Here is a 57,671-nt window from a genome sequence, read left to right on the forward strand (position 1 = left end):
TATTTGGAGGGCATGTGTATGCCGATTATCCCCCGTCCGAAGAGCAGATGCTTTACTATTGCTATGGAAGGAAGATAGAGAGTCGCACTGCCTCGGAGCGAAATAAACATCCCTACAAAGCAATCGGAGGCGTTTCTTTCTTGATACCCCGTGCTATAATGTTAGCTGTTCCTTTTGATGAAGAGGTGCGTATGGGATATGAAGATGCTCTTTGGGGGGCTAACTTGAAAGAGGCTCGTATCCCTATTAAGCATATTGATAATCCGATTAGGCACGAATTAAGAAGAAACAATGAGGAATTCTTATGTACGACGAGACGCTACATAGAAAACCTTCACCGCTTTGAAGCACGGTTTCCGAAGGGAACAGTTCGTTTGCTGGATATCACTAAAAAGTACGATTTTTTAGTACCTTTGGGTGCATGGCTTTTCTCTATGGGAAATAGCTATATGGAGCGTAGATTATGTGGTAAGCGTCCATCGCTTACTCTTTTTCAAATATATAAATGGACCTATCTATGTGATAGAATGAGTAAAGAAAGTGATGAAGTTAAACGAGTTAATAGGAACAAAAAAATCAATTAGTTGCGAGCTTACAGAGCGTCATTCTGCAATTACAGTGGGAAGTGGCGATGTGCCGGTCTTAGGGACTCCGGCGATGCTTGCCCTCATGGAACAGGCTTCTGTGCAGTTGGTTGCCCCGGCAATGTCTGAAGGAGAATCGACGGTAGGCGTGCGTGTAGAAGTTGATCACCTACGTGCCACTGGCTTAGGCCATGTCGTAACGGCTACCGCAACATTAACCTCTGTGGATGGTCGTAAGCTCTGCTTTGACTTGGAGGCTCAAGATGAAAAGGGCGTGATAGGAAAGGGTTATTTGGAGCGATTCCTAATTACGAAGGATCGTTTCCTATCCAAGCTCGCTTAGCTGATCTTTACTACTGACGTTACATATAATACTTTATATGTAGGCAGCCGGGAGTAAAAAAGAATAGATTAATCGGATAAAAGATACAGATGTTTTAATCAAAAGATCTATATCTTTTGAATGAAAGGTATAGATCTTTTGCCTGAGAGATTCAGGTTAGTTAGTACACGAATTAAAGGCTTCGAAGTGGAGAATTGTCGGGAAAAGGCAAGCTCTCTCTTTTCAAATGAATTGGCTACATTTGTGTGTAGATTTGTTAGTGCAATGAAGGCGAAAACTTTTTTTCTATACGTAGGAATTTTATTTGGAACTTTCTTCTTTTTAGGTTTCTCTGCAATTAATATCTCTGCTCAGCAATATGACTTTACCGTTGTGATTGATGCAGGTCACGGAGGAAAAGATTTTGGAGCCAGACGCTATGGGGTTAATGAGAAGGACGTTAATCTTGCAGTCGCTTTACAAACAGGGGCTACTATTAAGGCGCGTTTCCCCAAAGTAAAGGTGTTCTACACGCGTAGCAGCGATGTTTTTGTTGGGTTGATGGATAGAGCTAATTTCGCCAATCGTAATAAAGCAAATCTTTTTATCAGCATCCACTCTAATTCGGCAGAAAGTAGTAGCGCCCGAGGAACGGAGACTTATGTCCTTGGATTATGGAGAAGCGAGGATAACTTGCGAGTAGCTATGCGTGAAAACCAGTCTATTACCCTTGAGTCGGACTACAAGACTCGTTATAAGGGATTCGATCCCTCTTCAGCGGAGAGCTATATCATCTTTGAAATGATGCAGAATAGGCATTTGGATCAAAGTATAGATTTGGCACAAAATATACAAAGTCAATTCAGCAAGCTTCCTTTGATGAATCGCGGAGTGCGTCAAGCCGGATTCCTCGTGATCAGAGAAATTGCTATGCCGGGAGTGCTGGTTGAGTTGGGCTTTGTTTCAAATAAAAGTGAATCGGAGTATTTATCCTCAGCAGCCGGTCAGAAAGCTCTATCCACGGCAATAGCAAATGGTTTTGCTAATTATTATGCCACATGGTCAAAAAAGCAGGGTAAGCCTATTATTGAAGACCGTAGTGCGACTGTGAAGGCTGAAGAAATTGAGGAAACTCCGGAAGTAGAAGAGGAGAACCCTGAGCCTACTGCTTCTGCAGAGCCAGTACAGCCTGTCAAAGAAACAAATAAAAAGGCGCAAGTCTCCTCCTCAAAGCGAGCAGGTACGATTTATAGAATACAAATAGCCTCTTCAAAGCAAAAGAAAAATCCTAAGAAGGATGCTTTCTTTAAGGGACTTAACGTGCGCGTGGAGAAGAAAGGAAGCATGTACTGCTACATGGTGGAAGAAACTACTGATTTGAATAAAGCGAAGCAACTGCTCAAAAAGCATCACAAGCACTACAAAGATGCTTTTATTGTAGTATATAAAGGCGGAAAAAGAGTGAAGGATATCTATTGATAGAGACGAAACACTCCTTGATACCTAATTGATAATAATAGTAAAAGAATATTGACTCACGATATACGTCTTTATGAAGAAGTCTCCTCGAGTAATCATAATCGGAATTTGGATATTGTTTGCTGCAACGGCTCTTTACTTTGGAATTAATTACCTCAAAGGTTTAGTCGTTTTTAGCTCCACGCACTCTTATTACGTTAAATTCGCTAACGTCTCCGGTATGTCCATTGCCTCACCCATATATATCAATGGATATAAAGTGGGCACAGTGCAGGATATGATCTTTGATATGGATGATGGAGGTACGACAACTTTAAAGCTGAGCATAAAAAAGAAGCATCGTTTGCCACAAGATACAAGAGCCGTGATTCATCAATCCCTTCTTGGTGGAGCTCAAATAGATCTATACTTGGGAAAAGATCAACGCATATTAGAGAGTGGAGATACGTTACGGCCTGCCCCCAAAGAAATAGATCCTATGGAGGTTATTACTGATAATGTGCTACCTTATGTAGAGGCTCTCTTGCCTAAAATTGACTCTATTCTGACGGCTTGGAATATAATATCCAACGATCCTTCTATCAAAACAACTATGACCAAAGTGCAGGAGGCCTCTGAACGAGCAAATATTGCAATAGCCAAGCTTGACCGAATTGTGGGAGAGCTTCATGAGGTCGTGCAAACGGATGTACCGCGAATAACCTCTAATTTGTCGGCATCTACAGAGCATTTATCTAACTTCTCCGTAAAGCTTGATTCTGTTAATCTGGTAACTATAACCGATAATTTAGAGCAAACAAGCAGCGAGTTGAAGACCTTAGTAAACAAAATAAATGAAGGTGACGGATCGCTTTCCAAAGTACTTAATGATCAGGAACTATACAGGCGCGTAGATTCCTTGGTCAATAGTGCAGACCTTCTGATAAATGACATAAAGGCTCATCCTAAGAAGTATCTGAAGATTAGCATATTCTAAACTCATGAAAAGGATTGGTGGCTTAACGCTTCTCTTTGCGATCTTATGCTTCGTTGGCTGTGCAAAAAGTGACAAGCAGAAGGCAAAGTCTCTTCTTGATGAGGCTCGCGTAGCCATTGACGAGGCGCGGTATGACCAAGCTGCAGAATTATTGGATTCTATACATACTACCTACACGGATCTATTGGCAGAACGTAAAAAAGCTTTGGAGCTTCAAAAAGAATTAAACTGCCTGCGGATGGAGCTTCGGATAGATAGTATTGAACTACGCTTGGGAAAAATCGATTCGTTGATAGTAGAGCAGCAGAATGCGCTCTATGCAGCGCCTTCCGGATCCGAGTATGGTACAGAGGCGTCTTTCCGTAGTGCACTCCGTACAGCGCAGTTTATCGCGGCTAATCCCTTACAACTAAAGACAGATACACTGGGCTTCCTTACTTTGCAGGAGCTTTATGCGGGAGGAACAAAGCTAAATCATGATTCGTTTACACTTACTGCCGGAAACGAGCAAGTGTTGATTGAACCTATTACTCATGATCAGGGATTGAATTATCGCTTCCAAAGTGCGGGGATTAATTATGAGTCCTTGACTCTTTCTCCAAAAGAAAGCCGTAGAGTTACTTTTTGGATTGACTCAATTGCCGGGGAGCAAGTAGATCACTTTATTTTGCAGAGGCAGTTGAATGGCCGTAGAGTGGGATCATCTCAGTCTGTCAAAGTAGCTAAATTATCCTCTTTCATCCAAACCTATTGCCTTGCAGAGCTGTATGCTGAAAAGTTTGCTTTACAGAAGGAGCAGCTACGAAAGAAAGAGTTGCTACTTAATAAAAAGGAAGCTATCTTGAACAAGCAACAAATGGAGGATAAGTAGTGGAGTGATCTAAGAGGAGATCAAATCTCTCTATGGATAGTTGACCTCATCTCCCAGGTATTCTCGCTATTTTACCACTCTTTTTTTAACCAAAGTAATTTGAGTAACTCTTCCCCATTTCCTTCGGCAGGGTAGTGTAGGCATTCTTTGTCTCGCTTGTGCCAGGTGATCTGCTTACGGGCATAGAGACGTGTTTTTCTTTGTATTTGGCGAATAGCTTCCTCAAGATCAATTTCTCCATCTAAGTAGAGGAATAGCTCTTTATAACCAATGGTGTCTAAAGCGTTAGTGTATCGGTAAGGAAGAAGTTTTTTGACCTCCTCTACCCATCCCTTTTCAATCATGCTGAGGGTACGCTTATTAATAAATGCATAGAGCTTATCGCGTACGGTCTCAATTATGATTTTGCGGATGCGAAAGGGGCGCTCTTTGACTGTAGCAGTAAGGAAAGAAGAATAGGGCTTCCCTGTAGTATAATAGATCTCTAATGCATGTAGAACACGCTTCATATTACATCTATCTACACACTGAAAATAGTCGTTATCCACAAGTTGCAGCTCGGCTAATAAAGCTTTGTCGCCTTCTGTAAGTTGGCGCTCTTTGAGAAAATCTCTTATATCGGAAGGAATGTCAGGCATGAGGTCAATACCCTTACAAATAGCATCAATGTAAAGCATAGAGCCACCTTCCATAATTACATAATGATACCGAGTAAAGAGCTTCTCGAGAAGAGGGATCACTTCCGCTTCATACCGCACAGCCGAATATGTATCATCGGGCTGGGTAATACCTACCATAAAGTGTGGTATCCGCTCTAGATCTTCCTTTGAAGGAGCTGCGGTACCTATTTCCATACCACGGTAGAGCTGTCGTGAATCAGCGGATACAATAGGGCAACCTAGTAGCTCTGCCGCTTCCATAGCGATGCGACTCTTTCCGATGCCAGTGGGCCCTGTTATAATAATCAGAGTGGGGTCAGTCTTCAAACAGATCAGTTATATCATATAGGCTCTCTTCATTGAAGCTTTGTCCTTCGTCAGATTCTATCTCCTCATCCGTAGAGAAGAGACTTTCATCGGACATATTTTCTAAGAGATCCCAGTCGGATACTAATTCTGGAGCCTCGCCTTTTGCTTTGAGTACACTAGCGGTTGTAAGTGCCGAGTCGGTATCGTATAGCTCTAAGGTAAAGCCTCTGTTTTGATAGACATCAAAAAGATAAAGGCAGTCCAGCTCTTCTTTTTTTTCAAATATCTGTGCTACAGAGACCTGTTCCATGAGAGCAGTTTCGGTTCCCTCCTCCTGTGATAGCTCCATAAATGATTCATCACAGATAAACTCCTTTACCAGGGTATTTTCACTATCCGTAAAAACGAAAGAAGCAATCGTATCCATCGGGTAGTTTACTGATGAAAGAATTAAATTGTGAAGTTCTTTGGCAGACGCATCGCTTCTAATGGATAAGATACGTAAAAAGTTGTCGTCTCCGGGAAAAGTGAGCAGAATGTGGTATTGCCTTGTCATATACTTTATTGTCTTCCGGTACGAATCAAATTGAGAAACTCTTCGCGAGTGGTGGCTTCTTCGAAAGCTCCGGTGAAGTCACTGGTTGTAGTAAGAGAGTTTTGCTTTTCTACTCCCCGCATCTGCATGCACATGTGTTGTGCCTCAATAACCACTATTACGCCAAGGGGATTAAGGGTGTCCTGAATACATTGCTTGATCTGTGTAGTGAGGCGTTCTTGTACCTGTAAACGACGTGCATAAACCTCTACTACGCGAGCAATCTTACTGAGACCCGTAATATATTTATTAGGTATATAACCTACATGCGCTTTGCCAAAGAATGGAAGCATATGGTGTTCGCATAGCGAGAAAAAATCAATGTCACGTACAATAACCATCTGCCTATAATCCTCTCTGAAAGTTGCACCACGTAGTATTTCTACAGGGTCTTCTTCGTATCCTTTGGTGAGAAAGCACATAGACTTTGTTACACGCTCGGGTGTCTTTAGTAGTCCCTCCCTACCGGCGTCCTCTCCTAAGAGTTCGATCATACGCTTTTGAAGAGCGCAAAATTCATTATACTCGCTTTCTGAGAGCCTGCCAAAGGGAGACTCATTTGGCTTGTTGTGTATAGACATTTTAGATTGTCTTATTTTAATTGATATGTCTTATTTTATCTCTTACAATATACATTTCGGCTGCAATAGAGGGTAGTTGCTGCTTAAGCGTGGAGAGTGCTTTTCTTGCCTCTTCCATACTTGTGTAATCCCCTACGAGTAGCCTCCAGAAAGGAGCCTTATAAGTCAGGTAGCACATAGTATTTGTGAGCACACCATTTACTAAGCGGGTACGTCGATAAGCCTCTTGCTTGCTGGTTGGCAAGTTGCCATTAAATACCTGAATGCGATATCCTTGACTGATAACAACCTCAGAGGGATTCTCTAAGGCATTAAAATGAGGTCTGGAAACAGTGCCTACCATCCCCTTAAGTTCACTGGGTTGGTGAATAATTACCACTCCTTCTCCTTCGTGGCGAGATGCTAATGCCTCAAATATATCATGAGGAGTGGTGGAGTAAGCCCCTCCATTTACCTCCTGAGCATGAGCAGTTAGTGCTCCCAGTATTAGCTGGAAGCACACGACTGCAATAATGCCTCTTGTCTTCATAAGAGTTTTTATTTATGGACTTGATCCCATGCCTCAATGATAGGCATGAACTTTTCTACAGCTAAGGAAGCCCCTCCAATCAGTCCTCCGTCTATATTAGGCTGACTGAAAAGGGATACAGCATTTGATCCGTTACAGCTTCCTCCATATAGAATAGGCATTTTTTTGGCAACGCTTTCGCCATACCTTTCCTTTAAAAAGCTTCGTATGTGTGCATGCATTTCCTCAGCTATCTCAGGAGAGGCTGTTTTACCCGTCCCAATAGCCCATACTGGTTCGTAAGCAATAATCATTTGGGCTATTTTATCTGCACCGATGGCATTGAACGCCTCAGTGAGCTGATTGCTTACCACATCAAAGTGCTTGCCGGCCTCACGTTCGTTAAGTTGTTCGCCTACACAGAAAATGGGGCGTAGCCCCTCACTGATGGCACGTAGTAGCTTTTCATGGAGCACTGCGCCATTCTCTCCGTAGTATGCTCTTCTCTCAGAGTGGCCTATGATTACACATTTGGCTCCGGTAGAAGCTATCATTTGTGCGGATACCTCACCGGTAAATGCCCCATTTTCCTCTTTTGCAATGTTTTGCGCTGCTAAGACAATATCAGTTTCCTTAAGTCTTTCGGCAGCTCCGGATAGATGAATAAAGGGAGGAGCAATGATTACCTCGCAAGCGATCTTTTTCCCTTTAAGGCTCTCTACTAAGTCGCTAACTAACTGAAGACCTTCGGTAAGATCTTTGTTCATTTTCCAGTTGGCGGCTACAATCTTTTCTCTCATGATATATCTACCTAATATTTATTGATTATTACTGCATTTTTTTTGTTCCTTTCCGGAATGAGTAAAGCAAGAAGCACAGCTAACAACCAAGCTATTAGTGGGGTTAAAGCAACAATAGCTCGCATTGTTACATTGTGACGAGAGGAAAACGCATGCTCTACGAATTGTTCCATAGCAGCATTACTCCTCGGAAGACCACGTCCGGGTACTTTAGCTTTAATAACACCATTCTCAATAAACAGAATTCCCGGATTACTTCTTATTATTGTTTTGATGGTAGTAGCATCCAGGAGTACATTGTCATAGGCTGCTCCTGTAGCATTGCGCCATCGTTCTACGTTATCCTGATCACTACCCGATATTGCAAATACAAGAACCCCTTTGGCCGAAGCGGTTTTATAAAGTCGATTGATACGACCAGCGGTGCCCCTGTCTGCTTTTTGCCAATCGGGGCTTAGTATCCAGATCATAGGTCCTGAGTTGTGGAGTATTTGATCAGTTATGTCTCTGCCTTCACTGAAGAGAGAGAAGTCTTTTACGGGTGGGTGGTATCCTTTCTTAATAAGCTTCTCATGTCGCTCTACGTACTGCCACGACTCATCAGGTAAACTATCCATCAAGAAGGCACGTTTTTCTCCTCCCTTCTCATAAATGAATGTGTAGTCATATTCGTCCTGCGGGGCATTCTCCGGAACTAGGATTAGTGATTGCAGAGAATTTCCCACCTTAAAGGGACGGAAATCCACAATGGGTAAGTACTGCCAACTACGGTAGTTTAAGAAAAGAATACCAAATAGAGCTAAGGCTGTCATAATCCAAGCTCCGGTATTCTTGAAAAGTGGGTGTATGTAGTTATACCCGATGCAGTAAAGGATAGAGGCTAGTAGTAATGGTATGTTTTTTGAAAAAGTTTGCCAATTAGTGAGGTGTATGGCATCTCCAAAGCAACCGCAGTCGGTGATTGGATTGAAGAGAGCGAGGTAGAGCGAAATGAGGGTCATGAAACTCATAAAAATAAGAACAAGCCAAGCTGTAAGCTTACGCCATAGCCCCATGAGAAGTAGGGCACCGATCATGAACTCAAACGAAGAGAGCAGTACCGCAAATATTGTAGCATATGGCCGAAAAGCCGGCATCCCCAAGGCAAGCATGTATTCGACCATTTTCAGGCCTCCACCGACAGGGTCGATGCTCTTTACAAACCCCGAGAAAAGCAGCACAATCGCTAATAGATAGCGTGCTGCTTCTACTACTATTTTACTGATTTGTCGTTGCTTGCCCATTCTCTTCCGATATACGTATTAACGCAAAGATAGCGTAGTTTACAATATCTTGATAGTTGGCTTTGATACCCTCTGATACAAGGGTTTTACCTTTGTTGTCCTCTATCATTTTTGTACGTAATAGCTTCTGTAGAATGATATCTGTAAAGGAACTAATACGCATTGAGCGCCATGCTTCTCCATAATCATGATTCTTTTGTTGCATGAGGCTCCTCGTATCACATACAGCCCTATCGTATAGGTTTAGGGCTTGACCACAAGTGATATCTGCTTCATCGGAAATCCCTTTATCTATCTGTATGATACCCATCAAGCCATAGTTTACAAGAGCTGTAAAGCACTCTTCGATCCCTTCATCTACTTGCATGACCCCATTAGTCTCTACCGTGCGAATCCTGAGAGCCTTGATATAAAGCTGGTCGGTCAGCGAAGGAGTGCGAAGCACACGCCACGAAGAACCATAGTCATGCATTTTTTTTTCAAATAGCAATCTGCAGCTTGCGATAATCTCATCGTACTCATCTATAGTTGTTTTTGCGCGCTCCATCTCTTCAATGTGTTATATCAATTATTTTTCTAAAGCCAGATCAAGGACTTCTCTGATATCTTTTACATAATGAAAAGTAACTCCTTCAAGGTATTTTTGGTCTATCTGAGAGATATCTTTTTTATTTTCTACAGAAAGAATAATATGTTCTATTTTTGCTCGTTTTGCAGCTAGTATCTTTTCCTTGATACCTCCTACAGGTAATACCTTTCCGCGAAGTGTCATTTCTCCGGTCATAGCTATGCGTGGGCGTATCTTTCGTTTGGCAAAAGCCGATACCATAGAAGTTGTCATAGTAATACCAGCTGAAGGACCATCCTTTGGCACAGCCCCTTCGGGTACGTGCAGATGCACTTCCGTATTCTTGAAGCTTTCAGATGGTATTCCTAACTCCTCGGCATGACTGCGTATATAATCAAAAGCAATAGATGCTGACTCTTTCATTACATTACCCAAGTTACCGGTTAGTATCAAATTACCCTCTTTACCGGCATGGGTACTTGTTTCAATTAAAAGTATTTCTCCGCCTACACTAGTCCATGCTAATCCGGTTACTACCCCATAGTACTCATTTCCTTCGTAAGTGTCACGAGAGAAGGGAGGAGGACCCAATAACTCCTTAACGAGCTTGAGGGTAAGTGCCTGTGGCTTGCTCTCTTTATTGTCAGCTATCGTGCGAGCCCTTTTTCTGCATAGTGCAGCTATTTGCTTGTCTAAGTTGCGTACTCCACTCTCTCGAGTATAGCCATCAATCAAAAGCTCTAAAACAGGGCGACTGAATTTGATGTCCTTAGCTCTTAAGCCATGCTCTTGAAGTTGACGAGGTATAAGGTGTTGGAGTGCTATTTCTTGCTTCTCTTCATCTATATAGCCTGTAATTTGTACCAGCTCCATACGGTCTAAGAGTGGGCTAGAAATAGTTGATAGAGCGTTTGCAGTAGCTATGAAGAGAACTTTACTTAAGTCAAAGTCTATATCCACATAGCTGTCATGAAAAGCTACATTCTGCTCCGGATCCAACACTTCTAATAGGGCACTACTTGGATCACCCTTGTAGTCACGATCTATTTTGTCAATCTCGTCTAATACAATTACGGGGTTTGCTGAGCCACATTTCTTAATGCTCTGCATGATGCGTCCCGGCATAGCCCCTATGTAAGTACGTCGATGGCCACGTATTTCAGCTTCATCATGTACACCGCCTAAGGAGATACGAATATACTTCCTACCTAATGCGGTGGCAATGCTTCTTCCTAAAGATGTTTTCCCTACTCCGGGAGGACCCCAAAGACATAGAATAGGTGCCTTCATGTCGTTGCGGAGCTTTAATACGGCTAAGTGCTCAAGGATGCGTTCCTTAATCAGATCTAATCCATAATGATCCTTATCCAGCTGAGCCTTTACCATATCTAAGTCAAACTGGTCATCGGTATATTCTCCCCAAGGAAGATCGAGTAAGGTCTCAATATACTGATATTGTGTAGCGTAGTCCGGACTTTGAGGATGCAAGTGCCTGAGTTTAGATATTTCCTTACTTACAGCTGCTGCAACGCTTTGATTCCACTTTTTTACTTTGGCTCGTTCCTCAAGTTCTTTGATCTCTATATCATCTTCATCGCCATCACCAAGCTCCTTCCGTATCTGTTGGAGTTGTTGTGTGAGTACGTACTCCCTATTCTTCTTATCTAATTCGAACTTAGTCTTCGCACGGATACTATTTTTTAGATCCTGAATCTCATTCGCCTCTTGAAGATAGGGCATGAGTAGAGAGGCGCGTTTTTTGATGGAAGTATTCCTTAGTAGCTCCTGCTTGATCTTGGGCCGTAAAGTAAGAATGGAGGCCGAAAAGTTTACGATATGTATCGGGTCATAGCTGCTCTTGAAATGTGCGAGCATCATATTAGGAAGATCATCGAATTGTTTTTCAACAAGTTCAATGGTGAGTTCCTTTACTGTCTCAACTAAAGCTAAAAACTCGTTATCTTGTTTGCTACGAGGAAGTGTCTCTTTCTGTATGGTCACTTTCGCCCGAAGTCCTTGGTCAGACTTGCTTACCTCCCGGAGTCGGACTAGCTCTTCTGCAACAACTAAAATGCCATTTGCCTCTTCTTGTTCTTCAGAAACTTCTTCATTGCTTACGAAGCTAATTTGCTTTGCTATACGACACAGCACCCCTAGTGAATAGATATCAGAAGGCTCTAGTTCTTCGGGAGCATTTTCCACTGTGCAAGCAACAACTGCATATTCACCGGATATACTATCCTCATCGGTTCTCTCTCCAAAACTACGCTTGAACTCTTCTCTGTCTACAGACAGCGCATAGGCTTGACGTGTAAATAAAACATTATTGCGCAGTGTAATGACCGGATAAACCTTGTCCGGAGTATGAGTAGTCTTTTTGGTATTCCCCATATCCTCTGCCGGGATTACCGGTAAAGGGATAGGTGATAGCACGCGCGTCTTGCCTGATGCCTCTGCATCCGGATTCCACGTGGTTTGGTATGGTGGATTTTTTCTCATTTGTTTTTCTCGTTATCATATAGTGAGCCGGTAATTGATTACCGGCCCACTATGTGTGCAAAGTGAGATGCCGACTTTTAATTCACTTCATATCACATTGCCCAATTTGTAAACATTCAAGAAAAGCATTTTGTTCATTGCTTTTCCTTTTGTGCTTGGTAAAGAGCTTGGGCTTCGGGCAGTGCTTTTTGAATAGCTTTGATACGACTTTCCTCACTTGGATGGGTGCTCAAGAACTCCGGCGGACGTTGTCCTTCAGAGGCTTTGCTCATCTTCTTCCAAAAAGTAACAGCCTCTGCAGGGTCATAGCCAGCCAGAGCCATAAAGGTAAGTCCGATAATGTCGGCTTCTTGTTCGTGCTTACGGCTATAGGGTAGTGTGACGGCTACTTGAGAACCCAACCCATAAGCCTGCTGGATTACTGATCGTACAACCGCATTTTCTTTACTAAAAGCTAGCCCTACTGCTTGACCTCCTATTTGGCGTAATATTTCCTGACTGAGCCGTTCGCTGCTATGACGTGCTATAGCATGGCTTACTTCGTGAGAAATAACCGTTGCCAACTCAGCATCTGTCTTGCATAGAGGTAATATGCCTGTATAAACTACAATCTTGCCGCCCGGCATGCAGAAGGCATTTAAGCGCCTATCGGCTATCAGGTTCACTTCCCATTTCATCTGCTGAGCCAATTTAGTAGCATTGTGTGTGCGGAGGTAGTGGTCGGCTGCATTGGCAATATTGTTACATACACGTAGCACACGATCAGTGGCCTGTTTGTCATTGCTGTGTGGCATCTGCGAAACAAACTTGCTATACTGAAGAGAACTTTCGGCTATGATCTGATTTTCCGGTACAAGGCTTAGCTGCCGTCTTCCTGAGACCGGTACCACTCCACAGCTACTTAAAAATAGCATTGTAAGCAATGTTAGAATGGTAATTTGTGTTGCTTTGTTTCTCATGAGAATGTACAACTCTAATTATTCTGTTTTTTAATTTTCTTCATCTATGATACCATAACGGGCGAAGCGAAGCCAATCCGCTAATTTGCGTTCTGGGGCACCAACATCTTGAGGTGAGTAGAAGCTCATTCCTTGCGCCTCTTGTGGAAGATACTCTTGCTCTGTATAATGCCGCGGATAATCGTGAGGATATCGATAATCTTTCCCATAATTGAGCTTGTCGACCACTGAATTGACAGGGTTGCGTAGGGATATAGGAACAGCCAAATTACCCGTCTCTTTTATATAAGCGAGTACTTTATTAATCGCTAAGTAAGCAGAGTTACTTTTAGGAGAACCTGCTAAGTAGATGATGGCTTCTGCTAAGGGAATACGACCTTCGGGCCATCCGATGAATTCCACCGCATTAGCCGCTGCCTGAGCTACTACCAGCGCTTGTGGGTTGGCTAAGCCGATATCCTCGGCTGCTGAGATCACCAATCTGCGTGCAATGAAGCGTGGGTTTTCTCCACCCTCAATGAGTCGACCCATCCAGTAGATAGCCGCATCCGGATCGCTGCCGCGAATACTTTTGATCATGGCTGAGGCTATGTCGTAGTGCAGATCGCCTAATTTGTCTATCGCCACCGGTTGACTCGCAACTAACTGCTCTACGAGTGTGTTGTTGATTACGAGTGGTCGCTCTTTAGTGGAAAATACAATGAGTTCCAATAAGTTGAGGAGCTTACGAGCATCTCCTCCTGCGGCCAGTAATAGTTGCTCGGGTTCTTCTAAAGTGATATTTATTTTGCTGAGTACAGCGTCTTCGCTAATAGCTCGCTTTGCAAGAAGGAGAAGATCCTCTTTACTCAATGGTTCTAAAACAAATACCTGACAACGGGAGAGCAATGGGCGAATTACCTCAAAGCCAGGGTTCTCAGTTGTAGCTCCAATTAATGTTACAACACCGCGTTCAATAGCAGCTAAAAGAGAGTCTTGTTGATTCTTTGAGAAACGGTGGATCTCATCAATGAACAGAATCGGCCGCTGTGCCGTAGCGAAAAGGGTTCGAGTATCATTCGTTGCATCGTTCAGTACCTTGCGTACATCTGCAACACCACTTCCGGTGGCACTAAGTCTATAAAAAGGGGCTTTTACCGAAGCTGCAATGATTTCAGCTAGTGTGGTTTTCCCAATGCCCGGAGGCCCCCAGAGAATCATACTCGTGACAACTCCCCCATGTAGCATACGTCCTACAGGTGCATCCGGAGCTACTAAATGCCTCTGTCCGATATACTCATCTAAGCAGTGCGGGCGCATGCGCTCCGCCAATGGTCTCATTTCTCCCATAACTTTTCTCTCACAAAGATAGTGAATAGTACCCCATTTTATCTATTACTATTGATATTCAGTATTTCCGCCTAATAATTTGCAAATAGTTACTTTTCCCCGACTTAAGGAAATGCTAGTACAACGCTCATATTGTAGTATGACTCAATCGATCTCTGACTTCTTTTTTGAATGAAAGTCAAGTCTTATTCAGATAATCTAAATTAGATCTACTGTGGAAAGTTCGTTTTGGGAAACAATGTGAAAATTAGTTGTTTAAAAGATCAATGTACTTCAGTGGATGTTTTGAGTATTTCTACTGTACTTTTCTTTGGAAACATCTCAACATATCGTACCGAACTTTCAGATGTTTTAGGTGTATTTTAGAGATAAAAAAACGGATGCGTCAAAGCTTTTACTCTGACGCATCCGCTAAGGAATTCAGTTTTGTAGAACTGTTGTTACTACTTTAAGCCACGAGCTTTGAGTAGAGAGGTTACATCCATCTGGTCATGACCGGTGAACTGGCTGAAGAGCCCCATTAGATCTTCAGAATTACCACGAGAGAGAATGAGGTCACGGAAGCGATTGCCATTCTCTGCAGTAAGACCTCCGTGCTGTTTCATCCATTCGTAGATATCGCTTTCCAAAGCTTCTGTCCAAAGGTATGCATAATAACCGGCCGAGTATCCGTTGCTCCAAATATGGCGGAAATAGGTTGATTTATAGCGTGGAGGTACGGTGGCAAAGTCAACTCCATACTTCTTGAGTGCTTCGGCTTCGAAGGCTTCTACGTCGGCTATGTCAGCATCGGCTGCACTTAGCGTATGCCAGGACATATCAATAAGGCAGGCAGCTACATTTTCAGCTAGCGGCATTGCTTGGTTAAAGCTGAGGGCACGGAGCATTTTTTCTTGCAATTCCTTAGGCATTACTTCTCCTGTCTGATAGTGTAGTGCATAGTGTGCGAATACGGTTGGATCAAGAGCTGCATGCTCGTTGAATTGAGAAGCAGTTTCCACAAAGTCACGAGGTACATTAGTACCACTTACAGATGGGTAGGTCTGGTTTGCAAAGATACCGTGGAGTGCATGACCAAACTCATGGAAGAATGTGGTAGTTTCATCCCAAGTCAAGAGACACTTCTCACCGGCGCTCGGCTTTCGTACATTACATACGTTGTAAATGACAGGCTTGTTACCTAATAGGAAGCTTTGCTCTACAAAGTTACTCATCCATGCACCACCGCTCTTTGAGGGACGTGCATAGGGATCTAGCATAAAGAGGGCAATAACCTCTCCATTGGCATCCTTTACATCCCAACAGCGTACATCAGGATGGTATACAGGAATATCTGTGCGTGGCTCAAAAGTAAGTCCGTACATTTGGTTTGCTGCAAAGAAGATTCCATTATTGATTACGTTGTCAAGCTCAAAGTATTGGCTAAGAGTAGCTTCATCTACACCATATTTTTCTTTTCGAAGCTGCTCGGCAAAGTAAGGACGATCCCAGGCAGTGAGCTTATAGTCGGCTCCCATACTCTTTTGTGCAAAGGCCTCTATTTCGGCATCTTCTTTAGCAAGTTTATCCTTTACGAGGGTAGCTAATTGAGTAAGCATGCTGATAGCATTCTCCGGTTTAGCTGCAAGCTGATCTGTGAGTTTCCAAGCAGCGAAGTTATCAAATCCAAGAATTTGCGCTTTCTCAGCACGTACCTTTACTAGTTGCTTTACAATATCTCGTGTGTCGTTAGCATCACCTTGTACGCATCGTCCAATACTTTTGTCAAAGAAAAGCTTGCGCGTATCTGCATTTTCCAAGGAAGCAAGTATGTCTTGCCCTGTAGTATTGTTCAAACGGAAGAGCCATTGTCCCTCTTTACCGGCTTCTTTAGCCGCAGTGGCGGCAGCGGCAAGTGTGCTTTCATCCAACCCCTTGAGTTGCTCTTTGTTTGTGATAAAAATAGGAGCATTGGTAGCTGCTGTCAGACGATTACCGAAGTCTGTCATCAGGGTAGACTCTTTTTGGTTAAGCTCTTTCAATTTAGCTTTGTCAGCATCGTTTAACAATGCTCCGCTCCGTACAAAGCCTTCGTAGGTTAGCTTAAGTACTCGTCTCCCCTCGGGATCAATTGCGGATTGATCGCCATCGTAGATCGTCTTAATGCGCTGGAAAAGCGCATCATTCATACTGATTGAGTCGTAGTGAGCACTCAGTTTAGGAGTAATCTCGCTTTCAATAGCCATCAGTTCATCGTTTGTATCTGCACTGGTTAGGGCAAAGAAGATCGCTGAAACTCGGTTTAATGCCACACCACTTTTCTCCATGGCTACGATAGTATTCTCAAATGTAGGTGCCTCAGAATTATTGGCAATAGCCTCTATTTCAGCAGAGTGTATGCGCATTGCTTCGTAAAATGCGGGTTTATAATGCTCCACCTTAATAGAGTTAAAATCCGGAGTGTTGAGATAGGTTTCTGCCGGATTGAGTAGTGGGTTATTTGCCAAATCTCCGGTAGCATCTTTCTTATTGTTACACGATGCAATCATAAGCGTAACAGCTATAATAGCTAATAAATGACTAAAATGTTTCATACTGATTGAAATATAATTCAGATGTTTTGTTCGTTTTGAATTGATGATATTAAAGAATCATTCTGCTGTAGAATCTGTAGCGGTGACTACTTGAATGCCTTCAGTCTCATCAAGCGAAGATATAAGCTCATCAATTTGCTTATCTGTAGCGAGCAGTTTCTGTTTGCAGAAGACAATCAAGCTTTTAGCCTCTTCTGCAAGACGAAGAAGAAGATCAACATCCGGCTCATCTTGCTCTATGATGCAAATGATTTCCGAAAGACGATCCATAGCTTCCGTATAAGAGCCTCCCAAAGAGGTGAGTGTTTCTTTTCCTTTATCCTCCATACTTACGCAAATATAAGCATTTCTTAAATTTTATAACTGTAATGCATTCTTCTTCTGCCGTAAAGCTCTTACCCCAATGGCATTACACCTCTCTTAGAAAATCCTTTTTAAGAGAGTTTTTAGTTACTAACTAAATAGGACAATATGAGAAGAACTCATAGGGGTTTGCTATTTCCGGCTTTATCCTTTTTATGCTTCTTCTTCCTCTTTGATGATAGGTTCCTCCGGTACGAGGTTAAGATACTCCTCCCAATCGGGATCACGCTCTGCCTCAAAGGAGAGGGGGAGTTCTTCCATCTCCTCTAAAGCCTCGTTGAGTCGCTCAAAGAAAACGTCTAAGTTGCGAGCATAATAGATCCAACCCTTTTCACCACCGCCAAGGTATTGGAATGCCAAAATGGCCAATTTATCGCCTTCCATAACCGGACGAAGGGCATTCTCAATGGCCTCTATGGTAGCGTAAGAGGATGTGGCTGGCATGCCCTCTCCATCAGAAGAGTAAGGATAGCGGATTTCAATACGTATAGGTAGCTTGCCACTTGCGATGAAAGCCTCCAAGTCAATACGGCGTGATATGATTACACTCGTGCCATTTTCTTTTTCGGCTAATAAAGTTTGCCAATTGTCGCTTAGTACCATAGTATAGGTCGATTAGTCGTTTTTTTATTCTTTGGTTCCCGTTACTGCAGCTTGCTTTTCCTTATGTGAGTGAATCATCATTTGAATCGCATTAAAGAGATTTTGCCAAATCGAGTAGGCTGCCATGGCTACTGCTGAAAGAGGATTTAGGTAGACCTGACACATCCAAATGGCTAGGCTGGAATTCTTTTGTCCTAAACTTTGGCCTAAAGTGATGGATTCACCTAATGTCTTTTTGCTTAAGTACTTTCCTACTGTAAACTGTATGATACACGCTACTAATCCTACTCCGGCCAACAGAATCATGGTGGGTATCTCCTCCGCAGGTTCGAGCGACATATAGTGTACTGTTTTGGCAATGACTATGGCAAGTGTAACAACCCAAAGCCAAAAAGCCGCAGAAGGGATCTTCTCAATTGTCTTTAGAACGCGCGGCATGTATCGACGAACTGTAGAAGAGAGTAGGATGGGAACGATAATTAATGGCATCACCTGCTTCATTATGTACCAAGTGGAAGCGAAGAATCTTAGTTCTCCCGGAGCAATCCAGCTGAAAAGCAGTGGGGCGATCACAGTTATTGCCGCAGAAGTAAGCAATACATAGGATACCCCTACAGATACGCTACCTCCCAATATGCCGATAATAACCGGAGAGGCACTAGCTGCCGGGCAAAGAAAACAAGCTAAAGCACCCTCAGCTACTACTGGAGGAAAGATAAGTTTGAGCAAAAAGTAACTTGCAATAGCTAAGGCAACTTGGAATAGCTGCATGCCTATTAGAACCGGGGAAAGACGTATCTTCGTTAAATCTACCCTTACAAAGGAGAAAAAAAGCATGGCAATGATGCAATAGGGTACCAAAAAGCCCAAAAGCGAAATGTATTGATACCCAACCACCCCTACTGTTATAGTAATGGGAAGTGCATAGTCTTTCGCACGCTTTAGAAAGCGTGCCGGCATATGATAATGCCCTTCATTGGAACGCATTGATTAGTCCTCTCCCTCTTGCTACTAATGAAACAAAGTTAGTAATTTGTTACGTATTAATTTCTTTGAAAATGGGATTGTAAAAAAACGAACGGTAATGAACTAAATACCGCATCGTAAAGCTATCAAGATGGATACATAATATCGTGTTTAATGTAATCTGTTGTTCTTTGGACGCCAACAATCAAGTAGGTAAGCGTGAAGGAACTGAAATCAAAAAGGCGTTCTACCTTTACGAAGGTAAGAATGTGGGTGCTGCCGAAGGCAACGTAACCTATATAAAGATTACGGCTGAATATGGTGGAAAGTCGGATCGTATCTTCATCATCCCCTTCAAAACCAAGGATGCTCAGGGTAAGTTTACCGTGGCTAAGGACGTGAAGCGTAACTTCCTTTACAAGATTGACTTAGGTACCAAAATTGATAACGTTCAGGATGCCTTTGTTGACTTCTCGTTGGAAGAAGAGCCCTGGAATGCCGATGATTTTGAAGAAGCTCTTTCACTCATCTATATAAAAGGTGAAGGACTTACTGATAAGGGCTACGATGGTGCTACGCTTGAAGTAGCTGATAATGGTGAACATACCTATACTTTCGAACTGAATAACGATATCAAGGATAACGGCGAATACACCGTTACAACCACAAATGATTGGCTGACCGATCTTACCGCTACCAAGGTTGAAGGCAGCAAGGCTACGTTTACCTTTAAGGTAGCAGCCAACACTACCGGTAAGGATCGTGTGGGCACGATAAAGATTACATCTGCTAAGTGTGCCGATCCGTTTACTTTGACAGTAAAGCAGCCTAAGTAAGCGAAGCACTATCTAACTGATTGGTTAGAAACTGGCGATGAGCGTGCTATGGGGAGCGTAATATACTGCTCCCCGAGTAGCTCCGCTCGCCCGATAGGCATAACAAAGCATCTCGTTAAACTCCTGTAATCGCTCGGAGGGTCGTATGTGTCCGTTTTACCTCGGAATACGCTCTAAGCCGGATTGGTACAAGAGAGAAAATAGCGATGCAAAGGAACGATCCGAAAGGTATATATCTTTCTGTTGAAAGTTATATATGTTTTGCTTAAAAGGTATATATCTTTTGTAGCAAACATCTGTACCTTTTGCCAAAAAGGGTACAAGACTTCGGAAAATGGAATGCAATAGATTAAAACGGTAGAAAGTATGAAACTAAATAAACTATGGGCTGCAGCCTTTCTTACGCTGGCACTCGTTTCGTGTAAAAACGAGTCTGCTAGGGAGCCGCAGCTGCAAGAGAATATGAAAATCCCCGTGGCGCTGAGCCTTGAGGGAAGTAAAAGCGGTGCTTTGCGTGCTGATTATCAAAGCTCATCGCTCTCCGCTTCTGCTGCCAACGAACGTGCGATAGAAAACCTTACGGTGGTGGTATTCACTAACGATGGTGCCAACAATACGCCCGTAGCGGTGGAAAAGGTAATCACCTATGATAAACTCGATAAGACTTCAGGTAGTGACCCCTACCAAGGTGAATACAAGTTTGATATGGGTATGGCAGGTACCTTCCATATGGAGGTAATTGCTAATGGCTATAAGGATGATAGCGATAAAGAGGACTTTATCAAAAAGTTCAAACAGGGATTGTCGTATGAACAGTTCAAAGAGCTGCTCTTCGAACGCGAATTACCTTCGCACGGCGAAACCGGCTTTGCCATGCTCAGCACGGAACCGGTAAAGGTAACTACTGAGGAAGGCGTTCCTTGTCATGCAGGTGTCATCAAGTTGCGTCGTTTGGCTTGCCGCTTTGACGTGTTCAATAAACTTACGGAAGAGGATCTGAAGCTGACTAAAGTAACCCTGCAGAACCAAATTACTAAATCCTATCTGTTGCCCCAAAACGAAGTGCCTACGGACGCAGACGCTGGTGCAAAGGAATATACAGCAAACGGCGATTGGTTCAATGATTACTTGGTAACCCAAGGCATCTACAGCTACGAAAATCCTCAAAAGCGAGCCACCAAGCTAATTCTGGAAGGCACCTATAAGGGAGAAGCTTGGCAAAAGGTCATTGTCTTCAAAAAGGATGGTAGATTCATCAATACGCAACGCAACCATATCTACCGTGTGCACCTGACCAAGGGTAACGGCACTACACCGGGCGGTGGTGATAACGGGGGCGGTAAAGAAGATCCTGCCAATGCGGATAAGATTAACTACGTAATCGAAGTACTCGATTGGGACGAAGATGCTTCTTTGGACTATACCGATGACGACATCTGGCAAGCAGAACAGAGGATCAATCCGTTGGCATACGTAGCCGAATACAATATCAATCCGGAAGGAACAGGATTTGTAACGGATTTGTACGCCACCAATGTGAGCGGATATTTTGATTTTGATACTGCTGTAGCTAAGTTCAGCTCGTTTGAACAGGAGGGTATAAAATATCATTTGCCTTCTTTTGATGAATTGAAAGCAATAATTCCTTTTAATGCTAATAATACTGTTACTAGAATACCTTTGACTACACCTATAGACGCATCAAGTCTTTCGGAAAAAGTGGTGCTAGCAAAGAAGAGCATGGTATGTCAGCAGGATTTCAAGGGTTCGGGTAATAACGTATGTTATGCATTGCGCTTTAAGGGAACCGAATACCAATCCGCTTGGAAGTATGAATGCGTAAAAGAAGGCGAATTCCAAGTAATGCGTATTACGACACGAAACGTAACTGATGGTGTGACTATTGCGAAAGTAGCTACTCCGGAATTTTGGCAACAGAATAATGCCGCTGATGTAGTACGTGTCTTCCCGGCTTCCGGATACAACCTCAAGGGGAACAGTGCTACACCTTCTGATTGGGAGGGCTCAGTAGGTTTATTCTGGACTTCTACACCGCTCGTCAAGTATGGTGGTGCGTTCTACTTTGGCTTTAGTATTAAGAAACCGGAAAGTACAGCGTACGTTGCTAACTATGTCGATAGACGTTCGTATGGACAGACTATCCGCTTGTTCAAGGATACGCTTGAATAACATAGCACTTGTTTAAAATAGAGCGAAACCAAATACAAACTAATTACGATGACGCTTGCGCCTGTGCTCCCTCTTGGAGCGCAGGCGCTTTCCTTTATATGCGGCTAATACTCCTACCCCTAGTTAAGCTTAGCCGCTCCTTTTTTACACAGACTATTTGCCGTCAATGAGATTGCTATACACCCGACCTCCTTCCTTACTCTGCCGGTATTGAAAGATGTCTTCAATAGAGAGTACCGGCATATTATGCTTTATACTAAAATCAACAATCTCAGGCATTCGAGACATAGTGCCATCCACATTGGTTAATTCGCACAATACAGCCGAGTCTCCTAACCCGGCAATAGAGACTATATCTATACTGCCTTCGGTATGTCCTCTTCGCTCAAAAACTCCTCCTTCTTTTGCTTGCAAAGGAAATACATGTCCCGGATGAACTAAGTCATCGGGTTTTGCCCCATCACGAGCAGCAGTAGTAATCGTTCGATGTCTGTCTCGAGCGGAAACACCGGTTGTTACTCCATCCTTTGCCTCTATTGATATGGTAAAAGCCGTGTGATTCACGCAGGTATTATTTGTTACCATTTGGGGAAGATTTAATTCAAGGCATTTCTGAGGCTTTAGGCATAAACAAATAATGCCACTACACTCTCTAATCATTAGAGCAATATTCTCAGGAGTAAGATTGGAAGTGGGGAAGATGATGTCTCCCTCATTTTCTCGATCTTCATCATCTACCAGAAGAATGCCTCTGCCCTCTTGTAGTGCTTGGACAGCTGCTTTAATACGATTCTCAACATCAGGAGAAAGTGAATAACTTTGTTTCATTTCATTTAATGCTAAATAAACACCATTACTATCAAGCAAGAGGAGAAATGATATACAAATGGGGGAAAGCTATACCCTGAAATACATCTTCAGGTATATATCTCAGATTCGAATACCATCCGGACTATAACCGTCGGTTATGGAATTACACCATATCAGTCCTATAAATAGGAGTCGTGGACTATACCACCGATAAGGAATTTCACCTATCCTCTTCTAAATCACCACAAAGATATTGTTTCTCCTCCAATAGACCAAATCAGCTGAATAGGGAGCTCTTGTTTAGGCGAGTAGAAGTTGTAATTGTTTCTATTGCTGCGTGCACATCATGCCTTATAAAGCAAAGGGGAGTCGGTAAAGCCATGAGTGTTCCTGATCCTCCGGGTAGTTGATTTGTTCCTGCCTATAGTCTGTCACTTCTAAGTAGTGTGGATCTACGGAAAGCCAGTCCTGCAATGGCAGAATGGCTAAAGCGGCCGGTGAGTATAAGGTGCGATTGATGAGAGTCTGAAAAATAGTTGTCTCAGGAGTGTCCGGCTGTAAAGGAAGTGAATGGGTCTCTTTGAAGCGTCCAGCTCGTTGCGGATCTTCATGCCACCATTTCCTTAATGGAGGCATGTCGTGTGTCCCAGTAGTGGCAACTGAGAGATAAGGAAAGAGTGTGGCATCGCTAAATTCCTTCCCAAACTTTTTGCTAAATCGCTCCAGTTCAAGTGTCATAATCCCTAAGTCTGCAAGTACCTCATATACACATTGCGGTGTAAGTCCAAGGTCTTCGGCACAAAGAATAAGGGGAGTATCTTGGGCTATTGCTTGGAGATGCTTTGTGCCATTTTCTTTCCAAAGTGCTTCTTGTCGATGGTAAAAAAAATCTTTTTCTAAGGTAGTCAAACGCTTTTGCAGCTCCCCATCTAATTGTTGGAAAGATCGGGTTGAAGATAGGTTGTAGCGTAAAGTATAGCCGTTTCCTGTTGCACTGGGATAGGGGAGTATTAGCGCATCTTCGCAGGGAGGAATACTATGATCAATTAGTGAGATGGGAATACCTTCTGCGTAAAGGTCCTTTTTGCTCAGTGGTATGAGAGGAACAAAATAACCCATTGAACCTTTCCTCCCATCACGTGGAATGCTCCAGATACGGAAGAATCCTAATATGTGGTCAATACGCAGAAAGGCAAAGAAACGAGCCATGCGCTTTATACGCTGTTTCCACCAGATATATCCTTCATCTTCCATGGCTTGCCAGTTGTAGGTGGGAAAGCCCCAATTCTGACCCTCTTGGGAAAAGTAATCGGGTGGGGCCCCGGCTTGCATTCCTTGATAGAAAAGCTCTGGATGCTGTCGTACATCAGCTCCGTATGGGCTTACTCCTATTGGAAGGTCACCTTTTAGTACAATTCCTTTTGAAAGCGCTTCCGTAACAGCTTCTGTTAGTTGGTCCTCTAGCACCCATTGTACCCAGTAATAGTATCGAAGAGATCCTTCTGAGGGTACTGCTTTACTTCGCCAATTATGGAAATAGAGACTCGTTTCAGTATCCCTAAAGTAACAAAAGGTGGCATAGTCTCTCAACCAATACGCTTCCGTACGAATATACGTGTCTATACGAGAGTCTCCGGAGATCTCTTTCTCATGAGCCACATAGTATTTGTGTAGCCAATCCTCTTTTAAACGAAGCACCTCGCCATAGTGTAACTCTTTCGTATGGTGTAGGCGGTTGGCTTCTTTTTGTAGATCTATGGCATCATTTAGGGGCAGCTGGTTGAGATCTGCATAGATGGGATTTAATGCAAATGCAGAGATGGCACTATAAGGGTAGGCATCTTTCTGATTTCTATAGAGCGTGGTGTCATTGACAGGGAGTAGTTGGAGCACCCTTTGACCGTGGTTTACCATCCATGGTATGAGATGAGTAATTGCTCCAAAATCTCCTATTCCTTGATCCCCTCCAAGAGGAGAATCTTCTTCATAACGAAGGGCCGATAGCGGTACGGCACATCCGGTAATGTGTAGGCTTTTCTCGTCTAATTGCTTACGGAGACAGGTAATGGTATCTTGCAGTAGCGACATACTCCCTTATAAACAAGCTCCCCACGCTCATCTTCATAGAGGCTGAGCGCAGGGAGCAAATTGATATCTCTTTATCGAGCTTGTTTTTTACTCTTCGTTGAGGTTTACACGGCGGAAGTCGGTTACTTGAAGAGTTTTGCTGCCCTGTTTCAGATAGTCGGCAATGGTCAGCTTATTATCCTTGATAAAGGCTTGATGCATAAGTGTATTTTCTTTGTAATACTTTTGCAGAGAGCCTTCAGCAATACGATCTAAGATATTTTCCGGCTTACCGGCTTCGCGAGCTTTGTCGCGAGCAATCTTAAGCTCTTCGTCAATAACATGCTGTGGTACACCCTTTTCATCTATTGAGATAGGATTCATACTGGCAACCTGCATAGCTATATCACGTGCCATACGTTCATCAATCTCTTCGTTGAATGATACTATTACGGCTAGTTTGTTTCCCGGGTGAATATAGAAAGTGGTGTAGTCGGATTTGATAAATTCGTAATTGCCCAGTTCCATTTTTTCACCGGTACTACCTATACGGTCCGTAATATGATCTGCGATAGGACGTCCATCATGTAGGGGAAGAGCAAGCAACTCCTCTTTTGTTTTGGGAGTATGCTCCATAGCAGCATCAAGGATAGCCTTTGTAAGGTCTAAATGCCCCTGATTCTTTGCTACAAAGTCTGTTTCGCACTGAAGTGATACGATGGCAGCAAATCCCTTTTTGGCAGCTGCTAATACGCACCCTTCAGCAGCTTCGCGGTCACTACGTTTGGCAGCAACAGCTTTACCCTTTGTGCGTATGATTTCCATCGCCTTTTCAAAGTCACCATTAGTTTCTTCTAGTGCTTTTTTACAGTCGGAGAGGCCTGCGCCACTCATCTTTCTTAGTTTAGCGATGTCTTGAATAGTAATTGCCATAGTTTTGGTACGTGGTTTTAATTATTGGACTCGCTATTTTCAGCTGTAGCTTCGCCTTCTGCGGGAGTCTCCTCCTTAGCAGAAGCTTCTTCAGCCATGATAGCTTCTTGTTGCTGTGTAGCCTGTGCCGTTTGTGCGTCTACCTCAACACCCTTATTTGTGTTACGCTCTCTGCGTGCACCGGCACGATTCCGTCGATTAGCACGAGGTGCACGTTCTGCCCCTTTTTCTTCTCCGGCTGTTTCTTCTTCTGCTGCAGGCACTTCTTTCATCTTGTACTCCTGAATGCCTTCTGCAATAGCAGAGCAAACAGCTCCAAGAATTAGCTCAACGCCTTCTACTGAGTCATCATTAGCCGGGATTACATAATCCACGGGTTTGGGGTCAGCGTTAGTGTCTACGATAGCAAAGACGGGAATGCCAAGGCGAGTTGCTTCACGGATGGCTATCTTTTCCTTGATTACGTCTACTACAAAGAGTGCAGCCGGTAGGCGTACCATGTCTGCAATAGAGCCAAGGTTTCTTTCCAGGTTAGCTCTCTGACGGTCAATCTGCAGTTTTTCGCGCTTAGAGAGATTGTCGTATGTACCGTCTTCTCTCATTTTGTCAATAGACGCCATTTTCTTAACGGCTTTCCGGATTGTGGGGAAGTTGGTCAGCATACCACCCGGCCAGCGTACAGTTACGTAGGGCATACCCACGCTCTTAGCCATTTTCTCAACGGGCTCCTGAATTTGCTTTTTCGTCCCTACAAAAAGGATCTTTTTACCGTTTGAAGCGATTTGTTTAGCTATTTCAGCAGCTTCATCAATCTTTACAAGCGTCTTACGCAAATCAATGATATGCGTATTGTTGCGTTCAGCAAAGATATAGGGTGCCATTGCTGGATTCCATTTGCGTTTTTGGTGTCCAAAATGTGCACCTGCGTTGAGCAATTGTTCGTATGTGATATTTGGCATAATGCTTCTTCTTTTGTGTTATGTTTACCTTCTTTTTTACTGTTCTTTTAGCAACTACAGGGTAGGGCGCTATAGATTGAAGCCATCCCGGTAGTTTAGATACTAAACATGCTATTCGATTATCGCTTGCTGAACTGGAAGCGCTTACGAGCCTTGGGACGACCCGGCTTCTTCCTTTCCACTACGCGGCTGTCGCGTGTGACAAATCCTGCAGCGCGAAGAGCGGGTTTGTCTTCCGGATTAATCTTGATCAAAGCGCGCGTAACTGCCAAGCGAGCAGCTTCGCTTTGTCCCTTGAAGCCTCCGCCACTTATATTGATTTTGATATCGTATTTACCTTCTACTCCTAACTTGGAAAGGGGCTGCTTCACAATGAATTGCAGCATGGAGGAGGGGAAATATTGCTCTAAATCTTTTTTATTGATTGTGATCTTGCCATTACCTTCTTTCAGGTAAACACGTGCTACGGCCGCCTTTCTACGACCTAATGCATTGATTTGTTCCATTTGATCTATCGAGGCTACTTAATTACATTATTTCGTTCAGGTCGACCAGACGAGGCTTTTGTGCTTCGTGTTTGTGCTCCGGACCATCGTACACATACATATTGTTGAGTAGTCGGTCACTCAGTTTATTCTTGGGAAGCATCCCTTTAACAACCTTGCGGAATAGGTATGTAGAGCCCTTTTGCTGAAGATCTCGCGGGGTGTAAAAGCGTTGGCCACCGGGATATCCGGTAAAACGAATGTATTCGCGACCTTCCCACTTGTTTCCGCTTAGACGTATCTTATCTGCGTTGATAATGATCACGTTGTCGCCACAATCAACATGTGGTGTGAAGTTGGGCTTGTATTTACCACGCAGCAGCTTTGCTACTTTGGAGCAAAGCCGTCCGAGTTGTTGCCCCTCGGCATCTACCACAATCCACTCTTTGGTAGCTGTCTGTGCATTAGCCGAAATAGTCCTATAGCTTAAAGTATTCACTTCTTTATTGCTTCTAATATGTTTATTTAAGTCCTCTAATCAAAAGCCGACATACCACAATCCACATTGATCTCCCCCGATAGTGCAATAGTCTATTGGACAGACTTTATTGCTCAACCCTTTGTTTAGGTTGCTACTTGGGTTAACCAAGGTGTATTATGGACTCCTGCTCTTTTCTACAAAGATGGTTCACCTATCGCACAGCTAATCTCCCGCATTGGACGGCGCGGGAAGTGCGAATCCCTCTCGTAGTAGGAAGCTGTTGCCGTTGCTTCTTGTATCGAGGCATTCATTCTGCTCTTCTGATATCAATCAGCGACTGCAAAGTTATGTTTTTTTTCTGCGATGGCCAAACCTTTCTTACTTTAAGTATGCAAGAAATCTCTAAGTACTTACTTGGATAGAGCCCTTTGAGTTAGAGATTCTTGGGCAATGGTTGACCCCTATTCCAATAGACTTCGAAAATAGGTTCTGATCTTTTGAGTGAAAGGTATAGATGTTTTGTTTGAGAAGTATAGATCTTTTGACAAAAAGATACAGATGTTTTTTTTTGTGGAGAAATATGGATCCTTAGAAACCCTTATCCTAAGGCTTCTTAGTAGGGATCTACGTCATAGGCAACACTTACTTTTTGTTTGAAGCAAGCTTGCTGCTGTATGGCTTTTACCGTGTGTTGGATGCTTTGCCGGGTGGAAGTGCTGCTATATTGGGAATTTAACTTGAGGACGATATGGCGTATGTATCGAAGTTTTACTCTTGACACAAAAGGTTCTATGGGGCCATCCACCTGAATGAAATGGGGTAGTGCACGAAGACGCTCACTCAACCGCTCTGCAAAGGCTATGAGCAGGTCGCGGTTCGTTGCTTTCATTTCAATACGTATCATTCGATAAACAGGTGCAAACCTCAAAAACTTCCTCTCATCAAGCAAAGCCTTAAGAAGGTTGAGGCGTTGCCCATTGCGGAGTGTGTCTATAATCGGATGGTCGGGAGCAGTTGTTTGGAATAGAAAAGAGGCGTCCGGATAACGTATGGAGAGTACATAGCAAAGGTCAAATAGTTCCTCATCAATGCGAAAGTATGGGATAGAGGTTAGCTTATCTAATTCGGAGAAAACAATCAACTTGACGCCTTCTAATGAGGAAATGCGAGTGATCATTTGTGTACCCAAGTAGATGTCTCCCTCTCCTGAATAGATGGTTTGCCGAAGGGCAGCCCGGTGTGAAGTGCGTGCTGTTGTCTCGGCGTCAATACGTACGATGTGGGTATTGGGGAAGAGCTTCGTTAGTTCATTTTCTACTCGTTCACTTCCGTAGCCGATGCGTAGCCACTCTATATTTTCTTTTCCTTTTTTTTGACAAGAGGGACAGTAAGCGGGTACGGAGGTAGAGAACCCACAATAGCGACATACCAGTCTATTTAGTCGCCGATGATACGTGAGCGATACATCGCAATGGATACACTTAGGGGTCTCTCCACACTCTGGGCAGAGTAGATAGGGCGCAAAGCCTTTCTGAGGAGTGATGATGAGCACCTTGCCTTTTTGAGCAATAACTTGTTTCATAGTCTCCTTCAGTGGTACGGATATAATCCTATCTCGGAGGAGACGTCTTATTTTACGCTCTCTTTTTAGATCAATAACCTCAATAGCTCGTGGTGCGGCAGACGGAATGGAATTAATCAACTGCCATTTGCCAACTTCTGTGTTGTAGATGCTATCAAGAGAAGGATTGATAGAGGTGAGTAAAAGAGGTATCTTGCCTTGTAGAGCACGCCAGACAAGCATGTCTCGAGCATGATAACGGGGAAACCCATCCCTTTGCTTGTAATAGGGATCCTGCTCCTCAAAAATAGTTATTAGACCGACATTTGTCAGTGGAGCGAAGGCGGCTGGACGATGCCCTACTATGATAAGTGGGGTAGTGCTTTCTTTAATTGTCTTGATAGCCTTTGCGCGCCTGAGATCGTTTGCATTACCATCGAAGAAAACTAGGGGAAAGCTCTTGAGTTCCGGAAAAAGAGAAAAGAGCGCATCGTTGCCTTCAATGGTGCTGAATGGAGGAAGAATGAGCAGGGCACTATGTCCCCGAGATAGGGTATATTGGAGTTGTTTTACAATGAAGGCGGTTTCTTCTGTAAAGGAGTGGGCAACAAATAGGTTGGGTTTATCGTCCCGAAGCTTCTCTTCATCGGAAAGTAATACCGGCTCTGTGAGATCAATGACGCTCTGTTCAACGTTGGGGGCTGCATAAGAGACACTCAGGATCCCCTCTTCTATGAGCTGCCGAAGTTGAGTGTTTCTATTGGGCTGTTTATCAATTAAGCGGGCTTTGTCAATTACTGCCCGGAGAGGAAGATTAAGTTCTTCCTGTAATAGCACCAACCTCTCAATGAGCGCTTTGCGTGCCGGTTGTCTTCTCTTGCTGTCTAGGAGCTGCTGCAGTGCTTCATCAGACTGAAATTGTGGTGAAAATGCAATCTGAGGTATGCCGATTGCTTTGTTAAATCCTGAAAGAGCCTCCTTCGGAACAAATATACCCGCCTCCACCAATTTATCGTACCGTCTGCTTCCCCCTTTCCCCAATAGAGAAATGACTTCATCAAATGGGATGACCTCTTTACCATACTCATAAAGGCGAGCAAGCCCCTCTTCGGTCGCTTGGTCAGAAGCGGTATAATTTTCCAATAATTCTCTATTGATGCAAATTAGGGTTTCGCTCTCCGGAAGAAGTGTTTTCGGCAACGCAAGACGCATAATGGTACCTTGCGATACCATGTAATAGCTCGCCATCCATTGCCAAAAATTAAGTTCTTCTCGACTGATAGAGGGATGATCCGGTAGTAGGGCTTCAATAGGCTTCAACCCTTCTTTGGATAAGTGGCTTCCCTCCAAAAGAGCCACCACTATACCTATGTAGAAGTGTCTTTTACCAAACTGAATTACTACGAAGTTCCCTTCTTTTATTTTCCCCTCTAACTCCTCCGGGATCAAATAGCTGAAAGTGCCATCTATGGGTAAAGGGAGGAGTATTTGGGCTACCATTACTTTGCACTATTTCTGTTGGGAGAGGTAGGTGTGCATGGCTGCAGCAGCACGTCGTCCGTCTCCCATAGCCAAAATGACGGTGGCACCACCGCGTACAATGTCTCCGCCGGCGAAAACATAGGGAAGGGACGTCTGATTGGTATCATTTACCACTAAAGTCCCTTTGTCGGTAACTTCTAATCCACTAAAGCGTCTCGGAATTGATGGATTAGGAGAAACCCCAATGCTAACAATGACGACATCTACATCAATCTCTTCAATGGCTCCTTCGATAGGAACCGGCCTGCACCTTCCGGAGGCATCCGGTGCTCCTAATTGCATCTTCTGCAGTAGCATTTTATTGACTCGCCCGATTTCATCAGCCTTGTATTCAATAGGATTGTGAAGCGTAAGGAATTCAATCCCTTCATCTTTAGCATGATGTATTTCTTCTAAGCGAGCAGGCATCTCCTCTTCGCTTCTTCGATAAACAATGATTGCTCTTTCTGCCCCTAAGCGCTTAGCCGTTCGAACAGAGTCCATTGCCGTATTGCCCCCTCCAATGACGGCTACACAGCGTCCGGTAAAAACAGGTGTCTCACTGTCGGGAGTACCGGCATGCATGAGGTTAACGCGGGTCAAGTACTCGTTACTGGACATTACCCCGGCATAATTTTCCCCCGGAATACCCATGAAATTAGGCAGTCCTGCACCGGAGGCAATAAAAATACCCACGTAGCCCATCTTTTCCAGATCCTCAGGGCTAAGCGTAGCTCCTATTACTGTGTTTGTCTCAAAGGAAACCCCGAGACTCTTAAGGCGTTTTATCTCAGCATCAACAACTTGATTGGGTAAGCGGAACTCAGGAATTCCGTAACGCAGTACCCCTCCAACCTCGTGAAGGGCTTCAAAAACAGTTACTTCATATCCCTCTTTTGCCATATCACCGGCAAAGGACAATCCTGCCGGACCACTACCTACGACTGCTACTTTCTTGCCATTGTGCGGAATAGATAGATGGGGTTCTACGTCAGTGTGATTGCGGGTCCAATCTGCTGCGAAGCGCTCTAAATAACCAATTGCCACCGGCTCTTTTTTCATTGTGTGGTATATGCAATGCGCTTCACACTGTTTCTCTTGAGGACACACGCGTCCGCATACAGCCGGTAGGGAACTTGTTTCTCGTAAAACGGCATCTGCCTGCTTAAATTCACCTCTCTCTATATTTTTAATAAAGGAGGGAATATTTATCTCCACCGGACAACCTTCCATACAGGAGGGTTTAGCACAATCTAAGCAGCGTCTTGCTTCTACGAGCGCTTGCTGTTCGCTGAGACCTTGGTTTACTTCCAAAGTAAGAGAGGCGGTGCGCTTCGTTATATCAGACTCCGGCATTTTGGTACGCTCAATAGTGGTGCGCTCCTTAGGACTATATTGCTTGCGCAGCTCCTCTCGCCAGCTTTCGTTTCTGCGTTGTTTGATTTGATTGTAGTCAATCATATGTACCTCCCTCCTATTTGGCTGCTTTAAATGCGTTGAGTCTCATTAATAGCTCATCAAAATTCACCTTATGGGCATCAAATTCCGGCCCATCAACACACACGAAGCGCATTTTACCATCCACAGTAATACGGCATGCGCCACACATACCGGTTCCATCTACCATAATAGCATTGAGGGAGGCAATCGTTGGAATGTTATATTCCTTAGTTAGTTGGGAAACAAACTTCATCATGATAGCAGGACCTACAGTAACACATCTATCAACATGCTCACGCTCTAAAACTTTTTTAATGCCATCAGTGATCAATCCCTTCTCTCCCAATGAACCATCATCGGTCATGATGATTACCTCATCTGAGGCTTCCTTCATCTCATCTTGGAAAATAACCAACTCTTTGGTGCGACCTGCTAAAACAGTGATTACCCGATTCCCGGCTGCATGAAAAGCCTCTACAATAGGAAGTAGGGGAGCGATACCTACCCCTCCCCCGGTACAAAGTACAGTACCTACTTTAGATATATGGGTGGCTTGCCCTAAGGGACCTACAATGTCATGGACACAGTCCCCCTCTTGGAGTGCTATGAGTTGGTTAGATGAACTACCTACACCTTGTACGACTAATGTGATGGTGCCCTCCTTTACATTCGCTTGTGCTATAGTGAGGGGAATGCGTTCGCTTGTTGCTGTCGCACGGACAATCACAAAGTGTCCGGCACGCCTTGCTTTCGCTATACGAGGAGCTTCTACACGGAGTAGAGCCACTCGAGGGGATAAATATTTCTTTTCTACAATCTTAAACATGTTTCCTTGGTATCAAATAATAAGGCATAGAGGTTTTGTAAAACAGATCACGACGTAGATGGATGGATTATGCACCTCATTGCTTTATTGTTTCTAGTGTACTAAAGCCCCGGCCAATAGAGCTTGTTGGCTGTTGGGTTTTCTGCCTCAATTCGATTCTCTATATCGTCCGGCAAGTGATAGAAGAAATCCAACCCTGTGAATGCCTCTAACTCATCTACTGAAAGGGCCATAGGTACCACCCCTCCTGCCAACTTGACAGGCCGAGCTGTCTCAGTAAGAAAGGCTATTGCATGCCACTCAGTGCCATTCTGACGAGCTATGGCCATCCAATAATATTTAGGTATTACCAGTTTGTTATTACTTCGGTGAGACTCTATCTGATCATCTCTAATGGTTCCACCCTTAGCTATATATAGCTTCTCATTCTTGCCCATCGATCGTGCCCAGCCTTGTACTACTCCTTCCAACTGGCTCCAAATGCCTTCATTGTGTTCATGGCGCTGAGGGCTCATATTGGTGTAGTAGAAGGTTTGTATATTTGCTTCTGACGAATAGATGCGGTCGAAAGAGGCGACCATGTGTCCGCGAGCATACGTACGACTCTCAAAATCATTTCGGTACACTTCGTACTTCGTGGGAACGAGTGGATCCCAGCTCCAAGCATTACTCCGTTTGGTATTGATTTGAGCGGTATACTGATCAAAAGAAAAACAAACCCAGCGAGAATGATATTTTTTGCAGTTCCACTCTAATGAGTAGTTAACTCGTGTGCCGTTTTCCACCTTATGAGTTATAAAGAAGTCATTTGCATCCCCACTCAGACGAGGTAACTCTATGAGTGTGGTATCTCCTAAAATGCGCTCTTTATCACTTTTCTCTCCCTCTTGAATGATATATAAAGTATCAGCTGCATCTCCCTTTAGGGAGCGCGCTATTACGAGAGCTTCCCTCAAGCCGCCTTTATTAGCTTCTACGGAGACAGCTAACGCATGTTGTCCGGCAGAGCCTTTTTGGGGGGTAAGAGAGATTACTTCAGCGCTCACTCCTTGGAGGAGCACTTCCCAGTCTGTATTAGACTTTAATTGAATAAAAAAACTACGAGCTTCGTTTTGTAAATACAATTGTCTCTCTCCGGCTACCGTAGTTAGCGAGATAGTGGATTTATGCTCCGGGTCCTTTGTGTTGCTTTGGCACCCTAAGGTAAGGAAGAGCAGTATATACAGTGGTATCGCAGCAATTCTATTCATTGTTACCATTTCTCAAAGTGCAGAACCTTTTCCGTTGGGCGACGCTTTTTCTCGCGTTTTTTATCTACTGAATAGCCTAATAGAATATCAAAAAGCACCCGTTTACTTGATGGAACGCCCAATTGGTGGGCTACCTCATTGCCGTTTATGGAGCCTAATATACAGCTCCCTAATTCTTCTGCTTCAGCCGCTAAGCAGATATAACCCATGAAAATACCGATGTCAAAGGGTACGTAATTGATATTGCGGACTAAGTTTCCAATAGATCCCAATATAGAGCTGCGCTCTCCTATGATAAAGAGATGTGCCGGGGCACTTGTCATAAATTGATTAATAGCGACCCCCTTAAGAGCCGCTTTACTGATGCGCTCTACTTCTTCTTTTTCAGTGACCGCAATTACTGAGTAGGGCTGTTGGTTTACAGCTGAAGGGGCCTGTATAGCACCCTCTATAATACGCTGTACAATCACCGGATCTACACTGCGATCGGGGTCAAATTTGCGATCACTTTGGCGTGCTTTGAAGAGAGCGTATAAAGTTTCCTTTTCCATTTTTTTGCTAATTAGCAGTAGCTATTTAGTTTAGCTAAGTATTTGCCAATAATATCAAACTCTAAATTGACTATTGTACCCTCCTTGATTTGGCAGAAGTTGGTATGCTCAAACGTGTAGGGTATGATAGCCACCTCAAAGCTATTATACTCGGAGTTACATACAGTCAGACTAACTCCATTTACCGTTATACTCCCTTTTTCCACTGTTGTGTACCCCTTACGAGCCATCTCTTGTGGTACATCGTATTCAAAAAGAAAGTAGTAGCTTCCGTCCGCTTCACGTACTTTTCTGCAAGTAGCTTTACAATCGACATGACCTTGTACAATATGTCCATCCAAACGGCCATCCATTTTCATGCTACGCTCCAAGTTTACCTTACTACCTTTCTGAAGCAGGCCCAAATTACTTCTTTCGAGTGTCTCCCGAATAGCAGTCACCGTATAGCACTCTCCCTCTTGTCGTACTACGGTTAGACAGACCCCATTGTGAGACACACTTTGGTCAATGGTAAGCTCTTTGGCTATCGGGGTTGTAAGTGTAATATGTAGGTTATCTCCCTCCCGTACTAACCCGACCACTTCAGCCATTCCTTCTACTATTCCTGAAAACATATTATATCGTTGTTGTTACTAATTGGTCTTCTACAAAGATACTTATTTAATGTGTCATTCCCATTGCAGTAGTTGACTCTTAGGTTTGCTTATTTATCCTCTCCTGAAATGAAAAAAGGGCTATCAACAGCCCTTTCTCTCTACTTTGATACATTGCACGTTAGTCGTCAAAGTCAAATTCGTCTCCAAAGAAAAAGCTCTCCGGTATATCTTCCATAAATGCATCAAGGTCGCGTCGGTCTTTCTTTGTGGGTCTTCCTTCGCCTTTGGCACGTCCGATAAAGCCGGATAGCTTCTGTAGCTCTAAGAGTTCGTATTGCTCAGGAGCTGTTACGTTTTCTACAAAGGAGTGTACCAATTTGGCCCCCATACGGTTCTTGGGTATATCTAATACCTTAAAGCTATATACGATAGGTGGCTTCTTCACTTCTATTATATCGCCTCTTTGTATCATGCGCGCCGGTTTGGCATTTACTCCTGATATCGTGATGCGTCCCTTTTTGCAGGCTTCGGCTGCTTTGCTTCTGCTCTTGAAGATGCGCACGCACCAGAGAAAACTATCTATTCGGATGCTTTCCAATGGCTTTCTTTCTATGGCTCTAAAAAGAGCTGTTTGTTGTGTTTGTTCATACTGCGAGCAACTCCCTCCAAGCAGCTATCCACGATTGCGCTTACAGCTGCCTCTAAAAGAATGGGCATACGTGCATTCTCTAAGTCAGAAAAGTGCCCGAGCACATAGTCAATTTGCTCTCCGCGATTGAAATCGTGTCCAATTCCCATGCGTAAACGTGGATAATTGCGCGAGCCCAGCTGTTGTTCTATGTGCTTTAATCCATTGTGTCCTGCTGCACTGCCGCCTGCTCGAAGACGTATCTCTCCGAAGGGAAGAGCCAAGTCATCTACGATAACTCGTATCCGTTCAATAGGGATCTTCTCTTCTGTCATCCAGTAGCGGACAGCATCGCCACTAAGGTTCATATAAGTTGAAGGCTTTATAATTATCAGTTCAGCATTTTTTATTCTGCCCTTTGCTACTGCTGCATAGCGTGCTACGCTAAAAGAAGCCTTTACTTCTTCAGCTAAGCAGTCTGCAACCATAAAGCCCATATTATGGCGCGTGGAGGCGTATTCTGCCCCCACGTTACCTAACCCTACTACGAGGTATTTCATTTGTTCAAAAAGGAGATTGTCAGGGGAAAATAGGTGTCCTGCAACTCACGGAGTCTTTATTGTGCTGCTTGTGCTCCGCGGGCTGCACGAGTCAAGCGTACCGCACAAACAACAGCATTTTTAGCATTCATGAGCTCTAAATTGTCGAATGAGAGCTCACCTACCTGGATCGTTTTACCTAATTCCAGATTGGATACATCAATGTGAAGTTTTTCGGGAATATTGTTGTAGGTAGCTTTTACCTTAAGCTTACGTAGCTCACGTACTAACTTACCCCCTGCACGTACACCGGCAGCATGACCTTCAAGTACAACAGGTACTGCCATTACAATAGGTTTATCTTCTCTTACTTCCAAGAAGTCTATGTGTAAAACATGGTCAGTAACCGGATGAAATTGTACTTCACGCATTACGCACGGTATTACTTTCCCTTCTACCTCTAAGTCTACTACGAAAATATCGGGAGTATAGATCAAGTTGCGTATATCAGCTTCATGTACAAAGAGATTATGGTTCTCGCTGCCACCATATAATACAACGGGAACAATGCCTTTTTGGCGATACTCTTTAGATGCTTTTTTCCCGAGGTCTTGACGTACCTCAGCTTTTAATTGGAACCTCTTCATGTTGTTCTTCTTCTAATAGTGTTACTCAAAATTAGTCATGCTAATTTCCCATCACACGTGTCCCCTTCTTGTGGGAAGGGGACATTGAGGAGGAAATTGGTGGGCCCAATAGGATTCGAACCTATGACCCTCTGTTTGTAAGACAGATGCTCTAAACCAGCTGAGCTATGAGCCCTCACCATAGTATATATGTAGATGCGTCTACGAGTTGCAGAAACGTTTGTTGACTGAATGGGTGGGCCCAATAGGATTCGAACCTATGACCCTCTGTTTGTAAGACAGATGCTCTAAACCAGCTGAGCTATGAGCCCTAATCAGCCTTTCGCTTTCCTGCCAAGAGCTTCGCTTCAGCTCTTCTCTCGTTTGCAGTGGTGCAAAGGTACAACTTTTTTCTAATGTAACAATACTTACCCCTCATAAATTATTTGCAAAATGTCCCTTGAAAGACTTTTTCTACTCCTTTTCTCCCCTGTTTTATGCTCTCTTGGGTGAAAAGAGGGGGTGTGATCAATAATTGAGCTTTTTAGTTGTGTGTAAAGCTTTTACCGATAGAGTATTCTTCTCTAATAGAATGGCATGAAAGAGCTTTTTAGCGAGATGTATTTTTCGTGTATAATCTAAAAAAGAAACTTTACGAAAGTCCACTATTCCCGGTCCGTTGCTCTGTGGTGATAGGTAATAATAGGTGACCTCTTCAAAAAGCTTTGCCAAGTGTCGTGGAGGAGTGGCTGTTACGCTCATCTTCTTCTTGTCCGGACAGAACACCTCTATCCCGGTTGTGCGCAGCCGTCTTACAGTTGGCTCTATTATCTCATCATACACATCCAGAAGTGGTTTCATGGAAAAGTCCTGATATGCCGATTCTCCAATTTTTTGGATAGGGCGTAGCTGGACAGTTGTAATCGGATAGTCGCGGATTAGATCCGGAAGGGCACTGAGCTCTATAATATTATCCTTATTCATTGTGTAATTCAACCGTACCGCAGGGGGATTATTCAGTTTCTTTAGGCTTTCTAATAGACTGATAAAACGCTCCCATTTAGCTCCGACCATCAATGATTCATAGGTCTCTTTTCGCACACCGTGCAGGGATAAAATCAGCTCATTGAGTCCGGCAGTGACGGCTTCCTGAAGGATGTCGGAAGTTAATAGATTCCCATTTGTTACAACAGAGATGAAGGGTACTTTATACTGTCTCCCTAATTGAATCAATCGAATCACCATATCCGGAGCAAGAGATGGTTCAGCACCACATCCTATTTGTAATCGTAGCGCATGAGGAAAGAGGTTGGCAGCAAACTGATCACAGTCCTCCGCGGTAAGTCTCCCCTGTAAGGTAGCTCTGTACGCATGGTCGCTGAAGTAGCACATCTGGCATCGTAGGTTACAAGCTAAGATGGGATCTATAAAGACTCCTATATAGCGTTGCCCCATCAAATGTGCTCCCCAAACTGAGAGTAACTTAAGTCTATCGCCTCCTTTGTGGCTAACCTTGCGTGCTGTCTTCTGTAGCAGAGAATTCCATTTCATCGTAAAATATTGAGATGGTGAAAACTTCTACACCTACACAAAGGTAAGTATTCCCTGAATGCAGGCAATCTTACTTTTTTGTAGGGTGCTTATCATTTACGTCACAATTAGTGATTATATTTGCTGCTAAAGGGTTAAATCTTTTTCGAAGAAAAAATATAGTAATATATATAGCACAATAACTGAAATGAAAAAATCTTTCTTGATGCTGTTGTCACTAACAGCACTTTTCGCAGTTGGATGTAGTAATGAGAGTAAGACTGTCCGTGAATCGGATAATATAGTTCGCTTCTTTAGCAACATCCCCTCCGGTGTAATTGCTTCTCCGCGTGCCACAGATGATGGTAAATGGGAGGCCAATGATAATATCGGAGTTTTTATGACACCTGCCGGTCAGGCTATCGCTTCTGCACTACCTAAAGTGAACGCATGTTATACAGCGCAGACGGCCGGAAGTAACACGAGTAATTTTACGGCTACCGGTGATAATGTACTTACCTATCCCGATAATGGTAATGTAGACTTCTACGCTTATTGGCCCTACAAGAGTGATCTGTCCGGGCTTACACTTGACTTGGATGTGAAGGCTAATCCGGTAGACTACCTTTACACCAAAGAGGCTACTAAAAATGTGGCTAAGACAGCCGCTAATGTGGTTTTGAACTTCAATTATGTACTGCCTATTGTACGCTTTGAGTTTACAGATGAAGCTGATCAAGTTATTCCTGCTTCTGAAATAACCAATCTTACAGTAAAAGCACTTCAATACAAGGGTAGTATGGATTTGAATAATGGAGCAATTACCGTAGCTGAAGAGAAAAGTGATCTTTCGGTAACCGGTAACAAATTGCTTCTAATGCCACAGACTACAGATGTAGTGGTTACATTATCTTACAATGGTAAGAACTACACTTGGAATGCAAAACAAAACTTCGTATTTGCTCCTGCTACAGCATACACCTTCAAGGCTAAGCTTTTTGCTAATCAAGCTGTTACCATTGATGCTATATCCGGAGTAATCAATGGGCGTACGGCAGAAGAAGGTAATGCAACCCCCGATGAACTTCGCCCGGATGGAACGGTTACTCCTCCTGCAGAAGATGCCCAGTTTGCTATTCCCACCATTGAGGCCGGTGCAACAAAAGATTTTACCAATGGAGCCATCAATGAAACTATACCGGTAAGCACAGATAGCAAAGAGTGGTCTGTTTCTTCTTCCGAAAGTTGGCTTACAGCAAGCAAGGTCGCTAATGCAATTTCGCTTGTTGCTGAGGCAAATTCATCCAACACGGAACGAACTGCAATAGTAACAGTCACTTACTCATTAGAGAAGATGCGTGCAGAAGGTACGTTCTCCTTTACAGTAAAGCAGGCAGCCAAAGAAGAGTCCGGTAGCGAATTAACTGAGTTGATTATTTCTGCCTACATTGAAGGAAAGGGGTTTAATAAAGCTATTCAGGTCTATAATCCCACGGCTAATCCAATTGATCTTAGCATGTATAAAATAGCCATGGAGAACTATGGCAAAACCAATAAATTGGTAGAGGAAAAAAAACTCACATTGAAGGGTTCTTTAGCTGCTAGAGACTATCTTGTGATTCGTCATTCTAGCGCCAAAGGGTCATATCCGGGTAAGGAAATAATTGATAATAATGTATGTAACTTTAATGGAAACGATCCGGTAGCGCTCCTTAAAGGCGAAGAAGTGATAGACGCAATAGGTCCTTTTAGGGCCGGCTCTACGACTAATTTCGCAGCTGATGTGACACTCCACAGAAATGCGGAAATCAACAAGCCGAGTGCAACCTACAACGAAGAGCAGTGGACGAAATTACCGAAAGACGATTTTTCTCCTTTCGGTAAGCGCTAAGACAGTGGCAGAACTATAATAATAGTGCCGAGTTGACTTAGAGAGGGTGGATCATAAGGTCCACCCTTTCTTTTGCAAGTAACTAACGTTTCCATAGCATAAAAAATAGATCTATATCTCTCAATCGAAATATATAGATCTATCCAATAAAAGATCTGTACTTATGGAACAAAACACCTATACCTTTTTTCTTTGAGGAAAAGGTTGTTTTTTTTCTATTGTATAGTGTGTAAAAGTTGCAAGGCTTTATCCTCAGCAAGGTGCATCGCTTTTTCTTCTTCCGGAGTGATGTCATTCAATCCGCATAAGTGCAGCATGCCATGTATCAGCACACGATGAAGTTCCTCCTGATAGCTCACCTTCAAATTACGAGCATTCTCCTTCACCCGATCAGTACTGATGATGATATCGCCATAAATCACCTTTTCGGAAACGCCGAAAGGTCTATTTTCAAAAGTAAGGATATCTGTGTAAAAATCGTGCCCTAAGTATCGTTGGTTTTCCTTAAGCATAGTAGTATCGTCTACAAAACGATAATTCACTTCTCCAAGCTCATACCCACGTTCCTGGAGAACTGCCTCTATCCAGCGCTCTACAAGTCGCTTTTTTATGCGAGGCATCCCCGTATTTTCTACTGAATAACTAATCATGATATTCCTTTTCTAAAAACTATTTCAAGCAAAAAACAAATAGGTAAACCCAACAGCAGCTACTAATCCGGCCAGATCTGCCAACAGCGAGAAGCCAACAGTATAGCGAAAGTGGGTTATTTCTACACTTCCAAAATAGACAGAAACTACATAGAGCGTTGTATCGGTAGAGCCTTGAACACAAGACGTTAATCTGCCGATAAAGCTGTCTGCACCATGAGTTTGCATGGCATCAATCATCATTGCACGCGCTCCACTGCCACTGATAGGCTTCATTATCATAGTCGGAAGAGCCTCTACCCAATCCATATTTACCCCCGTGAAGGATAAGAATTTATGTAACCCCTCCATAAGTAAATCCATTGCTCCGGAAGCACGAAAAACAGCCACTCCTACCAACAAAGCTACTAAATAGGGGATTATCCGCACAGCAGTAGCGAAACCGCTTTTGGCTCCTTCGATAAAAGAGCTGTAAACGTTGACTTTGTGACGAAGACCATCTACAATAAAGGCACACACAAGGAGCATAAGAATAATAGAGGCTATTGCCGTAGCGGCTTGTGAAAATTGCGCAGCGGGGATGAAATGCCAAGCAATGAATGTAAGAGCCAGTAGTGATAGTACCACAGAAAAGAGGGCTATTAATCTCGGTTGCCACAAACGTATTCGCTGCTTCAAAGCGACAGCCAGTATAGCTACCAGCGTAGAGACACTGGTAGCGAGTAGAATAGGAACCGCCACGTCAGCCGGATTTGCACTGCCAGCCTGCATCCGAAAAGCCATAATTGAAGTAGGTATCAATGTAAGTCCACTGGCATTAATCGCAAGGAACATAATCATTGCATCACTGGCATGTTCTTTGTTTGGATTAAGCTTTTGGAGCTGCTTCATGGTTTCTAATCCCATGGGTGTAGCAGCATTGTCCATCCCCAAGAGATTAGCAGAAAAATTCATCAAAATAACACTCATAGCCGGATGATTGGGGGGTAGCGAGGGAAAGAGAGGACTTACATAAGGCGCTACCTTTCGCGCTACACGATCCAGCAACCCACTATTCTGTCCTATTCGCATCAGCCCTAACCAAAAGGCCAATATACCGGTCAATGCAATAGCTATCTCAAAAGCATTCTTAGAGGAGGAAAAGAGTGCCGCTGACATAGCCTCAAATGGAGCTGTACTACCCGTTGTGCATAGGGTGAACAGTCCAAAAGCAACGGCTACTAAAAAGAAGCCTGCAAAAAGCCAATTCAAAAACATCAGTGCAAAGATAAACAACCCCTTTTAATGAAAAAGATTCCCAACAGCAAAAAAGGAAAAATATCTCTCGTGCCCTAGCTCATACGCTCTACTGAAATAAAAAAGAAGCCTCGGAAGGAAATAGCTTCTCCGAGGCTTACATGTTCTATTCACTCCTTGTAGCACTTAGGAATGTCTGGGGCGGGATATGCGTTTATGTGGGCGTTTCATTTGCTCGATTCTCACTAAGGGAGACACGTATGAAGGCCATCGCACCTCCGTTTCTGCCGGACGCATATAGGCAATAGGTTCACCCTTACGAACTGCCTTTCCCTGTGGCACACAAATCTCTGCAATCTTTCCGGTTATGAGACTAAGTACCTCGGTCATTTGCCCATAACTATTCTCAATACTACAAAATGGTTGTCCGGTGGCAAACTCAGCACCAACACGTGGAGCCATACTGCCCTCCACAAGATCTATCTCCCATAGGACAATACCACTCACAGGCGCCTCAACAGCCACAGTGCCGGCTCGCATAGCTTTCTTGATCTCCTCGTCATCAAATCCCTGCTTAGCAAACTTCTCTGCCTTTGCTTTAGCTAAATCTTCCTCAAAACGCTCTTTAGCTACACCACTCATTAAGTCGCGATACTGACGGTCATGCATAGCAAGTTCGAAGAGCTCCTCATCATCTTCGCCATAGCTCCAACCATTTGTATCCATTTCTTTTCTATACTCATCTAATGCATCAGGATAGAACTGCTGAGGATCGGCATCACTAAACTCAAAGCCCTTAGACTTTGCCAAATCAACAATCTCCTTATCCAGCTTGCCGGGCAATTGACCGGCCTTACCTAAGATCATGTTCCATACATTCTGATCAATAGCTTGCCAGCGTCCCTCACCGCGTACCATGTTATACACGTTCATAAGAGAAACATTCTTCACATACTGACTGAATGGAGTTACAAGTGGGGGATACCCGACACGTGGCCACACATAAGCAACTTCATCAAATAACTTTACCAAAAGATCATCAATGGAGAGCTCCGGTTGACCATTATTTCTCAGATACATATTGATACCGGCATGTACACCTCTTAGGTCACTCATCATTGATCCCATCATACCACCGGGCAACCCACAACCGACAAGCAGAGAAGAGGTTTCTTTATTTGTAGGTGACATGAAATAACCGAGGAAATCATCAATAAACTCTTGAGTTTTACTACGGGCACGCATATATGCATTCATATTGATGCTCGGTACATCAAAGCCCGCGTCAGCCAACATTTCTCGTATGGTAATCACATCCGGATGCACCTTCCCCCACGAGATAGGCTCCATCGCTACATCTAAGATATCAGCGCCATTCTCACAAACCTCCAGCATGGAAGCAACAGAAAAGCCCGGACCACTATGTCCGTGATACTCAATGATCACTTCGGGATGCTTATCCTTTATAGTCTTTACTAATTTGCCCAAGAAGTGAGGACGTCCAATACCGGCCATATCCTTTAAACAGATCTCAGGAGCACCTGCTTCTATCAGCTGATCAGCAAGGTTGCTATAATACTTAATGGTGTGTACCGGAGAATAAGTAATGCAGAGGGTAGCTTGGGGAATCATACCTGCTTCCTTTGCATAGCGAATAGAGGGAATTATATTACGTGGGTCATTAAGACCATCGAAAATACGTGTAATGTCCACTCCTTGCGCTTTCTTTACTTTATACATCAGTTTGCGCACATCAGCAGGTACAGGATACATACGCAAACCATTTAATCCACGGTCCAGCATATGCGTAAGTATGCCGGCTTCATTGAACGCTTTTGTGAAGGCGCGAACTGCTTTATTAGGGTTGTTGCCTGCCAATAGCTGCACTTGCTCAAATGCGCCTCCATTCGTCTCTACCCGGCTAAAGCATCCCATCTCTACAATGATCGGAGCAATCTCAGCCAACTGCTCTGCACGAGGCTGAAACTTACCTGAGGACTGCCACATGTCGCGATACACAAGGCTAAACTGAATCTTTCTCTTTCTTGCCATATCTTATTATGAGACTCTATACTTATTTCTATTATCGCAAAGGTACAAAAATAGTGCCTATTGCATATGCAATATTATATAGGTAACAGCGCATTCACTAACCATTTGTACAAATAAAGGTCATAATATTTATATAGCGTAGCGAATGCGTACAAAAGTAAAGCTAATAAAAAGGGCCCCCTTATAGGCCCTATTTGTAGTAATTGTTTCTCTAAAGCAAAGCTGCCTTGCAATAGCAATCTACGATCTATAAGGTGATTTAAGCTCAATGACCTCTAAATTGTGCATCTCATTACCTTCAATATCTAACCGAATTAATGTACGTACTGTTTGCCAACCTGAGAGACCTGCAGCACCAGGGTTTACATGCAATAAATCATATTGTTTATCATATTGTACTTTAAGAATATGACTATGTCCACATACAAAAAGGTTTGGCTTAAATCGCTCTATTAGCATACGGGCAGATTTACTGTAATGCCCTACAGAGCCTCCAATATGCATCATCAATAACTTGACATGCTCTATTTCACAAGTGAGATACTCAGGATAAAGACCTCTTATATCCTGTCCGTCAATATTTCCATAAACTGCCCTCAATGGGGCAATTGAAGCAAGATGCTCTGCGACTACTACACTCCCTATGTCTCCTGCATGGAGTATCAAGTCACACTCTCTGAAATAGTGTGCGAAACTTTCATCATAATAGCCATGCGTATCAGAGAGAATGCCAATTCGTGTCATATTGATTAAAATGAAAAAACTTCGGAGAGACGTCACCAATGCGGTATACAGACGCTCTCCGAAGCTTCAGTATTTTCTACGGGATATTATCTTCAATTAATAGAAACGACCACGATTATCTACTACCTTCATATTATCCATTACAGAGCGGAAGGCACGCCATCCTAAGCCCTGTCCAATAGAACGACGTTGCTGCTCAATGTTGCTATTAACTACTGTAACACTATTTTCTGCAATAGGTTGCACCACAATCACCTCTGTAGTAGAGGGGAAAGGCTTGGAGATAGTACCCAAAGGAAGTGTCATTGCATAAGCACTTAAGCGAGGAGCTGAATTGAGTTCCGAGATGTTTGATACACTGCTAAGAGTGTCTATTTGAGTTTGCATTGCTTGAGCATACTCTCCCATAGTCTTGTAGCTCTTTTCGGCCAACTGAGTAGCGAGCTGCTCACCGCGTTTTTCAGCTATAAGCTTGTCTGTAATAGACTGCTTTACCTCCTCAATAGGAAGATGGCCGGCAGGAATAGTCTTTCCGATTCTAGCAATTACCAAATGACTGGTACCACAACGGAATACATGCTCGCTTACTTCTCCCTCTTTGCCACGCAATGCCCAACTAACTACTTCACGAGACTGTCCAATGCTTCCCAATTGTGCTTCACTGGCACTCGTCTTAACGCCTTCTGAAACTTCAAAACCTGCCTTTTTTGCAGCCTCTTTCATGCTATCAAAAGATTTGTTCTCTGCAAGTATATCGCTCATAAGACGATACTTTTCGTTGTAAGTTTCATCAGAATAAGTAGCGGGTATACTACAGAAAGCAATCTTAAACTTAGGCACATTTTCACCAAATGAAGCTACTTGCAGAATCAACTTATTCGCTCCTTGATTAAATACAAAAGCTTTGTTGGGAGCTACCTGCATGAGGGTATCCAAGCCGGAGCGTGACAGCATGGGTTCTGTGAGGTTGCGGCTCAGCATACCATTGTTGTCCTGAAAGGTAAAGAAGCCTTCTTGTGCTTTCGTTGTCGGATCAATGGAGTAGCGATTTACCATTTCGGCAAAAGAGGTACTTCCCGCATTGATGGCCGTTGCAATGCTATCTGCTAACTTGAAGTTGATTGAATCAAGTACAATCACACGAGCTGTCAGGTCTTTTGGTGCTTGCTTCTTATCTACTATTTTAACTAAGTTATAGCGACCATTCTCAGCAAAAGGCCTATTTACATCACCTATCCCGGCAACTTGAATATAAGAGTTAACCAACACACTAATATTCATTGAACTAATTTCATCACCCGTAAGGTACATGTCGGGAGCAAAACCGTTGTCGTAGTTACGTACAACTGTTTCCGGATGAGCCGTATTGAGAAGCGCTTCACGGGCTTTCTCCATTTCTGCTTTAGAAGCAGCATTATCTGCTTCACTAGGCAGTACTTCTGCTGCTATGTAGTCCACTAAGGTATAGGGGAATGGCAAACGATAGTTCTCGATATGCTGTGCATAATAATCTGCAACCTCCTTGTCAGATACTTCAATCGTAGGATCTTTTAGCAAGGTAGAAGGAGTACGAACCACTGCCACTGTACGAGTGGGAGCACCACTCATGAATTTTTCATCCACCTTATTTACTGCATAGGTACGCGCGATTAAAGAGGTGTATTTCTGTAAAAGGCGCTCCGATGAGATTGACTTATACAAAGCATCTAATTGAGCTTTTGCCTCATAGGCAGCTGCTTGTTGCTCTTGTGGAAGTGCCTTTATTTGGCTTTCATCCAGCTGACGGAGGAAGTCCTTGATCTGTTCCGGATCTGTCCCTAAGTTTTGAGCTGCAATGGGATGCTGTTGTACTCCATCACCCATTACCAATGCAAAAAGTTCTTTTGGTGTTACTACCAATCCTGTCTGCTGAGTGATCTTTTTGAGGGCTTCATTTTGTATGAATTCCTGTGCCAGCTGATTATTGATTTGCATGCGCTGTGCATCATCCAACTGTCGCCCCTGTTGCTCATACATTCTTGTGATCTCTGACAGACGCTGTGAATAGTCTTCAATTTTAACTTTTTCGCCATTAATGGTAAGAGCATTCTGCTTTCGTTGCTGTGCTACAGTGGAGCCGGAGCGCAACCCGTCACCAATGATAAAAGCTAACAATGCCACACCGATTACTATTATAAGTAAACCGGCTCGGTTACGTATCTTCTGAAGTGTAGCCATATCCTTATCTATTTCTTATTGTCTACAGTGTGCAAAGGTAAGAAAATTATAACGAATATGATAGGTGCCGATAACTTCTCCCTCAAAGGATCGATTGAAAAATGAAAAATATTGGTATCTTTGAAAGGCTCAGACCTATCATTGATTATGAAACGAACTCCTGTTGTCCCCATATCGGATGCCCTTAATAGCTGGCTCTCACGTCGCCCATATATACGGGAAGGGCTTATGGAACAACGCCTTATGGAGGTATTCAATGAGTGTGTTGCGCCTATTAAGCAGTATATAAACTCAGCAGTATGTCGTAAACGAATTATTTACGTACGCTTCTCTTCTTCTGCTGTACGACACGAAATGACCAACCGTAAGCAGGAGTTTATCCGGCTTATTAATACACAGTTGGAAACAGACTTTCTGATTGATATCAATATGTCGTAATCTAAGTGGATTTATTACCTTTGTCATTGTAAAAAAAGGAAGAAACCTCATCATGAACCCTTTGTTTTATTACCTTGAGCAGCTTTTGGTTGTACACGACTGCGTAGTTATTCCCTCTTTGGGTGCAGTACTCAAAGAACCTATTGCCGCACGATATGATGTGAAGCAGGGACTGATCTATCCGGCCGGTGAGCAGTATCACTTTAATAATGCCCTTATGGAGAGAGATGGCCTACTTGAGCGTTGCTATGCGGAGGCCTATGCAGTCAGCTTGCGGCGTGCGCAAATAATATTAACAAAGGACGTTGAAGAGGCTAAGCAGCTTCTTTTGGAGCATAAAGAACTCACTTTGGGCAGTATAGGCTTACTTAAACTCCAAAGTAATGGAAGTATAGACTTTATCCCTTCTGATAGAGAAAAAATTTTAGGATGCGGAAGCGCTTATGGGTTGCTTCCCATGCCCTTCAGAATGGCTTCCTCTCGGGCTGAGGTTATCGCTATGGAATCGCTTCGCAAGCAGCAGCCCAAGAGCTCTCGACGCTTCCGCATTGACGCAAATACTTTTGCACGTGCTGCTGCTCTCTTTGTAGTGCTTTTTGCGCTTCTCCCATTCCTTTCACCTTCTTCCTCGTCACGCTATAGTGCAGGGTTTGTAAGTGTTTCTCCGGAGCAGAATAAAGAAGTTGAGGCTGCCCCGAAAGTGATTGAAGAGACTAAACCCGCTGAAGAACCGTCAACTAACCTTGTCCCCATACAAGAGGAGGTTCAAAAGTATTTTATTATAATTGCCTCCTTTACAACCGATGCACGCTGTGAGCAGTTTATTGCTTCACAGAAAGATCATAGCTTTGCAGCTACAATTGGTACTATGCGCAAAGGAAAGCACATACTTGTCTATACTAATGGCTATGCAACTCAAGACGAGGCTCTGAAAGCTCGCGAAGAGCTAATAGAAGCTTATCCTAAAGAGCATGCATCTGCATGGATCTTCAATGCATCTGCGCTGCAAAAATAAGTTTCACCCCTTGCCTCTCCTCAATGTCCGGCTTGGGAATACATCACACCTCAAATAAGAAAGAGCCCCTACCACAAGAGGCCTATTATATTAAGCAGTGTCTTCAGGAGGAGGCGTTGCGTCTTGGTTTCGTAGCTATGGGAATAGCTCGTGCCGAGGAGGTAGATGAGGCTGCGCGCCTTCATCATTTATCCAAGCGGGCTCGCTATGGAGTCGGAGATATGACTTACTTAGAGCGCAATGATCATATACGCTTCGATCCTCGACTTCTACTTCCGGGTGCACAGAGTATAATCATGCTGGCCTTTAATTACTACCCTGCTGAAAAACAATCCGATGAGGTACCTCAAATAGCTTGTTATGCCTATGGAACGGACTACCACAAGGTAGTCAAAGATAAACTCTATATATTAGTAAACTTCCTAAAGGAGAGAATCTCTACTCCTTTTAAGGCAAGAGTATTCGTGGACTCTGCTCCTTTCATGGAGCGCTATTGGGCAATGAAAGCCGGCATAGGACGTATCGCTCGCAATGGCTTAGTGCTTATTCCCGATCATGGAAGCTTTTGCTTTTTATCGGAGATACTCCTCACTCTTCCATTGCCCTACGACTCTCCTCTTAGTGGCTCTCCGTGTGGCAATTGCCATCGCTGTATGGAAGCTTGTCCCATGGGAGCAATTACCGAATCTGATGGAATTATCCCCACTAAGTGTATCAGCTACCAAACTATTGAGAGTAAAAGCAAACTTCCATCCAACTTCCCAACAACCGGTAACCGCTTTATTTTCGGTTGTGATCAATGTCAATTGGTTTGCCCCTACAACCGTAAACTCACTCCACATCAGGAGCCACAACTATCTTTACGCTCCTCACTCCTAAACTTAAGCAAACAGGATTGGCTTAATCTACCGGAAGAGGTATTTGAAAGCCTTGCCTACGAGTCGCCATTGAAGCGAGCCGGCATAGAACGTATAAGATATTGCGTCCGGCATCTCAGTGATGAGGAAAAGAGAAAATAGTGGCGTTTTTCTCTTTGGTAAACACTTTTCGTGAGGAAAGAACGCACTAAACAGCCAAAAAGAGAAGCCTCCACAACGATACATCGTTGCGGAGGCTTCTGTAAACACAGTTTCCTCTAAAACTTATTTCTGGATAATAGCCTCAGAAGGACAAGCAGCAGCGCATGCGCCACAATCTATACATGAATCTGCGTCAATTACATAGATATCGCCTTCACTAATAGCGCCTACCGGGCACTCATCTTTGCAGGTGCCACAAGCTATACATTTGTCTGTAATAAAATGAGCCATATTCCTTTTTCTTTCTATTATTAGTTAATACCTTTTTCGCTCTTGTTTAACACGGCAAGAAGACCTTTATCCTCTCCTTGCACTGCAAAGATAATAACAAATTTCATATTATACCTACTATTAGGTATATCAAAGTAGAAAAATCCTCTTTTTGTACCATTTTCTCGTTACTCTTTACCTCTTTTTCTACCTCAATCCTCTTTCTCTCATTAGGAAAGGTATTGGAAAAGTAATGTGACTATTGGGGTGAAGATATTATTTTTGAGTGATGAACTAAAATAGGAAAACGAAGTGGAAACCTAATAGTTATGCTCATAATCCGTTAGAACCATGCGAGGAAAGATACTATGCAATGATTTCATAGATACAGATCTTTTTCTCAAAAGGTACTGATATTTCAAACGATAGATATAGATCTTTTTTAAGCTTAACCATTGAAAGAAAAGAGCCTCTATAGCCCCGTCTTTTAAAGCTCCCCGGAAGGGAGAATCTAAGCAAATAAGGAAACTATTTAAAGGTACTACTTAAGCGCAAAGAGGAGAGAAAATTCCTTTGTTAGGAATTTTATTAAGCTTGAAACGCTTTGAATGCTTCCGGAAGCATATCAATGATATCGGACGCTATGAGTGAGCGTGGGGAGAAGCGAGCTGCGTAGTAATCGCCCGCCAACCCATGCAAGTAGGTAGCAATCATAGTAGCTACAAGTGGTCTGTACCCTTGAGCTAAGAATGCGCCTATCATGCCGGTCAATACATCTCCGCTGCCTGCTGTAGCCATTCCGGAGTTTCCTGTAGGATTAAAATAAACCTTTCCTCCGGGAGTACAAATCGCTGAATAATGGCCTTTGAGTAACACATAAATATTGTATTGCTGGGCCAAGAAGAGAGCCTCATCTAAACGCTGTTCACTTGAAGTACAGTACCCAACCATGCGTTCTAATTCTTTGGCATGTGGAGTCAAAATAGAGTATTCCGGAATTCTAGTGAATAGATCTCTCCGCTCTCCGAGTATATTCAACGCATCAGCATCAAGTACTACGGGAGTACGTGCTCGGAGCAATAGGTCGTCCAACATGGCTTCTGTAAGGTCGGCTTGACCTATGCCGGGCCCTATCGCAATAGAAGAGTAAGGCTCTAACGAGGCAATACGAGTGTCAACCTCATTATGCTTATCCAAGCTAATCATAGCTTCCGGCAAAGCACTCTGCATAGCTGTTTCGCAACAACCGGGTAGGTGAGCTGTAAGTTTCCCGACGCCACAGCGTAGTGCAGCTTTTGCTGCCATGATGGCTGCTCCTGTTTTCCCCCGCGAACCAGCGACTAAAAGTAAATGACCCAATGTGCCCTTATGAGCAAAACGATCTAATGGCACTATAGCTTCGCTTACATCGTGGTCCGTAATCAGGTGGTACTTTGCAGAAAGTTCCTCTTTGCCCTCTCGACTCAGATTGATCGGAAGGGTTACTATATTTCCTACAAAGGAGCTGTTTTCTGCAAAGAAGAAACTAAGTTTTGGGGTTTCAACGGTAAAAGTGTGCGTAGCGTGTATAATACTATCACCCGAACGATTGCGATTGCTATCTGCAAAAAGTCCGCTCGGAATATCAATTGACACAACTTGGCAACCACTTTGATTTATTTGATCTACCAATTGGGCAAACCCGCTCTCCAAAGGCCGATTAAGTCCCACTCCAAAAAGCCCGTCAATGATTACGTGCCGTTGTGTAAGTTGAGGCATTGTAAAAGAGGTCTTTACCTCGTTAAAGATCAGATTTCCCTCATTGCATGCTACGGCACGTTTTTCACTGCATTCGACAGAGAGGTTATCTTTGACATTGAATAGGTACACTTCCGTTGTGTACATCATTCTTGCCAGCTCCACAGCAATGGTTAAAGCATCTGCACCATTATTGCCCGGACCTGCTAATATGACTACAGGATTGGCCTGTGGCTTATACAGGCGACTAAAGTGCTGTGCGAATTGTTGTGCAACTCGATTGATTAATTCGATGGAAGAGACTCCATCGTGCTCCATTGTGTATTGATCCAGAGCTTTTATTTTGTCGGAAGTAAAGACTTTAATCATAAAGACAATTGTAGTTAAATCTTCCGAAGAATACCCCTCTCGGATGATTCTACAAAATTTATGATAGTGTCGCGCTCTGTACAAGTGGGAAATTTCTCTTTAATTTCGGCAATTGCATTACTTGTATTAAGACCGCTATAGTAGATTGTGCGATAAATATCGTCAATTAAATGTATAGCATCAGGGGAAAAGTGGTTTCTCTCCAAGCCTACAGAGTTGATCCCGCAAAAACAGATTGGATCGCGACCTACTAAAGAGTATGGTGGAATGTCCTTGGAGGTCTTTGCCCCTCCCTGCATCATAGAATATGCACCGACCCGGACAAACTGGTGAATTAATATAGCTGCGCTTATTGTGGCAAAATCATCTATGATTACTTCACCGGCAACTTGTGTTGCATTCCCTACAATGACCCGATTCCCAATGACACAGTCGTGCGCTATATGACTATAGGCCATAATAAGGCAGTCATTCCCAATTTTAGTATACCCCCGTGAGGCGGTACCTCGGCTTAAGGTAACATACTCGCGGATGGTGGTTCTGTCTCCTATGATGAGCTCTGTTTCCTCTCCTTTGAACTTAAGATCTTGTGGTATCCCCCCCACAACCGCAAATTGGTGAATCTTGCAATCTTTGCCGATACGACTACCATGGCATATGGTTGCATGAGACATGACGTGTGTTCCTTCGTCAATAGAAACTCCATCCTCAATGACCGCATAAGGGTCTATCCTAACATTAGGCGCTATTTTGGCATCAGGACTGATGATTGCGCAGGGATGAATAGGTGAAGAAATAGAATTTATCATAGTGTTGATTTGTGTTTGCTATATAGTTGGTGGTATTAATACACTTATTCGTTTTTGTTGTTATTTATTATTTGAGCCATAAATTCAGCCTCGCAAACTAACTTACTACCCACAAAAGCAAGGCCACGCATATTGGCTATTCCGCGACGTAACTCACTAGTCATTTTTAATTTGAAAATTAAGGTATCTCCGGGCACTACTTTTTGTCTAAACTTGACATTGTTAATAGTTAAGAAGTAGGTGGAGCAATTATCCCCCATAGAGTTGAGAACTAAGAGTCCGCCTGTCTGTGCCATGGCTTCAACTATGAGTACGCCCGGCATTACCGGTTCGTTGGGAAAATGTCCTTGGAAGAATGGCTCATTACCGGATACGTTCTTTACCCCTACAATGCTTCTGTACCCCATGGAGACAATCTTATCTACCATGAGGAAGGGAAAGCGGTGTGGAAGAAGTTGCTTGATGCGATTAATGTCCATTAGTGGGGTTGCATCGGGATCATACTCCGGAGCCAGACTTTCGTACATCTTGATATCCTTGCGAAGAAGGCGTGCCATCTTATTATTGATGCCATGCCCCGGACGGAATGCAATTACATGTCCTTTGATGAAGCGTCCACAAAGGGCAAAATCGCCTATAATATCTAATATTTTATGGCGGGCCGGCTCATTATTGAAGGCCTCATTAGAATTGAGTGCTCCAAGCTTTTCCGGCAGAGAGAACTGTGGATAGTGTTCTGAGAAGAATGAGCGTTCCTCGTCCGAGAGGGGAGTGTCGGCTATAATTAGAGCATTGGATATATCTCCACCCTGTATAAGTCCCATCTTATGAAGCTTCATAATATCACGAACAAATACAAAAGAGCGAGCTTTTGCTATTTCTGTCTCAAAGGAATCTTGTAGTGACCAGGAGGCAAACTGGTGATCCAATAGCGGACTGTTGTAGGAGAGGTGTGCTTCAATGGCAAATGTGTCGTCAGGGAGCACTAAAATACGAGCCCCGGATTCATCGTCTTTTACTTCGAATGGACGTTTTACGACAAAATACTCTCTCTCTGCCTTTTGCTCTTGGAGGCCAACTCTTTTGATGGCTTCTACATAAGGAGCTGCACTTCCGTCTAAAATGGGAAATTCTTCTCCATTGACCTCCATGAGACAGTTATCCACACCTAATGCGTAGAGAGCAGCCAAGGCATGTTCCACAGTGCCTACACTCATAGTGCGACTTTTCAGTAGAGTAGATCTTTCTGTAGAGGCAACTAGCTCAGCTACAGCATTAATCGTAGCAGGTTCCGCAAGGTCTGTACGACATATCATGTATCCGCTATCTGCCGGTGCAGGGCGCATGGTAAGGGTAACTTCTTTCCCAGTGTGTAGTCCAACTCCATTAAATGTAATTTCGTTACACAGAGTATGTTGCAGTTCCATTATTTTTTCAGTTCTTTAATTTCTTTCTCTAATTCATTGATACGGTGGTAAAGCTCAGGTAGCTTATTCATAAGAACATAGGTGCGGAGTGCTTCGCTTGCATTTACGGCAGGAGAACCTAAGAGGCGACTTCCTGTTTCTGCATTCTTAAGTATTCCACTTTGTGCTCCTATTTCTACATTGTCTCCAATATTGATATGTCCGGCGAAGCCACATTGTCCTCCAATACGACAATGATTGCCTAACTTAGTAGAGCCGGCCAATCCGGTTTGAGCTGCCATTACGGTGTTGTTTCCGATCTGGCAGTTGTGTCCAACTTGAATAAGGTTATCAATCTTAGTTCCTCGTCCAATAGAGGTCTCTCCCATAGTAGCGCGATCAATGCAGCTATTGGCACCTATCTCTACATCGTTGCCAATTACCACATGACCTAGCTGAGGAATCTTTTCATAATGATCTCCAACAGGCGCAAAGCCAAAGCCATCTGCTCCCAGTACAGCTCCAGAATGTATGGTGGCATTCTCTCCTACAATGGTACCATGATAAAGCGTAACACGTGGATAGAGTGTTGTTCCTTTTCCTACAGAGCAGTTTTCTCCTATGTAACAAAGTGGATAAATAGCACACTCCTCTCCCAGTTGAACACCCTTTTCAATGACTGCATAGGCACCAATATAGCATTGATCCGGTATTTTCACTGAAGGATCTATCACTGCCTTGTCAGAAACGCCTTGTGGGTGTCTTTCTGTAGCCCGTGACACGTATTGCATAAGCATGGATAGAGCTGCATAGGCATCGTCTACTACAATGAGAGTACTCTGAATAGGATGGTCGGGGAGAAGTTCCTTACTGATGAGTACTGCAGAAGCTTGCGTTGTGTCTAAGCATGACTTATATTTCCCATTCGAGAGAAAGGAAATGCACCCTTCAGTAGCCTCTTCAATTCCTGCAAAGGAGGTAATTTCTCGCAGCTCGTCTCCTATTACGGTAGCTCCGAGAAGAGTTGCTATATCTCTAATTATTATCTTCATTTAGATTATTCCTTTGCTGATTAAAGCACGTTCCATCTTGAGCCGTACGGCTTCCGCTTCGTTATGAGCTGCTTCTGCAAAACGCTCCCCATTGCTAGCATAGATAATACTTCGAGATGCATTAACAAGGAGTCCACACTCCGTTGTCATACCAGCACTAACAATTGCATCAAAGTCACCTCCTTGTGCTCCAATACCTGGGACTAGTAGAAAGTGATCAGGCGCAATAGCACGAATACGCTCCAACCACTCGGGATGTGTAGCTCCTACTACATACATCAAATGCTCTTTGTCTCCCCACTCTTGGGAAGTGCGAATTACGCTTTCGAAAAAATACTCCCCATGGTCATTCTTTTGCATTTGAAAGTCTTTTGAGCCATCGTTGGAGGTAAGCGCGAGGAGCACGACCCATTTGTCTGAGTAGGCTAAGAAGGGCTTTACACTATCTTCGCCCATATATGGGGCTACTGTAATGCCGTCTGCATGAAAGTGCTCAAAGTAAGCACGCGCATACAATGCCCCTGTATTGCCTATATCGCCCCGTTTGCCATCTGCTATTACCAGCATATGGGGGTATTTGTCCTTTATGTAGTCGATAGTTTCCTCCAATACCTTCATTCCGTAGGAGCCCATCGATTCGTAGAAAGCTACATTTGGTTTGAAAGCTACCGCTGATGGTTCTGTGGCATCAATAATTGCCCTATTGAATGAAAGCATTGGATTCTCTTCATCCATAATGTGGGGTGGCAACTTTCGTACATCTGTGTCCAATCCCACGCAAAGGAAAGAGCGTTTTGCCACTATCTGAGCTATTAATTCTTCTCGTGTCATACTATAAATGAAGTGTCCTATCTGTTGTGTATTAAGCGAGCATTGCTTCGCTCATCTTGTTTGTATTTTCTGCTACCGAAAGAGCATCAATAATGGTAGATAAGTTACCATTCATTACTCCATCCAAATCATGTATCGTCAATCCGATTCTGTGGTCGGTAACACGTCCTTGCGGATAATTGTACGTGCGAATCTTGGCTGATCGGTCTCCCGTAGAAACCATGGATTTCCTTTGTGAGGCTACACTTTCCAGTTGCTTGCTTCGCTCTATGTCGTAGATACGACTTCGAAGTTCAGCCAATGCTTTTGCTTTGTTTTTTAGTTGAGAGCGTTCATCCTGGCACTGCACCACTACACCTGTCGGTATATGAACGATGCGAACTGCTGAGTAAGTCGTATTGACACTTTGTCCACCTGCTCCACTAGAACAGAATGTATCAATACGCAGATCACTCTCTTTTATGTCTACATCCACCTCATCTGCCTCTGGTAGCACGACAACTGAGGCAGCAGAAGTGTGTACTCTTCCTTGGGTCTCCGTCTCCGGCACACGCTGTACTCGATGCACACCGGATTCGTATTTCATAGTCCCATATACCGCGGTGCCGGATAAGTTAAAGATGATCTCTTTATATCCACCTAAAGCTCCTTCGGTTACATGTGTCACAGAGATCTGCCAGCGCTGTTGCTCTGCAAAGCGACTATACATTTTAAATAAGTCGCGAGCAAATAGCGCAGCCTCATCTCCACCGGTACCGGCACGAATTTCTACGATCGCATTCTTTGCATCTTCCGGATCCTCCGGTACAAGCATTAAGGCAATCTGTTGAATTGTAAGGGGAAGATTCGCCTCACTCTCCTCCAATTGATCTTTTGCAAGTGCTTTGAGCTCTTCGTCATTTGAGGAGTCAAGCGTATGGCGAGCCTCTTCAATCAGAGCCTTACATTGTTCGTATTCACTAAGTTCGTGGAATAAGTTTTCTAAGCGCTTGTATTCCTTTGATAGGCGAGTATAGCGCTCTGCATCACAGATTACATTGGGATCTGTGATGAGTACACCTAATTCCTCATATCGTCCTTTTAAGGAAGAAGCATAGCTAATTATTCTCTCTTCGTTCATACGTACTCAATGGTTCCGTAGGGGCTTTTTATTGTCAAGCGATTACATGGGGCAGCTTCCACTCGTCCAATTATTTGTGCGTCTACTTGGAAGCTTTGTGCAATAGAAATAATATCATTAGCCGCTTCACTCGGAACGTAAAACTCAAATCGATGTCCC

54 protein-coding genes, 2 tRNA genes and 1 riboswitch (2 of these 57 only partly in view) are annotated in these 57,671 nt (G+C 43.6%); of the genes, 11 read left to right on the top strand and 45 right to left on the bottom strand.

Annotated elements, in window-relative coordinates:
* From ACLWMH_RS02355 to ACLWMH_RS02375, 5 genes are all read left to right on the top strand, one after another.
* Positions 1 to 584 carry the 3' portion of a glycosyltransferase family 2 protein gene (locus ACLWMH_RS02355; RefSeq protein ID WP_411915150.1) on the top strand. It extends 346 nt beyond the left edge of the window, so the window shows 584 of its 930 coding nt (coding positions 347-930); its start codon lies beyond the left edge, outside the window; the stop codon is at positions 582 to 584.
* The gene (locus ACLWMH_RS02360; protein WP_411915151.1) at positions 544 to 927 is read left to right on the top strand and encodes a thioesterase family protein; all 384 of its coding nucleotides are present in this window, start codon (positions 544 to 546) and stop codon (positions 925 to 927) included. Before ACLWMH_RS02355 ends, ACLWMH_RS02360 begins: the two co-directional genes overlap by 41 nt.
* Before the next feature lie 264 nt (positions 928 to 1,191).
* Positions 1,192 to 2,385: an N-acetylmuramoyl-L-alanine amidase family protein gene (locus tag ACLWMH_RS02365; RefSeq protein WP_411915152.1), complete on the top strand. Its 1,194-nt coding sequence runs from the start codon at positions 1,192 to 1,194 to the stop codon at positions 2,383 to 2,385.
* A 73-nt stretch (positions 2,386 to 2,458) separates the two neighbouring features.
* Positions 2,459 to 3,361: an MlaD family protein gene (locus ACLWMH_RS02370; protein WP_411915153.1), complete on the top strand. Its 903-nt coding sequence runs from the start codon at positions 2,459 to 2,461 to the stop codon at positions 3,359 to 3,361.
* 4 nt (positions 3,362 to 3,365) lie between these two features.
* Positions 3,366 to 4,232 (top strand): outer membrane protein assembly factor BamD, encoded by an 867-nt coding sequence (locus tag ACLWMH_RS02375; protein ID WP_411915154.1) that lies wholly within the window; start codon positions 3,366 to 3,368, stop codon positions 4,230 to 4,232.
* A 71-nt stretch (positions 4,233 to 4,303) separates the two neighbouring features.
* Here ACLWMH_RS02375 and miaA read toward each other — a convergent pair whose 3' ends face one another.
* The 14 genes from miaA to ACLWMH_RS02445 form a co-directional block, all read right to left on the bottom strand.
* Positions 4,304 to 5,218 carry a tRNA (adenosine(37)-N6)-dimethylallyltransferase MiaA gene (miaA, locus tag ACLWMH_RS02380; protein ID WP_411915155.1) on the bottom strand — a complete coding sequence of 305 codons (915 nt, stop codon included), beginning with the start codon at positions 5,216 to 5,218 and terminating at the stop codon, positions 4,304 to 4,306.
* On the bottom strand, positions 5,208 to 5,756 hold the full coding sequence (locus ACLWMH_RS02385; protein WP_411915156.1) for a hypothetical protein: 549 nt from the start codon (positions 5,754 to 5,756) through the stop codon (positions 5,208 to 5,210). Before ACLWMH_RS02385 ends, miaA begins: the two co-directional genes overlap by 11 nt.
* A gap of 5 nt (positions 5,757 to 5,761) precedes the next feature.
* On the bottom strand, positions 5,762 to 6,289 hold the full coding sequence (gene folE, locus ACLWMH_RS02390) for a GTP cyclohydrolase I FolE (protein WP_411915157.1): 528 nt from the start codon (positions 6,287 to 6,289) through the stop codon (positions 5,762 to 5,764).
* Positions 6,290 to 6,392: 103 nt separating this feature from the next.
* The gene (locus tag ACLWMH_RS02395) at positions 6,393 to 6,905 is read right to left on the bottom strand and encodes an SPOR domain-containing protein (RefSeq protein WP_411915158.1); all 513 of its coding nucleotides are present in this window, start codon (positions 6,903 to 6,905) and stop codon (positions 6,393 to 6,395) included.
* An 8-nt stretch (positions 6,906 to 6,913) separates the two neighbouring features.
* Complete coding sequence (tpiA, locus tag ACLWMH_RS02400; RefSeq protein ID WP_411915159.1) at positions 6,914 to 7,684, bottom strand: triose-phosphate isomerase; 771 nt, start codon at positions 7,682 to 7,684, stop codon at positions 6,914 to 6,916.
* Between the two features lie 11 nt (positions 7,685 to 7,695).
* Positions 7,696 to 8,967, bottom strand: coding sequence for a BT_3928 family protein (locus tag ACLWMH_RS02405; RefSeq protein ID WP_411915160.1), 1,272 nt, complete (start codon positions 8,965 to 8,967; stop codon positions 7,696 to 7,698).
* Positions 8,942 to 9,514: a DUF1599 domain-containing protein gene (locus tag ACLWMH_RS02410; RefSeq protein ID WP_411915161.1), complete on the bottom strand. Its 573-nt coding sequence runs from the start codon at positions 9,512 to 9,514 to the stop codon at positions 8,942 to 8,944. Before ACLWMH_RS02410 ends, ACLWMH_RS02405 begins: the two co-directional genes overlap by 26 nt.
* Before the next feature lie 21 nt (positions 9,515 to 9,535).
* Positions 9,536 to 12,034 (bottom strand): endopeptidase La, encoded by a 2,499-nt coding sequence (gene lon, locus ACLWMH_RS02415; RefSeq protein WP_411915162.1) that lies wholly within the window; start codon positions 12,032 to 12,034, stop codon positions 9,536 to 9,538.
* A 134-nt stretch (positions 12,035 to 12,168) separates the two neighbouring features.
* Positions 12,169 to 12,993, bottom strand: a complete 825-nt coding sequence (locus tag ACLWMH_RS02420; RefSeq protein WP_411915163.1) for a M48 family metallopeptidase — start codon at positions 12,991 to 12,993, stop codon at positions 12,169 to 12,171.
* Between the two features lie 30 nt (positions 12,994 to 13,023).
* Positions 13,024 to 14,313 (bottom strand): replication-associated recombination protein A, encoded by a 1,290-nt coding sequence (locus ACLWMH_RS02425; protein WP_411915598.1) that lies wholly within the window; start codon positions 14,311 to 14,313, stop codon positions 13,024 to 13,026.
* A gap of 452 nt (positions 14,314 to 14,765) precedes the next feature.
* Entirely contained in the window at positions 14,766 to 16,895 is a 2,130-nt protein-coding gene (locus tag ACLWMH_RS02430) for a M3 family metallopeptidase (protein ID WP_411915164.1), read from the bottom strand.
* 57 nt (positions 16,896 to 16,952) lie between these two features.
* Entirely contained in the window at positions 16,953 to 17,222 is a 270-nt protein-coding gene (xseB, locus tag ACLWMH_RS02435) for an exodeoxyribonuclease VII small subunit (RefSeq protein WP_411915165.1), read from the bottom strand.
* Between the two features lie 189 nt (positions 17,223 to 17,411).
* Positions 17,412 to 17,861 carry a DUF695 domain-containing protein gene (locus ACLWMH_RS02440; RefSeq protein ID WP_411915166.1) on the bottom strand — a complete coding sequence of 150 codons (450 nt, stop codon included), beginning with the start codon at positions 17,859 to 17,861 and terminating at the stop codon, positions 17,412 to 17,414.
* A gap of 24 nt (positions 17,862 to 17,885) precedes the next feature.
* Positions 17,886 to 18,848: a bile acid:sodium symporter family protein gene (locus tag ACLWMH_RS02445; protein WP_411915167.1), complete on the bottom strand. Its 963-nt coding sequence runs from the start codon at positions 18,846 to 18,848 to the stop codon at positions 17,886 to 17,888.
* 170 nt (positions 18,849 to 19,018) lie between these two features.
* Between ACLWMH_RS02445 and ACLWMH_RS02450 the strand changes: the two genes are divergently transcribed.
* A complete protein-coding gene (locus tag ACLWMH_RS02450) occupies positions 19,019 to 19,663 on the top strand; it encodes a BACON domain-containing protein (RefSeq protein WP_411915168.1) in 645 nt (214 codons plus the stop codon).
* Between the two features lie 366 nt (positions 19,664 to 20,029).
* Entirely contained in the window at positions 20,030 to 21,853 is a 1,824-nt protein-coding gene (locus ACLWMH_RS02455) for a fimbrial protein (RefSeq protein WP_411915169.1), read from the top strand.
* A gap of 153 nt (positions 21,854 to 22,006) precedes the next feature.
* Here ACLWMH_RS02455 and ribB read toward each other — a convergent pair whose 3' ends face one another.
* The 18 genes from ribB to ACLWMH_RS02545 form a co-directional block, all read right to left on the bottom strand.
* Complete coding sequence (gene ribB / locus ACLWMH_RS02460) at positions 22,007 to 22,681, bottom strand: 3,4-dihydroxy-2-butanone-4-phosphate synthase (protein ID WP_411915170.1); 675 nt, start codon at positions 22,679 to 22,681, stop codon at positions 22,007 to 22,009.
* A 103-nt stretch (positions 22,682 to 22,784) separates the two neighbouring features.
* Positions 22,785 to 22,905: riboswitch (FMN riboswitch) on the bottom strand.
* 109 nt (positions 22,906 to 23,014) lie between these two features.
* Positions 23,015 to 24,751 carry a 4-alpha-glucanotransferase gene (locus ACLWMH_RS02465; RefSeq protein ID WP_411915171.1) on the bottom strand — a complete coding sequence of 579 codons (1,737 nt, stop codon included), beginning with the start codon at positions 24,749 to 24,751 and terminating at the stop codon, positions 23,015 to 23,017.
* Positions 24,752 to 24,838: 87 nt separating this feature from the next.
* On the bottom strand, positions 24,839 to 25,663 hold the full coding sequence (tsf, locus tag ACLWMH_RS02470; protein ID WP_411915172.1) for a translation elongation factor Ts: 825 nt from the start codon (positions 25,661 to 25,663) through the stop codon (positions 24,839 to 24,841).
* Between the two features lie 17 nt (positions 25,664 to 25,680).
* Positions 25,681 to 26,622, bottom strand: a complete 942-nt coding sequence (gene rpsB / locus ACLWMH_RS02475) for a 30S ribosomal protein S2 (RefSeq protein WP_411915173.1) — start codon at positions 26,620 to 26,622, stop codon at positions 25,681 to 25,683.
* A gap of 119 nt (positions 26,623 to 26,741) precedes the next feature.
* Entirely contained in the window at positions 26,742 to 27,128 is a 387-nt protein-coding gene (gene rpsI, locus ACLWMH_RS02480) for a 30S ribosomal protein S9 (protein ID WP_411915174.1), read from the bottom strand.
* Positions 27,129 to 27,150: 22 nt separating this feature from the next.
* On the bottom strand, positions 27,151 to 27,606 hold the full coding sequence (gene rplM, locus ACLWMH_RS02485) for a 50S ribosomal protein L13 (protein WP_411915175.1): 456 nt from the start codon (positions 27,604 to 27,606) through the stop codon (positions 27,151 to 27,153).
* Between the two features lie 595 nt (positions 27,607 to 28,201).
* Positions 28,202 to 30,649: a replication restart helicase PriA gene (gene priA / locus ACLWMH_RS02490; RefSeq protein ID WP_411915176.1), complete on the bottom strand. Its 2,448-nt coding sequence runs from the start codon at positions 30,647 to 30,649 to the stop codon at positions 28,202 to 28,204.
* A 9-nt stretch (positions 30,650 to 30,658) separates the two neighbouring features.
* Positions 30,659 to 32,131 carry an NADPH-dependent glutamate synthase gene (gene gltA, locus ACLWMH_RS02495; protein ID WP_411915177.1) on the bottom strand — a complete coding sequence of 491 codons (1,473 nt, stop codon included), beginning with the start codon at positions 32,129 to 32,131 and terminating at the stop codon, positions 30,659 to 30,661.
* Between the two features lie 13 nt (positions 32,132 to 32,144).
* Positions 32,145 to 32,936 carry a sulfide/dihydroorotate dehydrogenase-like FAD/NAD-binding protein gene (locus tag ACLWMH_RS02500; RefSeq protein WP_411915178.1) on the bottom strand — a complete coding sequence of 264 codons (792 nt, stop codon included), beginning with the start codon at positions 32,934 to 32,936 and terminating at the stop codon, positions 32,145 to 32,147.
* Between the two features lie 101 nt (positions 32,937 to 33,037).
* Positions 33,038 to 34,186 carry a DNA/RNA non-specific endonuclease gene (locus tag ACLWMH_RS02505; protein WP_411915179.1) on the bottom strand — a complete coding sequence of 383 codons (1,149 nt, stop codon included), beginning with the start codon at positions 34,184 to 34,186 and terminating at the stop codon, positions 33,038 to 33,040.
* Positions 34,187 to 34,188: 2 nt separating this feature from the next.
* On the bottom strand, positions 34,189 to 34,737 hold the full coding sequence (locus ACLWMH_RS02510; protein WP_411915180.1) for a nitroreductase family protein: 549 nt from the start codon (positions 34,735 to 34,737) through the stop codon (positions 34,189 to 34,191).
* Between the two features lie 11 nt (positions 34,738 to 34,748).
* The gene (locus ACLWMH_RS02515) at positions 34,749 to 35,351 is read right to left on the bottom strand and encodes a riboflavin synthase (RefSeq protein ID WP_411915181.1); all 603 of its coding nucleotides are present in this window, start codon (positions 35,349 to 35,351) and stop codon (positions 34,749 to 34,751) included.
* 160 nt (positions 35,352 to 35,511) lie between these two features.
* Positions 35,512 to 35,931, bottom strand: coding sequence for an RNA-binding S4 domain-containing protein (locus ACLWMH_RS02520; protein ID WP_411915182.1), 420 nt, complete (start codon positions 35,929 to 35,931; stop codon positions 35,512 to 35,514).
* An 11-nt stretch (positions 35,932 to 35,942) separates the two neighbouring features.
* The gene (gene pth / locus ACLWMH_RS02525) at positions 35,943 to 36,521 is read right to left on the bottom strand and encodes an aminoacyl-tRNA hydrolase (RefSeq protein WP_411915183.1); all 579 of its coding nucleotides are present in this window, start codon (positions 36,519 to 36,521) and stop codon (positions 35,943 to 35,945) included.
* Positions 36,522 to 36,577: 56 nt separating this feature from the next.
* Positions 36,578 to 37,147, bottom strand: coding sequence for a 50S ribosomal protein L25/general stress protein Ctc (locus ACLWMH_RS02530; RefSeq protein ID WP_411915184.1), 570 nt, complete (start codon positions 37,145 to 37,147; stop codon positions 36,578 to 36,580).
* A gap of 97 nt (positions 37,148 to 37,244) precedes the next feature.
* Positions 37,245 to 37,322: transfer RNA gene (locus ACLWMH_RS02535), tRNA-Val, on the bottom strand.
* 61 nt (positions 37,323 to 37,383) lie between these two features.
* Positions 37,384 to 37,458, bottom strand: a tRNA-Val gene (locus ACLWMH_RS02540).
* A 196-nt stretch (positions 37,459 to 37,654) separates the two neighbouring features.
* Positions 37,655 to 38,677: a radical SAM protein gene (locus ACLWMH_RS02545; protein ID WP_411915185.1), complete on the bottom strand. Its 1,023-nt coding sequence runs from the start codon at positions 38,675 to 38,677 to the stop codon at positions 37,655 to 37,657.
* Between the two features lie 187 nt (positions 38,678 to 38,864).
* Here ACLWMH_RS02545 and ACLWMH_RS02550 point away from each other — a divergent pair, with 187 nt between their 5' ends.
* Positions 38,865 to 40,547: a fimbrillin family protein gene (locus ACLWMH_RS02550; RefSeq protein WP_411915186.1), complete on the top strand. Its 1,683-nt coding sequence runs from the start codon at positions 38,865 to 38,867 to the stop codon at positions 40,545 to 40,547.
* 215 nt (positions 40,548 to 40,762) lie between these two features.
* On the opposite strand, the gene ybeY is transcribed toward ACLWMH_RS02550, so the two are convergent.
* The 5 genes from ybeY to ACLWMH_RS02575 all read right to left on the bottom strand — a co-directional run bounded on the left by ybeY (position 40,763) and on the right by ACLWMH_RS02575 (position 47,446).
* Entirely contained in the window at positions 40,763 to 41,197 is a 435-nt protein-coding gene (gene ybeY / locus ACLWMH_RS02555) for an rRNA maturation RNase YbeY (protein WP_411915187.1), read from the bottom strand.
* A gap of 24 nt (positions 41,198 to 41,221) precedes the next feature.
* Positions 41,222 to 42,454, bottom strand: a complete 1,233-nt coding sequence (locus tag ACLWMH_RS02560; RefSeq protein ID WP_411915188.1) for a nucleoside recognition domain-containing protein — start codon at positions 42,452 to 42,454, stop codon at positions 41,222 to 41,224.
* A gap of 165 nt (positions 42,455 to 42,619) precedes the next feature.
* Complete coding sequence (locus tag ACLWMH_RS02565; RefSeq protein ID WP_411915189.1) at positions 42,620 to 44,485, bottom strand: oxaloacetate decarboxylase; 1,866 nt, start codon at positions 44,483 to 44,485, stop codon at positions 42,620 to 42,622.
* Between the two features lie 240 nt (positions 44,486 to 44,725).
* Positions 44,726 to 45,229, bottom strand: coding sequence for a metallophosphoesterase family protein (locus ACLWMH_RS02570; RefSeq protein WP_411915190.1), 504 nt, complete (start codon positions 45,227 to 45,229; stop codon positions 44,726 to 44,728).
* Between the two features lie 96 nt (positions 45,230 to 45,325).
* Positions 45,326 to 47,446: a peptidylprolyl isomerase gene (locus ACLWMH_RS02575; RefSeq protein WP_411915191.1), complete on the bottom strand. Its 2,121-nt coding sequence runs from the start codon at positions 47,444 to 47,446 to the stop codon at positions 45,326 to 45,328.
* Between the two features lie 147 nt (positions 47,447 to 47,593).
* Between ACLWMH_RS02575 and ACLWMH_RS02580 the strand changes: the two genes are divergently transcribed.
* From ACLWMH_RS02580 to queG, 3 genes are read left to right on the top strand one after another with little or no spacing between them, the layout of a single operon-like run.
* Positions 47,594 to 47,884 (top strand): DciA family protein, encoded by a 291-nt coding sequence (locus ACLWMH_RS02580; protein WP_411915192.1) that lies wholly within the window; start codon positions 47,594 to 47,596, stop codon positions 47,882 to 47,884.
* 52 nt (positions 47,885 to 47,936) lie between these two features.
* Positions 47,937 to 48,899 (top strand): HU domain-containing protein, encoded by a 963-nt coding sequence (locus ACLWMH_RS02585; RefSeq protein WP_411915193.1) that lies wholly within the window; start codon positions 47,937 to 47,939, stop codon positions 48,897 to 48,899.
* A 23-nt stretch (positions 48,900 to 48,922) separates the two neighbouring features.
* Positions 48,923 to 49,918: a tRNA epoxyqueuosine(34) reductase QueG gene (queG, locus tag ACLWMH_RS02590; RefSeq protein WP_411915194.1), complete on the top strand. Its 996-nt coding sequence runs from the start codon at positions 48,923 to 48,925 to the stop codon at positions 49,916 to 49,918.
* A 123-nt stretch (positions 49,919 to 50,041) separates the two neighbouring features.
* On the opposite strand, the gene ACLWMH_RS02595 is transcribed toward queG, so the two are convergent.
* From ACLWMH_RS02595 to ACLWMH_RS02630, 8 genes are all read right to left on the bottom strand, one after another.
* On the bottom strand, positions 50,042 to 50,209 hold the full coding sequence (locus tag ACLWMH_RS02595; RefSeq protein WP_411915195.1) for a 4Fe-4S binding protein: 168 nt from the start codon (positions 50,207 to 50,209) through the stop codon (positions 50,042 to 50,044).
* Between the two features lie 567 nt (positions 50,210 to 50,776).
* Complete coding sequence (locus tag ACLWMH_RS02600; RefSeq protein ID WP_411915196.1) at positions 50,777 to 52,294, bottom strand: NAD(P)H-hydrate dehydratase; 1,518 nt, start codon at positions 52,292 to 52,294, stop codon at positions 50,777 to 50,779.
* A 14-nt stretch (positions 52,295 to 52,308) separates the two neighbouring features.
* Positions 52,309 to 53,103, bottom strand: coding sequence for an acyl-ACP--UDP-N-acetylglucosamine O-acyltransferase (gene lpxA, locus ACLWMH_RS02605; RefSeq protein WP_411915197.1), 795 nt, complete (start codon positions 53,101 to 53,103; stop codon positions 52,309 to 52,311).
* Between the two features lie 44 nt (positions 53,104 to 53,147).
* On the bottom strand, positions 53,148 to 54,530 hold the full coding sequence (locus ACLWMH_RS02610) for a bifunctional UDP-3-O-[3-hydroxymyristoyl] N-acetylglucosamine deacetylase/3-hydroxyacyl-ACP dehydratase (protein ID WP_411915198.1): 1,383 nt from the start codon (positions 54,528 to 54,530) through the stop codon (positions 53,148 to 53,150).
* The gene (lpxD, locus tag ACLWMH_RS02615) at positions 54,530 to 55,561 is read right to left on the bottom strand and encodes a UDP-3-O-(3-hydroxymyristoyl)glucosamine N-acyltransferase (RefSeq protein ID WP_411915199.1); all 1,032 of its coding nucleotides are present in this window, start codon (positions 55,559 to 55,561) and stop codon (positions 54,530 to 54,532) included. The genes ACLWMH_RS02610 and lpxD overlap by 1 nt, the downstream gene beginning before the upstream one ends.
* On the bottom strand, positions 55,562 to 56,392 hold the full coding sequence (gene pyrF / locus ACLWMH_RS02620) for an orotidine-5'-phosphate decarboxylase (protein WP_411915200.1): 831 nt from the start codon (positions 56,390 to 56,392) through the stop codon (positions 55,562 to 55,564). It lies immediately after the preceding gene.
* 31 nt (positions 56,393 to 56,423) lie between these two features.
* Positions 56,424 to 57,512, bottom strand: coding sequence for a peptide chain release factor 1 (gene prfA, locus ACLWMH_RS02625; protein ID WP_411915201.1), 1,089 nt, complete (start codon positions 57,510 to 57,512; stop codon positions 56,424 to 56,426).
* A protein-coding gene (locus tag ACLWMH_RS02630) for an AIR synthase related protein (RefSeq protein WP_411915202.1) crosses the window boundary here: on the bottom strand, positions 57,509 to 57,671 show its final stretch. Its footprint extends 1,007 nt past the window's final position; only the last 163 of its 1,170 coding nucleotides appear in the window; its start codon lies beyond the right edge, outside the window — the gene reads right to left on this strand; its stop codon occupies positions 57,509 to 57,511. Before ACLWMH_RS02630 ends, prfA begins: the two co-directional genes overlap by 4 nt.

Origin of the sequence: Porphyromonas miyakawae (genome assembly GCF_045865415.1) — a bacterium.
Lineage (GTDB): Bacteria > Bacteroidota > Bacteroidia > Bacteroidales > Porphyromonadaceae > Porphyromonas > Porphyromonas miyakawae.

Bases quoted from the DNA above. Each gene is read 5' to 3' on its own strand.
- pth (WP_411915183.1), bottom strand. From the start codon at position 36,521: ATGAAATACCTCGTAGTAGGGTTAGGTAACGTGGGGGCAGAATACGCC.
- ACLWMH_RS02360 (WP_411915151.1), top strand. From the start codon at position 544: ATGAAGTTAAACGAGTTAATAGGAACAAAAAAATCAATTAGTTGCGAG.
- ACLWMH_RS02445 (WP_411915167.1), bottom strand. From the start codon at position 18,848: ATGCGTTCCAATGAAGGGCATTATCATATGCCGGCACGCTTTCTAAAG.
- ACLWMH_RS02455 (WP_411915169.1), top strand. From the start codon at position 20,030: ATGAAACTAAATAAACTATGGGCTGCAGCCTTTCTTACGCTGGCACTC.
- ACLWMH_RS02420 (WP_411915163.1), bottom strand. From the start codon at position 12,993: ATGAGAAACAAAGCAACACAAATTACCATTCTAACATTGCTTACAATG.
- lpxD (WP_411915199.1), bottom strand. From the start codon at position 55,561: ATGAAGATAATAATTAGAGATATAGCAACTCTTCTCGGAGCTACCGTA.
- tpiA (WP_411915159.1), bottom strand. From the start codon at position 7,684: ATGAGAGAAAAGATTGTAGCCGCCAACTGGAAAATGAACAAAGATCTT.
- lpxA (WP_411915197.1), bottom strand. From the start codon at position 53,103: ATGATAAATTCTATTTCTTCACCTATTCATCCCTGCGCAATCATCAGT.
- ACLWMH_RS02385 (WP_411915156.1), bottom strand. From the start codon at position 5,756: ATGACAAGGCAATACCACATTCTGCTCACTTTTCCCGGAGACGACAAC.
- folE (WP_411915157.1), bottom strand. From the start codon at position 6,289: ATGATCGAACTCTTAGGAGAGGACGCCGGTAGGGAGGGACTACTAAAG.
- rpsI (WP_411915174.1), bottom strand. From the start codon at position 27,128: ATGGAACAAATCAATGCATTAGGTCGTAGAAAGGCGGCCGTAGCACGT.
- ACLWMH_RS02515 (WP_411915181.1), bottom strand. From the start codon at position 35,351: ATGTTTTCAGGAATAGTAGAAGGAATGGCTGAAGTGGTCGGGTTAGTA.
- ACLWMH_RS02565 (WP_411915189.1), bottom strand. From the start codon at position 44,485: ATGGCAAGAAAGAGAAAGATTCAGTTTAGCCTTGTGTATCGCGACATG.
- ACLWMH_RS02550 (WP_411915186.1), top strand. From the start codon at position 38,865: ATGAAAAAATCTTTCTTGATGCTGTTGTCACTAACAGCACTTTTCGCA.
- ACLWMH_RS02395 (WP_411915158.1), bottom strand. From the start codon at position 6,905: ATGAAGACAAGAGGCATTATTGCAGTCGTGTGCTTCCAGCTAATACTG.
- ACLWMH_RS02405 (WP_411915160.1), bottom strand. From the start codon at position 8,967: ATGGGCAAGCAACGACAAATCAGTAAAATAGTAGTAGAAGCAGCACGC.
- ACLWMH_RS02610 (WP_411915198.1), bottom strand. From the start codon at position 54,530: ATGGAACTGCAACATACTCTGTGTAACGAAATTACATTTAATGGAGTT.
- ACLWMH_RS02365 (WP_411915152.1), top strand. From the start codon at position 1,192: ATGAAGGCGAAAACTTTTTTTCTATACGTAGGAATTTTATTTGGAACT.
- queG (WP_411915194.1), top strand. From the start codon at position 48,923: ATGTCCGGCTTGGGAATACATCACACCTCAAATAAGAAAGAGCCCCTA.
- ACLWMH_RS02370 (WP_411915153.1), top strand. From the start codon at position 2,459: ATGAAGAAGTCTCCTCGAGTAATCATAATCGGAATTTGGATATTGTTT.
- ACLWMH_RS02580 (WP_411915192.1), top strand. From the start codon at position 47,594: ATGAAACGAACTCCTGTTGTCCCCATATCGGATGCCCTTAATAGCTGG.
- gltA (WP_411915177.1), bottom strand. From the start codon at position 32,131: ATGATTGACTACAATCAAATCAAACAACGCAGAAACGAAAGCTGGCGA.
- ACLWMH_RS02530 (WP_411915184.1), bottom strand. From the start codon at position 37,147: ATGAAGAGGTTCCAATTAAAAGCTGAGGTACGTCAAGACCTCGGGAAA.
- ACLWMH_RS02440 (WP_411915166.1), bottom strand. From the start codon at position 17,861: ATGGTACTAAGCGACAATTGGCAAACTTTATTAGCCGAAAAAGAAAAT.
- ACLWMH_RS02510 (WP_411915180.1), bottom strand. From the start codon at position 34,737: ATGGAAAAGGAAACTTTATACGCTCTCTTCAAAGCACGCCAAAGTGAT.
- ACLWMH_RS02575 (WP_411915191.1), bottom strand. From the start codon at position 47,446: ATGGCTACACTTCAGAAGATACGTAACCGAGCCGGTTTACTTATAATA.
- pyrF (WP_411915200.1), bottom strand. From the start codon at position 56,392: ATGACACGAGAAGAATTAATAGCTCAGATAGTGGCAAAACGCTCTTTC.
- ybeY (WP_411915187.1), bottom strand. From the start codon at position 41,197: ATGATTAGTTATTCAGTAGAAAATACGGGGATGCCTCGCATAAAAAAG.
- ACLWMH_RS02545 (WP_411915185.1), bottom strand. From the start codon at position 38,677: ATGAAATGGAATTCTCTGCTACAGAAGACAGCACGCAAGGTTAGCCAC.
- lon (WP_411915162.1), bottom strand. From the start codon at position 12,034: ATGAGAAAAAATCCACCATACCAAACCACGTGGAATCCGGATGCAGAG.
- ACLWMH_RS02375 (WP_411915154.1), top strand. From the start codon at position 3,366: ATGAAAAGGATTGGTGGCTTAACGCTTCTCTTTGCGATCTTATGCTTC.
- tsf (WP_411915172.1), bottom strand. From the start codon at position 25,663: ATGGCAATTACTATTCAAGACATCGCTAAACTAAGAAAGATGAGTGGC.
- ACLWMH_RS02410 (WP_411915161.1), bottom strand. From the start codon at position 9,514: ATGGAGCGCGCAAAAACAACTATAGATGAGTACGATGAGATTATCGCA.
- ACLWMH_RS02505 (WP_411915179.1), bottom strand. From the start codon at position 34,186: ATGAATAGAATTGCTGCGATACCACTGTATATACTGCTCTTCCTTACC.
- ACLWMH_RS02595 (WP_411915195.1), bottom strand. From the start codon at position 50,209: ATGGCTCATTTTATTACAGACAAATGTATAGCTTGTGGCACCTGCAAA.
- ACLWMH_RS02500 (WP_411915178.1), bottom strand. From the start codon at position 32,936: ATGTTTAAGATTGTAGAAAAGAAATATTTATCCCCTCGAGTGGCTCTA.
- priA (WP_411915176.1), bottom strand. From the start codon at position 30,649: ATGGTAGCCCAAATACTCCTCCCTTTACCCATAGATGGCACTTTCAGC.
- prfA (WP_411915201.1), bottom strand. From the start codon at position 57,512: ATGAACGAAGAGAGAATAATTAGCTATGCTTCTTCCTTAAAAGGACGA.
- xseB (WP_411915165.1), bottom strand. From the start codon at position 17,222: ATGGAGGATAAAGGAAAAGAAACACTCACCTCTTTGGGAGGCTCTTAT.
- ACLWMH_RS02560 (WP_411915188.1), bottom strand. From the start codon at position 42,454: ATGTTTTTGAATTGGCTTTTTGCAGGCTTCTTTTTAGTAGCCGTTGCT.
- ACLWMH_RS02465 (WP_411915171.1), bottom strand. From the start codon at position 24,751: ATGTCGCTACTGCAAGATACCATTACCTGTCTCCGTAAGCAATTAGAC.
- ACLWMH_RS02570 (WP_411915190.1), bottom strand. From the start codon at position 45,229: ATGACACGAATTGGCATTCTCTCTGATACGCATGGCTATTATGATGAA.
- ACLWMH_RS02585 (WP_411915193.1), top strand. From the start codon at position 47,937: ATGAACCCTTTGTTTTATTACCTTGAGCAGCTTTTGGTTGTACACGAC.
- rpsB (WP_411915173.1), bottom strand. From the start codon at position 26,622: ATGCCAAATATCACATACGAACAATTGCTCAACGCAGGTGCACATTTT.
- ribB (WP_411915170.1), bottom strand. From the start codon at position 22,681: ATGAAACAAAGTTATTCACTTTCTCCTGATGTTGAGAATCGTATTAAA.
- ACLWMH_RS02600 (WP_411915196.1), bottom strand. From the start codon at position 52,294: ATGATTAAAGTCTTTACTTCCGACAAAATAAAAGCTCTGGATCAATAC.
- ACLWMH_RS02425 (WP_411915598.1), bottom strand. From the start codon at position 14,313: ATGAGACCATTGGCGGAGCGCATGCGCCCGCACTGCTTAGATGAGTAT.
- ACLWMH_RS02430 (WP_411915164.1), bottom strand. From the start codon at position 16,895: ATGAAACATTTTAGTCATTTATTAGCTATTATAGCTGTTACGCTTATG.